Source organism: Brevibacterium sp. Lmc1, assembly GCF_057654315.1.
In genome coordinates, this window is record NZ_CM172803.1 from 458,729 (window position 1) to 516,399 (window position 57,671).

The window sequence follows — 57,671 nt, forward strand, 5'->3', positions numbered from 1 at the left end:
TCCGGAGGGAGCGGGCAGTGAGCGCGGGAGCACTCGCCGGGATCACGGTCATCGATCTCTCGCGCATCCTCGGCGGGCCCTATTGCACGCAGATCCTGGCCGATCACGGTGCCGAGGTCATCAAGGTCGAACCTCCGGCCGGCGATGATACGCGCAGCTGGGGGCCGCCGTTCGTGGCGCCGGAAGTGTCGAGCTACTTCGCCGGGATCAACCGGAACAAGCGGATGATCACCCTCGACCTGCGCACCGAGGAGGGACAGGAGGCGCTGCACGGGCTGCTGGCCGGGGCCGATGTGCTCGTCGAGAATTTCAAGACCGGGACCCTGGCGAAGTGGGGGCTTGACCCGGTGTCGGACATTCCGGACCGCTACCCGCACCTCGTGCACGCGTCCATCACCGGCTTCGGCGATGACGGTCCGCTGGGTGGGCGGCCCGGATACGACGCGATCATCCAGGCGATGTCGGGACTGATGTCGGTCAACGGGGATGAGTCGACCGGGCCGATGCGCATCGGCATGCCCGCCGTCGACATGGTCACCGGGCTCAACGCGGCCATCGGCGTGCTCATGGCGCTGCAGGAACGGGTGACCAGCGGACGCGGTCAGCGGGTCGAGACGACGCTCTTCGACTGCGGAATCTCCGTCATGCATCCGCACCTGCCGAACTTCTTCGGCGGTGGGGCCGTGCCGAAGCTGTCCGGCAACGACCATCCGAACATCGCCCCGTATTCGGCGTTCGCGACCGGGGCCGGGCAGGTGTTCATCACCGCCGGAAACGACGCGCAGTTCGCTAAGCTCGTCGACCACCTCGGTGCTCCTGGGCTCGCCCGGGACCCGCGATTCGTCGACAATGCCGCGCGTCTGGGCAACAGTGATGCGCTGCGGGTCGAACTCGAAGCGCTCATGGTCTCCACGTCGGCAGAGGCGCTGTCCGAGGAGCTCATGAGCATCGGCGTGCCCGCCGGTCCGATCCTCGACGCCGCCGAGGTGGTCGAACACCCGCATACCGCGCACCGCGAGATGGTCGTGGAGATGGGCGACGGCTACCGCGGGGTGGCCTCGCCGATCAAGCTCGCCCGGACTCCGGCCAGCTACCGGATCTCGCCGGTGCAGCCGGTTGCGGAGGTCGCCGGCGGGGACGATGGCGAAGGCCGGTATGGCGCGGAGGCCGACGGTCGGGTGTGCGCGGCTGTCGAGGAGTCGGCGAGGGTCTGAACGAAACTGCCGGGGCTGCCTCGGTGGGAAATCTGTGTGGGTGGCGCGTGGAACCGACCAGTGCTGCGTGAGTCTCGGGGAGCGGCGAACCCGGCATCGATTCATCTATGTCCGAAATGTCGGACGGAACTTGATGCGGGCCACTTCCGCATTCTGCTCCAGTCGTCAGAATGGATGGTGTAGTCAGAGCCGACAGCGCAGGGGAGCCCACACCTCGGCGCGACGGCGAAGCGGCAGCCAAGCATCCGCCTCGTCGGACACAGCGACAAGGAGAATCCCATGACCACCAAGCCGTCGTTCACCCAGCACGACCCGTCCCGCGTCATCCGTGCCGACCGCGGAACCGAGATCACCGCGAAGTCCTGGCAGACCGAAGCACCCAAGCGCATGCTCATGAACAACCTCGACCCCGAGGTCGCCGAACGTCCCGAAGACCTCGTCGTCTACGGCGGCACCGGTCGCGCCGCCCGCTCCTGGGAAGCATATGACGCAATCGTGCGCACCCTCGACGACCTCGAGGACGACGAGACCCTGCTCATCCAGTCGGGCAAGCCCGTCGGTGTCATGCGCACCCATGAATGGGCCCCGCGCGTGCTCATTGCGAACTCCAACCTCGTCGGAGACTGGGCCAACTGGGAGCACTTCCGCGAGCTCGAGGCCGAAGGCCTCATGATGTACGGCCAGATGACCGCCGGGTCCTGGATCTACATCGCCACCCAGGGCATCCTCCAGGGCACCTACGAGACCTTCGGCGCCATCGCCCGCAAGCGCTTCGACGGCACCCTCGCCGGAACCCTGACCATCACCGCCGGCTGCGGCGGAATGGGCGGAGCCCAGCCGCTGTCCGTGACCCTCAACGGCGGCGCCTGCCTCATCATCGACGTCGACAAGACCCGCCTCGATCGCCGCAAGGGCAAGCGCTACCTCGACGAAGTCGAAACCGACCTCGACACCGCACTGGCCAAGGTCATCGAAGCGAAGAAGAACAAGCAGGCCCTGTCCGTCGGACTCGTCGGCAACGCCGCCGAGATCCTCCCGCTCATCCTCGATCGCCCCGAGGCTGCTGAAGTCGACATCGTCACCGACCAGACCTCGGCTCACGACCCGCTGTCCTACCTGCCGGTGGGCGTGAGCGTCGACGACTGGCACGAAGAGGCCGAGCAGGATGCCGAGAAGTTCACCATCCGCGCCGAGGAGTCCATGGCCAAGCATGTGAAGGCCATGGTCGAATTCCAGGACCGCGGCGCCGAGGTCTTCGATTACGGCAACTCGATCCGCGACGAAGCCCGCAAGGCCGGCTATGACCGTGCCTTCGAATTCCCCGGTTTCGTCCCCGCCTATATCCGCCCCCTCTTCTGCGAAGGCCTCGGACCCTTCCGCTGGGTCGCGCTGTCCGGCGACCCGAAGGACATCGAGGTCACCGATCAGGCGCTCAAGGAGCTCTTCCCCGAGAATGAACACCTCCACACCTGGCTCGACGCCGCCAATGAATACGTCGAGTTCGAAGGCTTGCCGGCACGCATCTGCTGGCTCGGCTACAAGGAACGCCACCAGGCCGGTCTGCTGTTCAACCAGCTCGTCGCGGAAGGCAAGATCTCGGCCCCGATCGTCATCGGCCGTGACCACCTCGACTCCGGTTCCGTCGCCAGCCCCTACCGCGAAACCGAATCCATGCTCGACGGTACGGACGCCGTTGCCGACTGGCCGCTGCTCAACGCCCTGGTCAACACCTCTTCGGGTGCGACCTGGGTGTCGATCCACCACGGCGGTGGCGTCGGCATCGGCCGCTCCATCCACGCCGGACAGGTCTCCGTGGCCGACGGCACTGAGCTGGCCGCTCAGAAACTGGCACGCTTGCTCACGAACGACCCGGGCATGGGCGTCATCCGCCACGTCGACGCCGGTTACGATCGCGCCTCCGAGGTGGCCGAAGAGCGCGGTCAGCGCGTGCCGATGATCCCCGAGCTCGACAAGCGCGACGAGGAATCCGCCGCACAGTAAGCAGTCCGCGGCGTTGCGTCGACGGCGCGGTCGCTGAATAGCTCAGAAAAAGGTGAGTAGCCCGGTTTCAAACTTGGGCTACTCACCTTTTTCTGGGCCGCGGGGAGTTGCCGACCGAGCCGGCGGGCGGGTTCACCAGACCCCCATCACTCGGCCGTCCGAAATATCGGACAAATATCTGCGGGAGAGGTTCTGCCCCGCCACCGAGCGGTCCATACTGAGAGGGAATCATTCTCGATCGGAAAGGCCCGACTCGCCATGCAGCTCATCACCGGCATCAGCGAACTCGTCGTCAACGACCTCGACACCCTCGGCGAGCTGGGCATCATCACCGATGCCGCGCTGCTCATCGACGACGGTCGGATCATCTGGTCGGGACCGTCCGCTGAGGCGGACACGGCGGTGTCGAACAGTCTCGGTGAGGGGGCCGAACCGAAGCTGAACGACGATGACATCGCAAACGGGGAAGTCACCTCGGCGAATGACCTCGGCGGACTCGAGACGATCGACCTCAGTGGCAAAGCCGTCATCCCCGGCTTCGTCGACAGCCACAACCACCTCATCTTCGCCGGTGATCGGTCCGAGGAATTCGCGGCCCGGATGGCCGGACAGAAGTACTCGGCCGGGGGCATCGCCACCACCGTGGCCGCCACCCGCGCAGCGACGGAATCCGAACTCGAGGCCAACCTTGTCCACCTGCTCGAGCAGGCGAAGCGGCAGGGAACGACGACGTTCGAGATCAAGTCCGGCTACGGGCTGACCGTGCCCGACGAGATCCAGGCCCTCGACATCATCAACCGGCACACCGAAGAATCGACCCTCATCGCCGCGCACGTCGTCCCGCCGGAGTTCAAGGACGAGCCGGAACGCTACGTCGACCTCGTCATCGACGAGATCATCCCGGCGGCCGCAGGCAAAGCGAAGTGGATCGACGTGTTCTGCGAAACCGGTGCCTTCACCGAGGTCCAGACCCGGCGGATCATCGATGCCGGCAAGGCCGTCGGAATGAAACCGCGGCTGCACGCCAATCAGCTCACCGAGGGCGGGGCGCTCAAGCTCGGCGCGGAACTCGGCTGCGTGTCCGTCGACCATGCGACCTTCGCCTCCGATGAGGACCTCGCCGTCCTCGCCGAGGCGGGCACCGTCGTCACCCTGCTGCCGAGCATCGAATTCTCCACCCGCCAGCCCTACCCCGACGCCCGCCGCTACGTCGACGCGGGAGTATCGCTGGCGATCGCCAGCGACTGCAATCCCGGTTCAGGGTTCTCCAACAGCATGCCGTTCGTCATCGCCATCGGCGTCCGGGACATGCACTTCACCGTCGAACAGGCGGTGTGGGCAGCGACAGCGGGCGGCGCCAACGCCCTGCAACGCACCGACGTCGGCCACCTCGGAACGGGGGCCCGCGCCGACCTGGCCATCCTCGACGCACCCAGCTACCGCCACCTGGCCTACCGGCCCGGTGTGCAGCTGGTCGAACGCGTCTACTCCGGCGGTGAGCTCATCGTCGACAATCGACCCCGCGACTGAACCACCTACGCACGAGCACAGTGCGTCGACTGCGAGGAACCACCTCGGCGCCGGCGTATGAGACCTTCACCCACGACTCAGACATCACACTGACGCACTCACAGAAAGGCACACGATGACCACATTCATCGATCTCGACCCCGATACGCTGACCTTCGCCGAGGTGGTCGACGTCGCCCGTCGCGGAGCGTTGGTCTCCCTGTCCGAAGCCACCCTGGCCCGGGTGAACAAGTACCGCGAGGCCATCGACGCCCTCGCTCAGGCGGAGAAGCCCGTCTACGGAGTCTCGACCGGATTCGGTGCGCTCGCCCAGCGTCACATCCCCGCCGAACTGCGCACCCAGCTGCAGAAATCCCTTATCCGCTCCCACGCCGCCGGCGTCGGCGAACCCGTCGAACGCGAGGTCGTGCGCGCCCTCATGCTGCTGCGCGCCCGCACCCTGGCCACCGGTCGGGCCGGCGTCCGCGCCGAAGTCCTCCAGACCTACGTCGACCTGCTCAACGCCGGAATCACCCCGGTCGTCCACGAGTACGGCTCGCTCGGCTGCTCCGGTGATCTCGCACCACTGTCGGCATGCGCCCTCGTCGTCATGGGCGAAGGCGTGGCCGAGGGTCCCGACGGAGTGGCCGGGCCCGCCGATGAGATCCTCGCGAAGGCCGGAATCACCCCGGTCACCCTGGCCGAGAAGGAAGGCCTCGCGCTGGTCAACGGCACCGACGGCATGCTCGGCATGCTCATCATGGCCCTGACCGACCTGGAGAACCTGCTCACCGCCGTCGATGTGTCCGCGGCCATGAGCATCGAAGGACTCTTCGGCACCGACGCCGTCTTCGCCCCTGAACTCCACTACGCGCTGCGCCCGCACGACGGTCAGGCCGCCTCGGCTGCGAACATGCTCGCCTCGCTCGCCGACTCCGGCATCACTGCCAGCCACCGCGACTCCACCCACCTCGTCCAGGACGCGTACTCGATGCGCTGCGCCCCGCAGGTCAACGGTGCCGCCCGCGACGCCGTCGCCTTCGCCACCCAGGTGGCCGAACGCGAACTGCGGGCCGCCATCGACAACCCCGTCGTGCTCACCAATGGAATGGTGTCCTCGAACGGCAACTTCCACGGTGCACCGCTGGCCCATGCCTTGGACTTCCTGGCCATCGTCGCCGCCGACGTCGCCTCGATGTCCGAACGCCGCACCGACCGGATGATGGATGTCGCCCGCAACCAGAACCTCACCCCGTTCCTCGCCGACGACGCCGGTGTCGACTCCGGCCTGATGATCGCCCACTACACGCAGGCGGCCATGGTCTCCGAGGCCAAACGCGGCGCGACTCCGGCCTCGGTCGACTCGATCCCGTCCTCGGCCATGCAGGAAGACCACGTGTCCATGGGCTGGTCGGCCGCACGCAAGCTGCGCAAGGTCGTCGACAACCTCGCCTCCGTCGTCGGCATCGAACTCTATGCCGCCTCCCGTGCCTGCGATATGCGCGACGCCGCACCGGCACCGGTGACCGGAGCCGTGATCGCGGCGATCCGTGAGACGGTGCCGGGGCCCGGACCCGACCGGTTCCTCTCGCCCGAACTCGCCGAGACCATTGCGAAGGTCAAGGACGGCTCGCTCGTCGCCGCCGCCGAGTCGGTCGCACCGCTGACCCACACCGTCACCGCTGCTGCCGGAACCTGGCAACCGGGAGACGGCGGACCGGCCGTCAACGATCCCGAGTTCACTGCGCTGGGCAACCTCGAAGCCGCCGCCGAGGCTTCGGGCACCTCCGCAGCCACCACCCACCAGGACTGACGCCGGGCCGGGGCGGAACCTGCGTGTGGTCCGTCCCGCCCCGCGGCTCGTCCGCACCGGACCCGACCGCCGGGCCTCTGATGCCAGGGCCGGCCGACCACGGCACCGACACATCACCGGACCCGACCGATTTCGAACGGAGTGAACTGACAATGAGCGATGTCGTCTCGCTGCTGAGCCAGATCGAGGACACCGGCCGCGACACCCGCGGGCCGGGCTACCAGCGGCCCGGATTCTCGGCCACCGAACGGGAGCTGCGTGAGTGGTTCCTCGCCGAGGCGGACCGCCGCGGCCTCGACACGGAGATCGACGCCAACGGAATCACATGGGCATGGGCCACCCCGCAGGGTGCGAACGCCGTCGTCACCGGTTCCCACCTCGACTCCGTGCCCGGCGGAGGCGAGTTCGACGGCCCCCTCGGCGTCGCCTCGGCGCTGGCGGCCTTCGACGTGCTCAAGGCCTCCGGCGCACTCGACCAGTCCACCCGGCCCTTCGCTCTGGCAGTGTTCCCCGAAGAGGAGGGCTCACGCTTCGGCGTCGCCTGTCTCGGCTCACGGCTGCTCACCGGCGCCATCGACACCGACCGCGCACTCGGCCTCAAAGACGCCGCCGGTGACACCTTCGCCGACGTCGCCCGTGGCTATGGCCTCGACCCGGATCGGATCGGGCGTGACCAGTCTCGGCTGGCCGGAATCGGTTCCTTCATCGAACTCCATGTCGAACAGGGCGTCGGTCTGATCAACACCGATCAGGCCGTCGCCATCGGCTCCTCGATCATCGGCCACGGGCGCTGGCACTTCGCTTTCTCCGGCCAGGGCAACCACGCCGGCACGACTCCGATGAGCCATCGCGCCGACCCGGTGGTCGCGGCCTCCCGTGCGATCGGGGATATCCCGACCCTAGCGGCCGCCACTGACGCGAGCGCCGTGGCGACCGTGGGCCGTACCCTCATCCACCCGGGCGGGACGAACGTCATCGCTTCGACCATGAGCTTCTGGCTCGACATCCGCCATCCTGACGATGCCGTCGTCAAGCAGGTGCTCGAGGCGATCAGCCGTCGTGCGAAGGACCACGGCGCCGAGTCCGGTGTCGAGGTGACCATCTCGCAGGAGTCCTACTCGCCGACGACCCACTTCACCGCCGACCTCAACTCCCGCCTGACCTCGGTGCTGCCGGACGCTCCGCTGCTGCCCTCCGGCGCCGGACACGATGCCGGAATCCTCGCACCCCATGTGCCGTCGGCGATGCTCTACGTCCGCAACCCGACCGGCGTCTCGCACGCTCCCGAAGAGGCCTGCGAGGTCGACGACCAGAGGGCCGGAGTCGACGCGCTCGTCAAGGTGCTCGCCCGCGAACTCGGCATCGAACACGCCCTTGCCGACAGCAGTACCGGAGGCCCAACGGCAGGAGGTGCACGATGAGCACCCGTTACTGGTGCGAATCCGCATGGGTTGACGGAGCCGTCGCCCACGGGGTGCTGCTGAGCGCCGATGACACCGGAACGCTCACCGCGGTCGAGACCGGAGTCGACGCCGCTCCGTCCGACGCCGAGGCTGTGCACGGGTTTGTCCTGCCCGGCGGAGTCAACGCGCACTCGCATGCCTTCCACCGGATGCTGCGCGGTCGCACCCACGGCGACGGCGGCACCTTCTGGACCTGGCGCGAAGTCATGTACTCCGTCGCCGCGAAACTCGACCCCCAGTCGTACGAGACCGTGGCCCGCGCTGTCTTCGCAGAGATGCTCGCCGGCGGCTACACCTCGGTGGGGGAGTTCCACTACGTCCACCACGCTCAGGACGGAACGCCCTACGGCACCGAGCGTCCCGGTGGGGACGCGAACGACGATGCCGAACGGCGCGCCCACGCGATGGAACGAGCGCTGGCACGGGCGGCCGCCTCGGCGGGGATCCGCATCCGACTGCTCGACACCTGCTACCTCACCGGCGCCATCGACTCCGAGCTCTCGGCCGAACAGGCCCGGTTCGGCGACGGCACGGTCGACGGATACATGGACCGGCACACCGGCCTGATCGACACGTTTTCCGACGAATTCCCCGTCAAGGCTCCAGGTGAGAGCTTCGTTCACGTGGGTGCGGCGATCCATTCGATCCGCGCGGTCCCAGCCGCAAACCTGCCTCGCTTCACCGAACTGTCCGGCCCCGTGCACGTGCACCTGTCCGAACAGCCGGCCGAAAATGACGCCTCACAGGCGGCGTACGGGGCCAGCCCCACCGAGGTGCTCGCCCGCTCGGGCGTCGTCGACGACCGACTCTCGGCCGTCCACGCCACTCACCTGAGCGAGGAGGACATTGCGCTCCTCGGCGGATCCCGGTCGACGATCGTCATGTGCCCATGCACCGAGGCGGACCTCGCCGACGGCATCGGACCGGCCCGGGAACTCGCCGATGCCGGAGCGGTGATCTCCCTCGGCTCCGACCAGCACGTCGTCCTCGACGCCCTGCGCGAGACTCAGGGGCTCGAGGCGGGGGAGCGGCTGCGGTCGGGTCAGCGCGGACGGTTCTCCCCGGCCGAACTCATCACGGCACTCACCGAAGGTGGGGCACGCAGCCTCGACCTTCCGGTCGGCGCGCTCGAGGTCGGGAAGGCGTGCGACTTCGTGGCTCTGCGCACCGACAGCATGCGCACCATGGGATCCCTGGACGAACAGATCATCCTCACGGCCACCTCGGCGGACGTGCATCTGACCGTCAGCGGCGGCCAAGTCCGCGTGCGCGACGGAGTGCACACCGAACTCGGCGAAATCGCCGAGCTCTACTCTCGGGCCTTCGCGGTCTTGGAGATGGAGGGCTGAGTCGTGGCTGAGGTTCCGGCACTGCGGCGGGCGATCGCGATCCTGCGGCATATGGCCTCGTCGAATCGGTCGATCACGGCCGGTGCTCTGGTCAGGTCGCTGGAGATTCCGCGGTCGAGCGCATATGACATCCTTGCCGTGCTCGAGGAGCTCGGCCTCGTCGCGCGCACCGAATCCGGGTATGTGCTCGGAGCCGGTGTGCACGAGCTCGGGGCGTCCTACCTGCGGACGAATCCCCTGCAGCGGTTGGCGCAGCCGATCGTCCGTCAGCTCGCCGAGGATACCGCCACGACCGCGCAGCTGGCCGTCATCCGCGGCTGGGAGACGGAGTACGTGCTCAAGGAGCAGTCGCTCAAATCCGTCGCGGTCATCACCGCCACCGGGGTGCGCATGCCGAGCTACCTCACGGCGACCGGCCGGGCGATCCTCGCCCAGCTGCCGAAGTCCGAGGTGCTGGCGATGCTGCAGTCCGAAACCGAGTTCGTCACGCGCACGGGCAAGGGCCCGACCTCGGTGAAGGCGCTCAACGCCGTGCTCGCCCAGGAACGACGGACCGGCAGCGCGATCGAACACGGCGAAGTCACGCCGGGGATCTCGACGCTCGCGGCACCGGTGTTCGATGTGCTGGGCCGCCCGATCGCGGCAATCGGCCTCTCCTTCGTCACCGAGACCCTGCCCGAGGACACCGGTCCTGTGGTCGACCGGGTCAAGGCCGCCGCCGCCGAGGTGACCGCCAAGCTGCGGTGACGGTGCTCAGTTCTGGTCACGCCACCTCCTTGGGCTGCCGGAGCTGACAATCCTCGCCGACCGCTCGCGTTGCCGTCGCTGTACTGAGTTATGCGGTGAGCGGTGGACGGTAACGTGAGCGGTCGGTGTGATCGGATCGAGCGTCAGAGTCCGAGCACTCGTCGCTCGCGCGCGACCTCCTCGACGATCTGGTGATCGCTGCGCAGTTCCTTGATCAGGGCGATGCCGAGGACGACCACGATGACGGTGAACGGCACCGCCGAGAGCATCGCCGCCTGCTGCAGGGCCTGCAGTCCGCCGACGAGGAGCAGGACCACCGCGCAGCCTCCGGTGAGGAATCCCCAGGTCGCGATGACCGGACGCCGGGGTGCGAAGGAGCCCTGCGACGAGAGCGAGCTGAGGACGAAGGTGTTCGAGTCTGCGGAGGAAACGAAGAACAGGATGACCATGACGATCGTGAAGACCGAAGCGAGCATGGACAGCGGCAGCTGGTCGAGGAGGCTGAAGAAGGCGGTATCGAGGTTGTCCTGAGTGGCCTCACCGATCCCGGCGCCGTCGATGTCGAACTTGATCGCCGAACCGCCCATGACGGTGAACCAGACGAAGAACACGGCACTGGGCACGAGCAGGACGCCGGCGACGAACTCCCGGATGGTGCGGCCCTTCGAGATCTTGGCCAGGAAGATGCCGACGAAGGCGCTCCAGGACAGCCACCACGCCATCATGAAGTAGGTCCAGCCGAGCATCCATTCGCTGTCTTCGGCATTCGTGGGTGTCATGAAGCTGAGTTCGATGAAGTCTCCGGCGAAGGCTCCGACGGACCGGACGAACAGGTTGGAGACGAAGCCGCTGGGTCCGGTGATGAAGACGAACAGCCCCAGCAGAGTCGCCATGGTCAGCGTGATCTGCGAGATGTACTTGATGCCTCGGCTCACTCCGGTCAGTGCCGAACCGGTGAAGAGGAGGGTGAGCACGGTGATGACGATGATCTGCATGACGATGGTGGAATCGACGCCGAGGACGGTGTTGAGTCCCTCGCCGATCTGCGAGGCGCCGAGCCCCAGGGACGTCGTCGTCCCGAAGAGTGTGGCGATGATGGTGAGGATGTCGATGAAGTTGCCGACCCAGCCGTCGACGAAGCGGCCGAGGACGGGGCGCAGCATCGTGGATACGAGTGCCGGTCGGCCCTTTCTGTGGGTGGAGTAGCCGATCGCCAGTCCGAAGACGCCGAAGATCGCCCAGGCTTGGAAGCCCCAGTCGAGGTAGGAGAACTGCATTGCGCGGATCGCCGCGTCCATGGTCTCCGGCTCGGCCAGTCCGTGGGGCGGGGTCATGAAGTGCGACATCGGTTCGGCCACTCCGTAGCTGACCAGACCGATTCCCATCACAGCTGCGAGGATCATCGCGAGCCAGGTGATCGTGCGGTATTCGGGACGCGAGTCCTGCGAGCCGAGGCGGAGGCGACCGAATCGACTGGCGGCGAACGACACGAGCATCGCGATCGCGGCGAACGGAACGACGAGGTAGATCCAGCCGAATCCGGTGGACACTGTCGTCATGGCTCGCGTCATGATGTCAGAGAGCGCATCGGGTGCGATTGTCGCCCACACCATGAAGGCGATGACGACGGCGACCGAGCATACAAAGACTTTCCCCACTCGGTTGGAGTGTGGGGCTGCATCGGGTGCCGTGGGGGAGTCGGCCGTATCAAGTGCGGATCCGGCCCCGCCGGCAGGGGGAGGGTCGTCTGACCCGCTCGAGGAAGCGGACGCGGTTGAGCGGTCGGAACCGCCTGCAGTGCCGCTTGCGGGTTCAGGGGTGGGTGAGTTCAGCATCGTCATCGTGGTCTCCGGACTTACAGCCGCCTCGGTGGCGGGCATGAGCAATCGTCGGTTCAGCGGGTGGGATCGGGCAGATTACACAACAGGCCCCGCGAACTGGGTCGTTCGTGGGGCCGTGCGACTGACGAGTCTATGCGCTCGCCGCCGAATCGCCACATGTATGAGCGCGGAAACAGCAGAGTGTGAGTCTTCTCGCGGTGGAGTACTGACGCTGCCGGGCCCCGCCGACCGCTCGAGTTGTCGTCGCTGTGCCGAGTTATGCGGCCAGCGGTGGACGCTGGCTCGATCGGTCGGCGAGGGGCAGCAGCTGCTCAGAGGTATGGACGAGTGATGAGCTCGAGATACATTCCCGACGGGTCGAGGAAGTAGACACCGCGACCCCCGTGCTCGGTGTTCGTCTCCTGCGGGCGAGTGCGCTGTGGGTCTGCCCAAAAGTCGAGGCCGCGCCGATTCAGCAGGGCAACGGTTCGGTCGAAATGGTCGTCCGAGCAGAGGAAGGCCATGTGCACCGGCAGGATGTCGTATCCCGGCGGGGGAGAAGCGAACTGGAGCATGACTCCGTCGGAGAGCATGATGTTGGCGAACGGTCCCCATGTTTGGGTGTGCTCGGCCTCGAGGATATCGACATAGAACTGCGCCGAGGCGGCTGGATCGGCAGCGGCGACGATGGTGTGGTTGAAAGTTGCTGACATGATGAAGTTCCTTTTCAGAAGGTTTCTGATTCGCTGATCGCCCGAGACGTTTTCGGGCATGGTGAACTGAGAATTGAGAAATGGGCTTCATCATGAGGTGGGCCGCGAGCAGAACGCTCGTGACCTCTGCGGCTCAACTATCGACCGGGTTACCGATCCGTGAGCGGCTGTTCGCCTGTCCGGTCATCGTCACCGAGCCTACAACCTGCGGGCTCGAAGCGATACCGTTTCTGCAGAATCCAGCGAGGAGCAGGCGCGCTCACCGCCTCTGGAGCAGGACCGCGACCTCGAGATGCTTCGTGTGCGGGAACATGTCGAAGATCCGTGCCTGAGCCACCTCATATGCGGGCATCCGCGCGAGATCCTTCGCCAGAGAGACGGCATTGCAGCTCGAATAGACGATGTGCTCGACGCCGGAATTCTCCAGGGCTGCCGACAGACGTGCACCGATCCCTCGCCGAGGCGGGTTGACGATCACGCAGTCCGGTCGTTCGACGCCGGTTGATGCCGCCAGGTTCGCCTCGGCGAATCCCGTGGCATCGCCGGCGAGGAAGCGGGCATCGATACCGAGTTCGGCGGCGCTGACTTTTGCCGACTCGATCGCCTGCTCGCTGACCTCCACGCCGGTGACCAGGCGCGATGGTGACGCGCAGTAGAGCGCGAACCCTCCGACGCCGCAGTAGAGGTCCCACAGGTTCGAAGCCTCGACAGCGTGCACCCACTCGGCCACTTGGTTGTAGAGCCCGATGGCGACAGCGGTATTCGTCTGGAAGAAACTCTGTGGCCGCAAGTGCAGATCCACCCGATCGAGGTTCATCCGCAGCGACTCTCCGCGGAACATCTCCTCGCGGCTGCCCTCGAGGACCGCTTTGTGCTCGGGCAGCAGATTCACCGACACCACTGACGCATCGGGGACGAGTTCAGAGAGCGGCCCCTTCCTCGACCGCAGCACATCGAGCCCGTGCTGAGTGCGGACGACGAACCGGATCATCAGCTCACCCGACGGCGCCGCCGTGACATGGACGAACTTCAGCTCCCCACGGCGAGCAGAGACATCGTAGGGCTCGAGCCCGGTGCCATCGAGGAAGTCCGCAAGCACCGGAATCACCGTACGGATCGCCGGGGCCTGAATTCCACAATCACGCAGATCGACCCCGTGGAACTCCTGATCGAGGATGCCCAAGGTGATGTGCCTGGCCGACCCGCCAACGGCGAGCTTCGCGCGGTTCCTGAAATCCCGCACACCGCTGGCGAAGGTCGGCAGCCAAATCCGGGGCGCTGCCTCGGCGAGGGTCTCCCGGCACCAGGACTCCTTGTCCGTGATCTGCTGCCCATAAGGCGTCTCGATGAGCGCGCAGGAACGACATTCCCCGCGCTCGAAATACCCGCAGTTCAGGCGCCCATGATCCGCCGAGGCGGGGGTCAGCGGCAAGGTCGTCATCCCCTCATTCTATTCCGCGATCGGCTCCGGAATATCGTTGACCCGGATCGTCTGGCACCGTAGAAGAAGTCGGACAGATCGCCGAAAAACGGGATGGGCGTCGAGAAACGCACGCGCACACCCGTGCCTCGACGCTCGGCCCGTTTTGCGGCGGAGCCGGGAGATCAGGCGGCGATGAAGGCGAGGGCGACGAATGTGCCGAATGAGACGAACGGGGCGATCGCTGCAATCGCGATGGCGATGATGCCGGGTGTTCGGCCCCGCCCGGTGACCGCGGCCGTGATGCCGAGGATGATGCCTGTGAGACCTAAGCAGGTGCACAGGCCCTGGACTCCGACGAGAACGGTCGCCAGGGTCTGATACCAATCCGGTGTGTCCGTGAAGTAGTAGCCGGACGCGGCCTCGGACGGCCCGACGGTCACGCCCAGGATCACCGAGGCGGCCAGGCTCAGGGCCATGGCGACGATCGAGAGCGCCACGGCCACCTTGCCCAGCGCCGGCGACTTCACTGAGGCGGCGCCATCCATTCGAGTGTTGACGCCGTTGTGCGCATCAGCCAGATCGTCGGGCCGCGGCGAGGCATAGACGGGATGGACGGGGACTCGGGGCTGCTGTGCCGCGAGCTCATCGTCGGTGGGCTGGGGGTACGAGAAGTCCGTCGAAGTCATGCTTCGACGCTATCGTCGCAGAAAGGCGGCGCCCCACCCTGCTATCCCAAGAGTGGGGTCGGGAAAACCACCCTGCAGGCAGCGCGAGTCAGGGCTTGTGGGCGACGATGAGGAATCTCTTCTGGCTGACGGTGATCGGCTCACTCGATTCGGCCAGGCGTCTGAGGACATCGAGGTTGGACCTGACGGCGAACCCGGGAACGTCCCACGGAACATAGGCGAGGTACTCGATGACCGCCTCGACGTCGGTGAAGCGCATCGTGCCCTGCCATTTGCGAGCCGCCTCGATCGACAGACCCTGACCCTCGGCGTCGCTGACGCACGGCTCGAGCTGCTGGTGCAGATCGCCCACCCCGCCGCCGAAGAGGTCGCGGAACTCCTGCGCCTCCGTGCCGTCGACCTGCTGGGTGAGGAACAGCCCGCCCGGGGAGAGGACACGGGCCACTTCGGCGAGGTCATAGCTTTCGTGTCGATTCATCACGAGGTCGAACTCACCGTCGCCCCACGGCATCTCCGGGTGATGATCACTGTCGTACCGGGTGACCTCGACGCCATAGTCCTGCAGCGTCGAGGCGGCCAGGGGAACATTGGGCTCCCACCCTTCGGCCGCGGAGATCGTCGGCGGCGGTTCGCCGGGAGGCCTGGACTCGTCGAGCCGATCGATGAGTTCGCTGAGGCGCTCGCCGCCTCCCGTGCCCATGTCGAGGCATCTGCTCGACTCGGCCATCGCATCGAGGCAGATCTGATCGAAGTCCCACGGCGGATCATCGGCGACGAGGCGGCCGGCCAGTGGGGAGAAATCCCACCCGGTCATCGCCGCCGTCTCATGGATCCAGGCCCATCGCTCGTGGCGTTCATGGGGAGTCTCGTCGCGCGTGCGACTGCTGTCGGCATATTCGGGCATGTCCACACTCCTCTGCCGGGTGGCTCGGCACCATCACCGAGCAGGTCAGCAATTCTGCCGGACGGCTCAGCGCCGAAGGAGGCGCCGGTGCCGTACTTCGACTCTAGGCCAAAACGGGATCGAGGTGCGGGATGTGGGAGAAGAATTCTCCGGACTGAGACATGGGATATTCAGAGGAAGCAGAACACGAGCACCGCGATGCAGACGACGAGCATTCCCAGACAATTGAGCCAGAAATCCCGACCGACATACCTCGCTCGCAGGTGAGCGGCAGCGGCGCAGAGGAAGTAGACGACGAGGCCCGCCGCGGCTGCTGCGCCGAGCCCGGGAATCCAGATCCCCGTCACCAGTCCGGCCGCGGCGAGGAACTTCACGACGGCGAGTACCCACCACCACTCCCGCGGGAAGCCGACCCCGTCGAGGCAGGCGGCGATCGTCCGCGGGGGACGGAAGGTGAGCAGGCCGTCGCCGAAGACGATGACCGCGAGGACGATGACCGGCCAGACCGGTTCGGGCAGGAGCGTCACAGCGAGCTCCTGACTCTCGTATGGAAGACGATGCTCGCGAGCATCGCCTCGACGGCGTCGTCGAGATCCATCGTCGTCGCCGCCCACCGGAAGAGGATGCCCAGGTAGGAATCGTAGAGAGCCGCGGCGCTGGCCCGTGCGTGGTCCTCATTGATCCCGATCGAGACCAGTGACTCGCTCAGGCGGCTCTGCAGGTCCACGGCGAGAGCGTTGAACACCTCCGGCTCGCCCTTGACTCGCATCATCGCCGCCGCATAGTCGCGGGACAGATCCTCGTGTTCGGCGAAGAATTCGAGGAAGGGCAGGAAGAGTTCGAGCAGATGACGCTGCACCGCCGAGGATGGTCGGGGCGGGCCCGTTGTTGCGCCGGCGTTCGTTTCCCGACGCGACAGGCTCGTGCGTCGCGCCGGTGGCGTGTACCTCCCGTTCTGCAGCTGCCCGATCCATCGATCGAAGCACCGGACGAGGATGACGTCCTTATCACCGACCGACATCACTCTGCCCACCGACACCTCGGCAGTTTTCGCGACTGCCCGAATGGTCGTGGCCTTGAAGCCATGTTCGAGGAACAGCTCGGCGGCGGCACCGATGATCCGATCCTCGGTCTGCCGGCGCTTGCCCGACCTCGATTGAACGTGTTCACTGACCATGCTCGAACCCTAAGCCCTTCCGTGTTCACTTTCCAGACCCGGTGTGGTGTTGCCCGCAACGAGAAAGTTAATGTACCTTAACTTTATGAACGTCGATTCCTCATCGGTGCGCACCCGCGAGCGCGGGCGGAAGAAGCACGGCCGGAAGAAGATCTCCACGGCAGTGCTCCTCGGCCCGGCCTTCGTCGCGGCCATCGCGTATGTCGATCCGGGCAACGTCGCGGCCAACCTCACCGCCGGTGCGGAGTACGGGTACCTCCTCGTCTGGGTGCTCGTGGCCGCGAACCTCATCGCCGTTCTCGTCCAGTACCTGTCCTCGAAGCTCGGACTCGTCTCCGGGCAGTCGCTGCCGAGTCTGCTCGGTGATCGCCTCCGCAAGCGAAGCCGACTCGCGTACTGGGGGCAGGCCGAGGTCGTCGCCATCGCCACCGACCTCGCCGAAGTCATCGGCGGCGCGATCGCACTGAAGATCCTCTTCGACCTGCCGCTCCTCCTCGGGGGTGTCATCGTCGGCGTGGTGTCGCTGTTCCTGCTCTCGATCCAATCCACCCGCGGTCAGCGTCCCTTCGAGTTCGTCATCATCGGCTTTCTGGTCATCATCGCCATCGGCTTTCTAGCAGGCCTGTTCGTCGGGGATGTGAATTGGGGGCAAGCCGCAGGTGGAATCGTGCCACGGCTCGAAGGCACGAACTCCGTGGTGCTGGCCGCGAGCATGCTCGGCGCCACCGTCATGCCCCACGCGATCTACCTCCATTCGGCACTGTCGGTCGATCGTCATCGTGACAATGCGACCGCCTCGACCGGGCAGCTGTTGCGCGCCAGCCGCTGGGACGTCGTGCTCTCCCTCGTCGTCGCCGGGTCCGTGAACATCGCGATGCTGCTGCTGGCCGCCGCAGCGCTGCGCGGCCAGACCGGCACCGACACCATCGAAGGTGCCCACGCGGTCGTCACGGCCAACCTCGGCGAAGTCGTCGGCCTCTTCTTCGGCATCGGTCTCCTCGCCTCGGGGCTGGCCTCGAGCGCCGTCGGATCCTATGCGGGTGCGTCGATCATGCAGGGCCTGCTGCGGGTGAACATCCCGATCGTGTGGCAGCGCGCGTTCACGATGATCCCCGCGCTCATCGTTCTCGCCATCGGCGTCGACCCGACCTGGGCGCTCGTGCTCAGCCAGGTCGTGCTCAGCCTCGGCATCCCGTTTGCGATGATCCCCCTGGTCAGGCTCACGAGCAGCCGCCGCGTGATGGGCGAATTCGCGAACGCACGCTGGATCACGCTCATCGCCGTGGCCGCCTCGGCGCTCATCATCGTCCTCAACGTCGTCCTCATCGTTCTGTTGGCTCTCGGGGTGGAGTGACCCTCGCCGAGGCGGCCGTGCACTGCCGCTCAGCCCTGACGCAGGTCAATCGGACGGATGAGGATCCGCGGGTCCGAGCGCACCCACCACGGCTTCGGTTCTCCTGCAGCTTTCGCGGCGCGGCGCTCGGCGCGGGTGGCATAGCGAAAGGTGAAGACGCGGACGCGGACGAGGTCCGGCGTTCGTCCGTCGAAGGGGTCGGGACCCATGAGGCGGCGGATCTGCGGGTCTCCGGAGCCGATCTTGCGCACGAGCTCGGTGAACCAGGTCTGCCGGTAGTCGCCGAGACCGGCGAACCACATGAGCCAGTCGAGCCGCAGGTGATAAGGCGCGATGATAGGACCGCGCCGGTGCACGTCACCGGGTTTGCCCTTGAACGCATACTCCCGCCAACCGGCGTCCGGGTCCCCAGCGTCGGAGTCGGTGCTGTCGTCGCCGGAGCCAGAGCCGGCACCGGAGTCGTCGATCCACCCCTCGATGATGATCTCGTTGCGGGTCTCGGTCATCGACCCGAATGCACCATAGGCGTTGCCGAGCCCGAGTCGATTGAAGCTCGCGTTCATCAGCTGATTAGCTGAGAACAGGTTCCGCACAGCCGGCACATTCAGCCACACCTGCCACGCGACGAACACGAGGACGACGATCAGCCACCAGAGCGGCAGGGCCTCGACCGGTGCAGCGGCAGCGGCGGGGTCGATCACCTCGGTGCCGGTGTGATCGGTGAAGAATGCTGTCACGGAGTCCCAACCCCATCTGGGGAAGGGGCCGCCGACGATCCACCGGAAGAACGTGTCGCTGATTCCGGAGCAGGCGAGCAGGATCGTCGCCCAGTTCAGCCACGCATAGTTGCCGCTGACCACGAGCGCGAGCTGGGTGATGATGATGGCAACGGCGGCGAACGACGCGATCGGCTGAGGCAGGAACAGCAGCCATGGAGCGGCGAGCTGGACGATGTGGCTGCCCAGGGTCTCACCCTTGTGCCACCAGCCGGGCATGAGGTGGGCGCGGCGGCTCAGCGAGTTCGGCATCGGCTGCGTCTGATGGTGATAGTCCATGGCGGTGAGGTCACGCCAGGAAGAGTCCCCGCGCATCTTGATCATTCCGGCACCGAATTCGATGCGGATGACGAACCAGCGCAGCAGCAGGATCATCGCCCACGTCGGGGCCACCTCGTGAGAGCCGAGGAACCCGATGAGGAACCCTGCCTCGAGCAGCAGCGATTCCCAGCCGAAGCCGTAGAAGCGCTGCCCGATCGACACGATCGAGAAGTACAGCGCCCACACGCCTAAGAACACCGGGATCGGCATCCATGCCGGTCCGGCCTGAGGCAGACCGATGATCGCCGAGGCGGCCAGGACCATTCCGATCACGCAGACGAGGCGCAGCCGTCGGTCCGAATACGAGAACCGCTTCCACCGGAAGAGACTCGGTGCCTGCCGGGCCGAGGTCAGAGCGATGAACCGTGGGGCGGGCGTGAGTCCGCGCTCCCCGAGGAGGGCCGGGAACTGATTGAACGCCGAGGCGAAGGCGATGAGGAAGAGCACGCCGAAGCCGCGTTGGATGATTTCCCGGGAGATCGTGTAGTCGCCGGCGGTGAGCAGAGCGACCACCTGGCCGAGTTCCATGGCTTAAGTCTCCTCCTCCTGCGGCAGACGTCCCGTCGTGGCCAGAGCGGTCAGTGCTTCGGCGAACGTGTCTGCCTCGCTCGGGTCCCCGCCGACGAGTTCCATGTCCGGACGGTCCCGGAAGTGCACCGAGGTGGTGTGTCCGGCTGGGCGGAACTTGGTGCTGGCTCCGCGCAGCTGTCCGGGATGTGCCTGGTCGAGGATGCGGACCGGGCCCGGTCGGGCGGACTCGGTTCCGGTGCCGGTGGGTGCGGCCAGGAGGAGTCGCTGGTTCGTGGCGGCGAGAATCTGCCCGGTCGGGTTATCCCTATCGGCGAAGTGGAGCATGAGGTTCTCACTTGGGGCGAGAGTCATCAGCAGAGACTGCAGTCGAGCCTCGTGGGCCGCATCGATCCTGTTGGTGACGCGTGCTCGGGCGACGGCGAACAGGCGGGCCGGGATCAGTGCGACCGTTGTGATGATGAGGCAGACGGCGGCCACTGCCAGCCCTGCCGGCGGTGACACCGTGAGGATGTTCGATGCCACGACGCCGATGGTGATGGCCAGGATGGCGATGAGCACAGAGACGATGAGGAAGATCGCCCAGAGCGTGCGGTGGAAGGCGTCGGCGATCGCTCCGAGGGCGAGGCTGAAGTTGACCGTGGCCCACAGTCCGAAGAGCAGGGCGAAGGCCGGCAGAGGCGATGCGGTGATGTCGCCCCAGACGGTTCCGGGAATGCCGGAGTCCTTAGCGAAGGCGTGCCAGACGAATGCGGCGATGACTCCGCAGACGGCCCATACCGGTCCGACGGCGAACACTCGAGGCCATGGATTCCGGACGAAAGCGGTGGGCGGCTGTCTGCGTTCCACTCCATGCGGATCCGCGGCCTGCTGCGCACGGGCGGCATCGCTGCCAGCGGGCGGTTTGTCCTCATAGAAGGCGAAGGCGGCGATGGCCGAGAAGAAGAACAGGACCAGGATCCCGATGCTCGGCGCCTGGTCCGGGTTGATGCCTCTGAGCACATGCTTGCGGAGCGGATTGATACCGGCATTGGCAAGGAAGAACGGAATCGAGGCGAAGACGGCGAATCCGATCCCGAACACGAGAGTCATGCCCCTAGAGCGTCTGTCCCTATTCATACCTCCATCCTCGCAGGAACTCTGCGAGCCATGGGTGCTGAGATGTTCCGGATCCGTTGCGTCGGAACTACAAGTCTGGTCGAAGGAGTATGCCGGATCAGCGGGGAAGACGGCCCGTCCGAGCGAGGACGGTGATCGCCTCGGCGAAGCGACCAGATGCTTCCTCGGTGCCGCCTGTCACGCTCATCGGCTGCCGGCCGTTGAAGAGCACCGTCGTGATCACGTGGTTGCTGCGACGTTCCGATGCGCCGCCGCTCAGCTGACCGGGCTCGGCCTGTTCGAGGACGAATGTGCGCCCCGGCGCGATGATTGAGGCGCGAAAGATCCGTCGGTCAGTCAGCACCAGCATCTGCGGGTCGGCGGTGCTGCCGTTCGCATGGGCATTCGGCACCTCACCGAGGTAGGTGGTGAGGATCCGCTCTCCCGGTCGGAGGGCGTCTTCGGGCGGTTGGGCGGACCGGCCGGGACTTCGCCGAGTGCCGGCAGTCGGCCGTTCAGCGGAGTCGAAACGGTCGACTCGCCTGATCGCCCACCATCTGAGCGGGATGAGCAGAGCCGTCGAGACGATGAGACAGACCGCGCCGAGCAGAAAAGCGATGACTGTCGGAAGTGTGGCGAGTCCGAAGAAACCGAAGAGACCGGCCGTCAGACACCCCAGGCCGAGCCCGCAGGTGAGAATCGTGAGAGAGACCGGCCGACGATCTCGGCTGAACGCTTCGGCCAGTGACGACCAGGCGAAGGCCATGTTCGCCGTCGCCCAGCAGAGGAACACGATGGACAGGGCGGACAGCGGGTTGCCGGTGAGGTCTCCCCAGACAGATCCCGGAACACCTGGATCCGCGGAATACGCATGCCCGATGAACAGTGCCACCAAAGAGCAGACCGCCCAGATCGGACCGACGAGGAGGACTCGCGGAAGCGGAGCGTGGACGAACCGGGTGAACGACTTCGGTTGCCGTGGAGTGTGCGGGTCCGCCTCGGCGCGGTCGGGATGATCGTCTCCGCTGGCGATGGCCATCGCCGCGATTGCGACCGCATTCAAGGCAAGGAGAAGTCCGAGAATTATGGACGGCGCCAAATAAGGGTCGCCGCCGAAGTCGTCGGGGCTGTGCTTCGATGCGACTCCTGCATTCGTCGACGTGAAGGCGATGAGTGCGATGCCGGCAATGAGCAGACCGAAGACGACGATCTTGCCGATGGTCGGATTCTTCAACTCCATGATTCGATTGTGTCACCGCCGAGGTCGGCACCGGTGGTGTGCCGGTGGTGGTCCTGACACAACTGGCCATTATCGGCCAGATCCTGCGTCGCGACGCAGAGAAGGAGCGGTGACCGTATCGGTCACCGCTCCTTCGATCGCTGTGCTCACCCCGTCACCGAGGCGGCTGTGCACGGGTGGGCACGGCCGCCTCGGCGAGGGGTTTCGCTCAGTGCTTCGGCTCCTCGATGTCTTCGACGTCGTCAGCTTCCTTGGGCACCGCGGGAATCGAATCCGTGGACGGCGGTGTCGGCGGAGTGACGACCGACTGGAACGAATGCTCGTGCGAGTAGGCGAGGAACGACAGGTGGTTCTCGTACCGGTCGAGCACGTCGTCGATGATCTGCTGAGCGCTCAGACCCATGAGGTCGTAGCCTTCCGAACCGGTCTGGGTGAAGACCTCGATGCGGAAGTACTTGTCGTCACCTCGTGGGGCGTTGCGGGCGCCGAACGAGGGCACATTCGCTTCGACGGCCGCAGCCTCGTAGTGGAAGTCGCGTTGGTCGCCCATGTCGACATTGAGCGTGTTCGACATGATCTCGTTGTCCTCGTCGAGCGTCTGGAGGTGTTCGACGGTGTAACCGAGTTCGCGGAACTCGTTGGCCACGGCCTCCAGGGACGGTCCGACCACCTCGGTGACGAAACGGTCGACGGACTTCTTCGACGGGTAGGACCGCAGGGTCGCCAGTCGCTGACGCCAGGTCTTCTCCGGGGTGCGTCCACCGTGTGCCGCGGTGGTGCGGCGACGACGGATCCGGCCCTCGCGTTCGGCGCGCTCCATGCGCAGCACCTTCGAGAACGAGGCCATGACGAGGTAGGCGATGATCGTCACCGGCAGGGCGAAGATCAGCGTCGCGTACTCCATCGTGGTCACGCCGCCGGCGACGAGCATGGCGATCGTGAGCACCGCCGTCACCAGAGCCCAGAAGATGCGCAGCCACTTGGCGCCGTCCTCTTCCGGATTCGGAATCGAGGAGGAGAAGTTCGACATCACCATGGCGCCGGAGTTCGCGCTCGTGAGGTAGAAGAGCAGTCCGGACAGAGTGGCCAGGCCGATGAGGAACGTCGCTCCCGGGAACATCTCGAGCAGGTCGTACCAGCCCTGTTCCGGGGAGGCGATGGCCGTCTTCGCGAACTCGTCGTTGCCGTTGAAGACCTCGGACAGCGCCGAGTTGCCGAAGATCGAGACGATGATGAAGTCGCAGATCACGGGGGCAGTGATCGCAGCGATGACGAACTCACGCAGCGTGCGGCCGCGGGAGATGCGGGCGAGGAACAGCCCGACGAAGGGACCCCAGGCGAGCCAGAAGGCCCAGAAGAACAGGGTCCAGCCGCCCATCCATTCGGATCCGCCGTCGACATAGGCGAACGTCGACAGCGTCCGTTCGGGCAGGGTGAAGATGAAGCGGCCGATGTTCTCGACCATGGCGTTGAGCAGGAAGGCGGTCTTGCCGGTGACGAGGATGTAGAGCATCATCGCCGCACACGACCAGAGGTTGAGCTCGGAGACGAGGCGGATGCCCTTGTCCACGCCAGAGGTGCAGGCGGCGACGGTCATGACGACGGCCACGATGACGAGCGCGATCTGCAGGGCCAGCCCGGTTTCGAGGCCGAAGAGAGTGGCGAACCCGACGTTGAGCAGGACGACGCCGATGCCCATCGAGGTGGCCACGCCGAAGACGGTGCCGACGAGGGCGAAGATGTCGATGACATCACCGGTGGTTCCGCGCACGCGCTTGCCCAGCAGCGGGTAGAGGACCGCACGGATCGACAGGGGCATGCCCCAGCGGTAGGCGAAGTAGCCCATCGCCATGCCGAGCAGCGAATACATCGACCAGCCGGCGATGCCGTAGTGGAACATCGTCCACACGACGGCGTCCTGAGCGGCTGCCGCCGATTCGGGGGAGGCATTGACCGGGTGGAGGTACTGGGTGATCGGTCCGGTCACCGAGTAGAAGAGCATGTCGATGCCGACGCCTGCGGCGAAGAGCATCGCGACCCAAGTGAAGAGGTTGTACTGCGGGCGGGAGTGGTCCGGGCCGAGCCTGACGCCGCCTTCCTTGGACAGTGCCACCCAGAGGACGAAGCCGATGACGACGGTGACGGTGACGACATAGAACCAACCGAGGTTCTCTGCGATCCAGTCCACAGCCGTCTTCATGGTCGACTGAGCCGAGTCGGGCATCATCATCGCCCACACGGAGAACGCGAGGATGATGAGAGAGGCGACGATGAAGACTCGCCAGTTGACCCGGGAGCCGCGTTCGTCGGAGAGCTCCTCCGGGCCCTTGCTCATCTCCGTGCTATCGATCGGAGCGCGCTTCTCGGGGTCGACGTCCCTGCTGATTCTCGTAGCTCGGTCGGTACCGCCGAATCGCTCACGCTCGACGACTGGGCGCTTCAACTTCTCTTCGTTCGGATCCTGCACGCATCGACCTCCGGTAGACAAAAGTGGACTGGGCCCGAAAATGGGCCCGATCTATTCTACGGTTGGAGGATTTTCACAAAGACAGCACCCCCTCTTTTCAGGAAGTTGACTAAGCTGCCGGGCCGTCCAGTCGGGCCGGGCACGGGAGCCGGTTCGAACGGGCCCGAAGGGTGGAAGGGATCATGCCCGGGAGCGAGCGGCCACCTCGGTGAGAGTGTCGACGAATCGCTGCGCCTCGGTGGGGATGGTCTCCTCCAGCCGCATCGACGATCCGACGTGCAGCTCCACGGTCACGGTCGCGCGTCCGCGGAAATCCTCTGCTCGAACGGCGCCGACCTGCCGAGCGGCCGCCTCCGAGAGCTGGGCGATGGAGCCCTGAGCATCGGTGCGCACCCGCATGATCCGTTGGTCGGTGAGGATGAGCAGATCGGTGTCGAACGGCGGCAGGCTCCGCAGCCGCACGTATTCGATCTCGCCGGGGCGGAACAGGCCGGTTGCGTTGATTCCCTCTGATCGTGCTCGCGGGTTGTCCGGGGTCGTCGGCCCCCGCCGTGCTGTTGGTCGGGATGCCGGCTTGCGAGCCTTCGCCCAGCGGCAGAGCGCACGGAACGGGGACCAGCCGTCTGTGAGGGAGGGGCCGTCGGGGATGGCGGGCCGAACCGACCCGGTTCGGTCGGCGTTGTCGGTTGGGTGAACCGAGTCGGAGGGGATGGGCTGGGAGGTCATGATTGAGATTCTGTCAGGGCCGCCTCGGCGATGGGGTGGATCGGTCGTAATCGTTTGGGAACATCTGTGCCCGATCGCCCACTTCGGGTGAAGTGTCGACGCGCGGTGACGCGTCCATGGGATACTGGGGGGCATGCGTGCAGGTGAAGTCTCCGAGGTCAGTCAGGACTACCTCAAGGCCATCTGGTCGGCTCAGGAATGGGGCGGCGACCCGATGACGGCCACCGAACTTGCGAACCGATTCGGCACGACGAAGGCCAATGTCACCGAGGTGCTCAAGCGTCTCGACGAACTCGGTCTCATCACTCGCGTCCCATATAAGCCACCAGTGCTCACCGAGCAGGGCAAGGCGATCGCCCTGTCGATGGTGCGCAGGCACCGGCTCATCGAGACGTTCCTCGTGAAGTCGCTCGGCTACGGCTGGGACGAGGTTCATGACGAGGCCGAGATCCTCGAGCATGCAGCCTCCGATCGGCTCATCGACCGCATCGACGCGTTCCTCGGCCACCCGACGTCCGACCCGCACGGCGATCCCATTCCGGGCGCCGACGGTGCCGTCGATTCCCATATTCCGACCCTTCTCGCCGAGGCGGCCGCCGGATCCTATGCGGTGCTGAGGGTCTCCGATGCTGATCCTGTTGTTCTCGGGAAGCTCGCCGAGGCGGGGGTGCTGCCCGATGTCGCGCTCGACGTCGTCGATCGCACCGATGAAGCCGTGACCGTGGACATCGGAGGGAAGCAGGAGACGCTCGACTCCGTGCTCGCCGCGGCCGTGTATCTGGACGTGGCTTCCTCGGCGAGTTGACCGAGTCGGAACTCGGCCAGGGCTGCAAAATCGGGCCCCACGGAAGAGATCAATGGGTCCGTCTGTACATCGCGAGCAAAGCATTCTCCAGTCGATGAAGTAATGCGGCAAAGCAGGATCCCCCGATTGTTTCCATTGATAACATCTGTTGTATGGGAAAGAGTTTCGGTCCCGGGAAAGACCCCGACCTCGACATCGTTCGCTCCGCAGATGCCTCCGCCTCTGAACTCCAGAGGATCGCGGCGACCCGACCGGACCTGCTCGCTGACATCGCTGCCCATCCGAACGCCTATCCGGATCTGCTCGACTGGCTTGCCGGCAATCCTGACCCAGCCGTCCAGGAAGCGCTCGCGCGACGAGGCTGGACCTCGGGCTGGCAGCAGAAACCAGTGCATCACCCTGCCTACCACCATGGATCGGCTGGGCTCGCGGGCGCCTCACCCTCGCCGCAGGGCTCGACCTCACCGCAGAAGGGGAGCCACGACAAACGGAAATGGCTGCTGGGAATCGGTGCGGGACTCGTCCTCGTCCTCGCCGTGACCGGCGGATTCTTCGGCGCGCGATTCCTTTCCGGATCCGACTTCGATCGAGCGCCCAGTCAGAAGGCAGCCTTCGATCTCGCCGATGTCGGCCGCAATGCGCAGCTGGCCCAGTTGCAGGCAGACGATGACGCCGATGCTGACCAGCAGCTCGTCCGCGTCGTCGGCCCTCGACAGTCGGTGATCATGGCTCTCCACGAGGAGACTCTGCAGCCGGCGTGGATGGCACCGGTTCCGCACGCCGACGTGAAGGCGCCAGAAGCCGATGATGCCATCGACGACGGAGAACGGGCCGACGACGATTCTGCCGACGACGGCGCGAAGAGCACCGGCCCGAAGCTCGAGGGCACTCCCGTGGACTGCCAGTGGTCGGCAGACTCTGTGACCTGCGGGGACCGCTCGATCCGGCTGAAAGACGGAGCAGTCACTTTCAGCCCCGGCGACGGCGCGAATGGTTCGAAGTCAGACGGACCCTCAGCCGACTCGGAAGACGGCGACACGGATGTCGCCGAGGTGAAGGACCCGGCCACGGAGGCCGTGCCGATCACCGTCAACGACGACGGAAGCCTCAAAGCACCGTCTGGTGGCACATATTCCGACGTCAGCGTCGATGCCGAGGCGACCGTGCGGATGGTCGGTGCCGGCGACGACGGACCTTGGGTGGTCTCGGACGGTCAGGCAGTCATCGCAGTCGATGCCGACTCGGTGCTGTGGAAATCCGAACTGAATGAGAAGGCGGCGACAGCATCCGGCCTCGGCGAGCCTCGCCTGCGACCGAACTGGACGATCAAGGACGATGTGCTCGTCATCGCCGACGATGCCGGTGTGCACGGTCTCGCCGTTGACTCGGGTCAGGAGCTGTGGCGAGTCGAAGTCGAACTCGACAGCTTCACTGTCTCCGGTGACCACCTGCTGGTCATGTCCGACGGCGTTCTCGAGGTCTTCGACTTCACTGATTCCAGTGACGTCGACACCGTCAAGGCCGACCCAGGCTACAACGGCGGCTCCGATGGCGGCGCAGTTGCACAGTTCCCGGGTGCGGACGCGTTCAAGAACGCGAAGCTGTCGACGCCGCCGGGCTGCGTGGAATTCGGTCTCGCCTACGACGACTACTATCTTGGTGACGGCCCGCTGGATCCGAAACCCGAGCACGAGGTGGAATTCACAGACGGTGAGGCCAGCGGCGATGATGGACACTATTCCGGAATCACCATGGAAGGGTTCACGACGTCTCGTATGGGTGACAAGGCCCTGACCGCCGTCGAGTTCAGCTGCAACGGCGGCGGCACGTATATCTACCCGTCGATCGGGATCTACGATGAGGATCTCAAACTGCTCGACTCCGTCGAACTCTGGGATGACGTCGAGGATCGCGGCAACGCGGCCGATATCTCCGGATATGTGCCCAAACCGTACTTCAACTCGGTCAGCCCGATGGGGCAGTATCTGGGGATCGACGTCGGCGGAATCGGCGTCTACGGTGACGAGGGATGCACAGCATGCGGAAAGTCCGCGAGTGCCGATATCCTCTACCGCTGGGATGGCAAGTCCTTCGCCCATCAGGACACCGTCTACCACGTGCCCTCCGGTGACGTCCGTACCCCGGAGTTGGAGCAGGTGCAGAAATTCGCCGAGGCGGTCGCCGCCGGGGACGACACAGAGGCGGAACGTTCGGCGACTCCCGAAATGATGTCATCGCTCGATGACATCCTCGGTGACGGTCAGATGTCGAACCCGCCGACGGTCCGATCCGAGCATTTCCCCAAAGGCGTGAAGGTCGACTATTGCGAGCTCATTCAGCCGTATGACGATGCCGACTACGGTGGCGGTGAGTATTTCTTCGCGAACGGCAAGTCGATGTCGTATCTGTCGTCGCAGGACGAGATCCGGCCTGGTGACACTGTCTGCGGCGTGACGACGCCGCAGACAGGAAGCGGCGATCAGTATTACTTCTATCTGCTCCTCAGAGGAACCCCGGATGGCAGCGTCAAGGTCTACGAAGCGGGTCGGCAATTCGGCTGAAGCCTTTGAGACGATAGGCATTCGACGGGAATAGATCGTTGTCGGGACGGTTCGACTGAACCGCCTGGTCCGGGTGGCTGGTTTCGATGAGGTCAGAGACTCCTTGCTCAGTTGTTGCTTCGGGGCCGTGGGAACTTCGGTTCGGCGCGCAGCAGTGTCAGGGTCGTGGCCGTTCGGGCGTCGAATCCGTCGGTGAGGAAGAGCTTCGGCCAGTCGCTCCACAGTTCCGATTCATATGGCGTGCCGGGCAGGTAGGTCTTGAACGTCGCCTGTCGGTGTCCCGGGTGGGATCGGAAAGCCGTCTTCGGAATGGTGCGCAGGCTTTCGAAGAGTGTCTGGTAGAGAACCGGATTGAAGCCATTGAGGCGTGCGGAATCGGCGGTGCGCACCCAATCGGGTCCGGCGACCGGGATGCCGCGGGAGATCGCCGAACTCAGCTGAGCTTTGATGGCGGCGCGTTGCGGGTCGGGGGAGTGGTGGAGGAGGACCTTCGACCAGCGCAGGGCCTCCTCGGGTTCGAAGCCCGGCCACTGTTCGGCGGCCCTGCGGCGTTTGGCGGAGTCGTTGTGGAAGTCGGCGGAGTCGTTGAAGTCTGCGGACATGGCAAACCGTCCTTCTCGGGCGCAGCGGCCCGGATCGAAGCTTGCCCGAGCGGTCGGCGCGGGCCCGTTCTTCCCCTGGGGCACCCGGTCGATGACGGGTTGCCGTGTGGCCGGCCAGGTACCGATGGCCACAGCTCGCGAACGTGATTTCAGTGTAGACGGAGGGTCTGACACGAGCTTTGCGCTGGTGATCTCCGTGGCCGGCCGAGGAGGGACCTAGACGAGTCCTTCTTCGTCGGCGTCGGCGGCCGATGACCAGAATCGGGGATCGTGGTCCTCGACGGTTTCCCCGCAGTCGACACAGGTGCGGAATTCGATGGTTCCGTCGGAGTTGAGTCGACCCGGTGTCAGGCTGCTGCTCTCTTCGCAGCCAGGACACCATCCATTGATGAAGCGTCTGATGTGAGTGCCGTGTTCCTTGTCCATTCCGGCTGACTTCTCGACCGAATGCGCAGTGCGTGAACCTGCTGTTTTCAGTCTACGAGCGCCGGCAGTCGGCGAAGATGAACTTCCGGAGAAGACGGAGGAGCCGCCAGTGTCACGGCCCGTCGGTGCGTCGGCCTGGAGGCGCATGGGCCGGACAGTGCCCCGGTCCGACGGGAAACGTCGGACCGGGGCACTGGACTCTTACCTGCGTGGCAGGTTCCACCTCGGCTGGGGCTGCTGCGGTTTCTGATGCTGATTCATGAAACCACGCTCGGCCTGCAGATGACCCTTGTCATGGCTCTTCGCCTTCGGGTCGGTGCCCGGGATGGAAGCCTGCAGCTTCTCGGTCGCCGGTTTGGCGCCGACGATGGGCATCTCCCCGGTGATCACCGGTGTCTGAGGGGCCGCCTCGGTGATGGGGTTCTGCTTGGGTGCTTTGCTGTTTCGCATGGTCTTTACCTTCTTCGCATTCGTCTGATCTGTTTCGGCGGCCAGTTCGGTGAACAGTCCGGTCCACTGGTCGGGGGTGAGGTCTTTGGGCAAGGTGTCTCCTCTGATGTCGTTGCGGTCCATGGTCGATTGCAGAGTGCGATGATCGGTGATGCTCATCTTCGAGAGGATTCCTTTCATTCCTCGCCCGCGACCGGTGAAGACCGAACGGACGAACTGTTGATATTCGGATCGAGCATTGTCTGGAATCGATCCGGTGGGACAGCGATCGATGGTGAGGATGCCGCCATCGACGCTGGGCTTCGGGGTGAACGCGTCGGCGGGGACGCGGGTGACGAGGCGGAAATCGAACCATGGGGTCCATTGCGCGGTCATCATGGTCGATCCGCCGATGCCGGCGCGTTTGCGGGCGACCTCCCATTGGGTGAGCAGGATCGCCCGCTGCCAGCGCCCGGAACGCAGCAGTTTGCGGAGGATGGGGGTGGTGAGGTGGAACGGCAGATTGCCGACGATGACCGGCCGGTCGAGCCGGGTGGTCAGGATGTCGGCGTGCCGGACCTCGGCCCGCGGGTACGTGTCTTCAAGGTGATCCAACCTCGTTTCGTCGAGTTCGACGAGTGTGAGCTTTCGACCGAGCCGGTAGAGCTCGGAAGTCACTGCCCCATCCCCGGGACCGATCTCCATGATCGGTCCGGAGGTGGAACGAGCCAGGCTCGCAATCGTGTCGATAGTGGTGGGCGAACACAGAAAGTTCTGGCCGAGTTCATGCCGCCCGCCGTGTTGTGACCGCGGGGCCGAGCGCGAACGGGTCTGACTGCGCGTCGAATGGTGTCGTGACGTGTGGGGTCGCAATGGGATGTGCTCCAAAAAGAAGATGGAGGCACCCGAGGCAGCGCAATGAAGGTGAGTCAGATCGATTCGCGAAGACCTGGTCGATCATGATGATCGAAGTGGTCAGTGAATCGGAAAGGGATCAGCCGATTGTCGCATCGCCCGGATGCCGATGGCTCTCCGGGAGGACAACGCGCTTGCAGAGCAGATCAGGGTGACTGTCGTCGGTCAGCTGATCGCAGAAGAATTCGTCAGGCGCGCTGTCAGGCGCTGCGGTGACGAATAAAGAAGCAAGGCGCAGTCATTGCGCTGCTGTTCAATGTTCCCATGCGGAACAAGATAGCACAGGGAGCTTTGCCGAGACCAGGGTCCGGACGAAAATCGCCCTGCCGACTTCGTGTGGAAGTCGGCAGGGCGGAGGTGCGGATGCGTTCGAAGCCGTGTGTCGAACGGAGTCCGGCGAACGCGTGTGAGCGTCCGTGTCAGTGGGTCAGCCCATCATGGTGCGCAGGGCGATGACGCCGACCGAACCGATGACCGCTGCGGCCGGAAGGGTGATGATCCAGGCCAATGCGATCGGCTTCATGAGCTTCCAGTTTGCCGAACGGTTGACCAGGCCGACGCCGATGATCGCACCGATGAGGATGTGCGTCGACGACACCGGCAGACCGCTCACCGAGGCGGCCATGACGATTCCCGCGGCAGCGAGTTCGGCGGCGAATCCGGAGGCCGGGTGGATCTCGGTGAGGTTCGTGCCGACCGTTGCGATGACCTTGCGGCCGATGAACCAGAGACCGACGATGAGGGCGATGCCGCAGGTGAGCATGGCTGCGAACGGCACGCTCGCCTCGCCGCTGATGCTGTCGGTGCGGAGCACGTCGAGGACGGCGGCGAAGGGGCCGACGGCGTTGGCGATGTCGTTCGAACCGTGGCTGAAGGCGAAGGCCGAGGCCGTGAACACCTGCATCCAGGAGAACAGGATGTAGGTCGCACGGGGAACCGTCTGCTTGCGCAGGGTCTTGGCGAAGACGAACACTGCCAGCCACACGGCCGCGCCGATCATCGCCATGATGAGCAGACCGCCGACCGTGGTCACGCTCATGTCGAGGTTCTTCAGTCCCTTGAACAGCAGCATCGCGGTGATGATGACAGCGCCGACGGCGGCGATGAGGGGAACCCACCGCTGCAGGGCCGAGTGCGTGCCGATCGATCCTCCCTCGGCGGGGGCATCCTCGGCGGCGGCGTCGATCTGCGCGTCGACGGATCCCTCGGCTGCGGAGACCGGGGCGAGCATATGCGGCTTCAGCGTGTGCGACAGCGACTTGCCGAGCACGTATTTCTTGATCAGCCCGTAGATGACGAACGCGGCGAGTCCGCCGAGGGCAGGAGACAGCACCCAGGAGATCGCGATCTGGCCGACCTCGGACCACTGCACCATGGCGAATCCGCCGGTGCCGGTGACGAATCCGATCGTCAGTGATGCACCGATGATGCCGCCGATGATGGCATGCGTCGTCGACACCGGCCAGCCCATCCGCGTCGCTACCAGCAGCCACACTGCCGCGCCGAGGAGGGCCGCCATCATGATGAACGCGAAGTCCATCGGGTCGATCGCCACCCCGCTGAGGTCGACGATTCCGCTCTTGATCGTGTCGGTGACATCACCGCCGGCCAGAAGCGCGCCGCTGACCTCGAAGACCGCGGCGATGAGCAGTGCCTGCTTCATCGTCAGGGTGCCGGCGCCGACGGAGGTGCCGAAGGCGTTGGCGACATCGTTGCCGCCGATGTTGAAGGCCATGAAGGCGCCGAAGATGACCGTGGTGATGAGCACCATGCGGGGTGCGTCCCGGCCCACGAAGTCGAGCGACCACAGGGTGAAGGCGATGAGGGTGATCGCCATCAGGCCGCCGAAGGCCAGATGCCAGAGGCGGTCGTTGCTGCGGCCGACGGCAGGTGGCGGAGTGTGGCGCTCCGGTGCCAGAACCTGGGTCATTCGTTCTCCTCGCGAATTTCAGTCGATGTGGCAGTGTCTGTCTGCCTCCATGATTCGCAGGGCGGATGACCGCCAGGTTACGGAGAAGATGAATGCACGGTTAACTCCGATTCCAAGTGGTGCGAAATGCTCATGCACACTCGGTACTTTTCGCCTTCCGTTCACGCAATGTTCCAGGTCAGATGCTATTTGGGCGGATCGTTGCGGGAGGCGGGCGCTTGGGTGTGGCGGAGACGGAAAGTCATGTTGTGACAATGACCACTTCGGGCCGACTTTGGTATGTGAATTGGTGAACAGCGGGTACGTGACAGAGCCCGGACCCGCAGATGTGCGGATCCGGGCTCTGTCGAAAGGGGAAAAGCTCGCCGAGGCGGCTGGAGTCAGTCGATGATCTCCCCGCGGATGACATCGCCGCCACCGTCGTCGTCAGGACGATTGCGATGCGGATCGGACTTCATCTGCCTGTCGACCTTGCGCAGTCGACGGCCCAGAGCGATGAGGGCGATGCCGACGAGGATGATGAACCCGGCGAGGGTGAAGATCAGCGCGGTCACTCCGGCGCCCGGGGCGAAGAGGAAGAAGCCGCCGAGGATGATGCCGAGGACGCCGATGACGGTGAGTGCCCACCAGGTCCTGACTCCCATCCGGCGGATGAAGAAGGACATGGTGAGAGCGAGGAAGCTGAAGAAGATGATGGCGAATCCGGTCAGCACGGTGACCATGGACGCGAACAGCATCGGGGTGAAGAAGATGAGCGCACCGAGGAGGATGAGCAGGACCGCGCGTGTGACCATGCTGCCGGTGCGGCTTCCCTGCGGTGCGAAGACGAGGGAGGAGATGGCGATGACGGCGAGCCAGCAGGCGAAGATCCGCACAACCACCTCGGCGGAGGTGCCTGGCCAGACCATCATCAGCGCACCCATCACGAGGGCGATGACGCCGTTGACGATGACTGTTCTTCCAGTGCGCTTGAGGTCCATGCCCACAGCCTAGTCCTCCGGTTTGGACAGACGCTGAAGACTGCGGGAAGGGTCCGTGGCCGGGTAAGGCTAGGTCGGGCGATGGTTGGAGAGGGGCGGTTCAGGCGTGACCGAAGTGCTCCTCCTGTTCGGTTGCGTCGGACCGTGCGTCCGAATCCGATGTGGTCCGCTCCTGTTCCGGCATGTCCGAGGTGACGCGCTCCTGCTCTGGCATCAGCCCGGTGAGCTTGAGCGATTCGGACATCGCTTGGACGATGGCGTCGAGGTCGGCCGGTACCTTCGGCGTCGTGTCCGATTCGGACCGGTCGGCCGCCTCGGCGGGAGTGTCCGTGGTGGGTTTGGACTCTGCGTCCGTGGTCGACTTCGGCCCCGCCTCGGTGGTGGGAACAGCGGTCGGGGTGTTGCCTTCGAGGAAGCGCAGCAGCTCGACGGGGAAGGGCAGGACCAGGGTCGAGTTCCGTTCCGCGGCTACCTCGACGATGGTCTGCAGCAGGCGCAGCTGCAGGGCGGACGGGGTGTGGGCCATGGCCTCTGACGCCTGGGCAAGCTTGTTCGAAGCCTGCAGCTCACCATCGGCGATGATGACGCGGGATCGACGTTCGCGTTCGGCTTCGGCCTGACGCGACATGGAGCGTTTCATCGTCTCCGGCAGGGCCACGTCCTTGATCTCGACGCGATCGATGTGGACGCCCCAGTCGACGGCGGGGCTGTCGATCATGATCGCCAGACCCTGGTTGAGGCGCTCGCGGTTGGTGAGCAGATCGTCGAGTTCGCTCTGGCCGATGATCGAACGCAGCGAGGTCTGCGCGACCTGACCGACGGCGAGCTGATAGTCCTCGACGTCGACGACGGCCTTGCGCGGGTCGACGACCTTGAAATAGATGACCGCGTCGACGCGGACGGTGACGTTGTCGCGGGTGATGCCCTCCTGCGCGGGGATCGGCATGGTCACGATCTGGAGGTTGACCTTCTCGAGTTTGTCGACGAAGGGGACGATCGCGGTCATTCCGGGCGGACGGGGCTCGGCGTTGACTCTGCCGAGGCGGTAGACCACCCCGCGCTCGTACTGCTTGACGATCTTCAGGCTGTTTCCCAGCGTGATTGCTCCGAGTGCGACAAGTGCGGCGAGGATACTGAGCGCCAACATGTCGAATCGCCTCCTTTGACGATTGACTGTCTGGTCTATTTTACGCCTGTGCGGCGCGGAAAGACCCGGCTCGGAGGGAACGCGGAGGGGACGTTTTCAGGCTTCTCGGGCCAGCAGTCGTTTGCCGGCCGGGTAGGCGTCCAGGGCCTGGGGGAGGCTGACGCGTCGGCCGGACGCGAAGGTTGCGAGCACGCGTCCGGTGCCGGGCTGATCCTCGCCGACTCCGGCGGGTTCGAGGCCGATGCGGCGCAGCGTCTGTTTGGCCACCGGCATGGGGGAGTCGAAGACGGTGAGGGCTCCGGCTCGGGCGGCCATGATGCGGTCGGCGACGAGTCCGTAGTGGGTGCAGCCGAGCACCACGGTCTCCATTCCGGGTCCCATCTGGGTGAAGGCATCCTCGATGGCGGTGTCGATCTTCTCCAGATCGGCGGCGTTGATCGCCTCGGCCAGTCCGGGGCAGGCGATCTTGGCGACGTGCAGGTCGGCGGCGAAGGAGTCGATGAGGTTCTGCTGATACTCGCTGCCCGTGGTCGCCGGTGTCGCCCAGATCGCGAAGTCCTGGCCGGTGCCGGCGGCCATCTTCACCGCAGGCACGGTGCCGATGACGGGGATGGCCGGTTCGTAGCGGGCGCGGACGGCTTCGAGGGCCTGCACCGAGGCGGTGTTGCAAGCGATGACGATGGCGTCGGGTTCCCATTCGGCGAGCACCCCGGCCGAATGCAGAGCCCGCTGTTCGAGGGTGTCGGTGCTCAGGCTGCCGTAAGGGGTGTAGTCCGGGTCCATTGCGAGGACGAGGTCAGCGTCGGGGGCGAGGTTGAACAGCGCGTCGGCGGTGCCGAGGAGTCCGAGTCCGGAATCGAGCAGGCCGATGCGCGTCATGAAGTTCCCTTCGGGTCGGATGTCGTCAGATCGCCGGTCTCGGCTTCGCTGGTCTTCGGGTAGGCGAACTCCCGGATCTCCTTGAGATGGGCTTTCGTCAGGCCGTGGGCGAAGTCCGGGGCGATGAGTTTGAGGCGGTTGGGCGAGTAGTGCTTGAGGAAGTATTCGCGGGTGGCCGGCCAGGCCAGGTCGTCGTCGATCCAGATCGCACGCCCGTGCTCGTGGGTGGCCAGCCAGTCCTCCATGGCACGGGCCTTCCACCACTGCTGCGGATCGTGAGCGAAGCGGTTGTGCGTCTCATCGGGCATTTCGATGACGTCGAAGGAGTTGCGCAGACCGAATTTCGGTTCGAGCTCGGACTTGCATCGCTGCGACCAGGTCGACAGCCAGACGACGTCGACCTCATGGGTCTCGACGATGCGGTCGAAGAATTCGACGACGGACGGCCGGTAGTGGAGTTCGTAGTGCCACGCGTGCAGCTTCTTTCGCCCCTCGGCCATGCCGCGCAGCTTGGGCACCGGGTAGGAGTTGAGGACGCCATCGACATCGAGGAAGACAGTGACATGGCGAGCCTGCCTGCGCGCCGATACCGGCGCCGAGGATGCTGCAGCCATCATTCCTTCCCGTGAGCTCAGTCGTGCGGCCCTCTGTTGGGGCCATTCGCGCGCTATTCTGGGGGCAGATCGCGCCGCCCGCACCAGATGAACACAGACGAGTTTACCGCCGAGAGCGTCAGGAGGCCGAGTCCGTGTATCGCGAAACCCGGATCCCGCACCTGCGGGCGAGCCTGTGGGTCTCCGTTCCCGACAAGGCCGATTCCCTCGCCGAGGCGGCTTCCTCCGTCGAGGCGGCAGACCCTGATCGTGGGAACACTGCCGCCGGTCTGGCTTCCGGGCCGACTGTCGCAGCTGCCGCGGCTCCATCGCTCATCGTTCCCGACGGGTGCATGGATCTCATCTTCATCGATTCGCAGATACTCATCGCCGGCGCCGATTCCACGGCACGGATGTTCCACGGTTCGGCTGCACCGACGGTGGGCCTGCGATTCGACTCCGGCGTGCTTGCGCAGCTGTTGACCACCTCGGCGGGGGAACTGGCCGATCGGGTGACGCCCCTCGACGCTGTCATCGGCGGCCGGCATTCAGAGGTTCGCGCTGTCGGCGAGGGCGGGGCCGCCTCGGTGACGGGAGCTGCCCGGGTGCTGCTCGATATGGCTGGCGGTCTGACGGGCCGAGCCATGCTGGATCCGCGTCCGATGGCCCTGGCTCGGGCCTTGGATGTGCGCTCGAATTCGCCGGCCCAGACCGTCACCGAGGCGGCCGCGGAGTTCGCGTATTCACCGCGGCAGCTGCGCCGGCTGAGCGCGGAATGGTTCGGCTACGGACCCAAGCACCTGGCGAAGATCCTGCGCTGGCAGGCCGCGCGAGACCTCATCGATGCGGGGCGGTCGCGGACAGCGGCCGCGGCCGAGGTGGGGTATGCCGACGCAGCTCACCTGCGGCGGGACGAGCGCTCGCTCATCGGGTGAGGGCGCACCCGGCGTTCGTTCCGTAAGTTCGTCCCTACCCAGAACTACCCGACGGCGGCCCAGCAACCTCGCGCCAGGTTGCTGGGCCGCCGTCGGGTAGCAATTAGGAGTTGAGGGCGGCGAAGAGGTCGACCGTGTTGCCGTCGGGGTCGGAGACCACAGCGTAGCGCTGTCCCCAGAACGCGTCCCAGGGTTCGTGGACGATTCCTGCCACGGGATCGCTTCCCCCGTCGCCGCGCCCGGTGAGCTTGGCGAATGTCGCATCGACCGCCTCGGCGGTGGAGCAGTCGAAGGCCAAGGACATCTTGTGTCCGCCGGTCGGGCGGGTCCATTCGGGGTCGATGCCGAGCATGACCGTTTCGGTGTCGAGGAGGATCCGCAGGGACCCGGAGGTGAACTCGGTGTGCGGAGCGTCCGGGCCGCCGTCGGCGAGCTCGAGGCCGAGCGCGGAGTAGAAGGTGATGGCGGCGGGCATGTCTGCGGTGATGATGGAGATCGCGTCGAGTTTCATGACTTCAGACTATGCGGACGGGTGCGGTGACGGCTTGAACGAATCGGCCATGATCGCGCGTCCCCCGGGAGGTTCTCGCTGCTGTCGGGCGGGCGATAGGCTCATACTGGCTGGGCCGAATGGTCACGCCCGCCTCGGTTTTGCGTGACTGTTTCTCCCACCTACGCCAATCGTCGGGCCTCAGTCCTGCAGGTAGGGTTCGAAGACTGCGCGCAGTTCGGGCGTCAGCGGGGTGGGCTTCTGCGAGTCCCGATCGATGTGGACGAGCACGCAGTCGTGGTCGAAGACCTGACGTCCGTCCTGGTCACCTCGGGTGTTGACGGTGAATGAGGAGTTGCCGAGCTTCTTCACCGTCACGGTCATCTTCAGTTCGGGGCCGTACATGACGGGAACGAGGTAGTCGATGGCCTGGCGGGCGACGAGTAGTCCGCCGCCGGTGATGTGTCCGGCCCGGATCTCGTGCATCCAGCGCACGCGGCATTCCTCGATGAGGGTGATCATCCGTGCGTTGTTGACGTGGCCGAGCAGGTCCTGATCCGACCAGCGCACTTCGGGTGAGAGTTCGAAAGTGGCCATGACTGCCTCCAGGAGCTGATTGGGAACGAGGTCTGAACGATCGTTCCATAGTTAATCAGGTGGCCGGCGCCAACGGAAATTCTCAGTGCATTGGTACTGTCCGGAGCGGCCTTGGCGGAGCCCGGGCCCAACTGCGCTCAGCCGCGACGGCGGACGATCTCCTCGTTGACGGCTCCGACCACCTCGTGGAGGTCGCCGATGATCGCATAGTCCGCCCGCTGGACCATCGTGGCTTCCTCGTCGGTGTTGATGGCCACGAGCGTCTTCGCCCCCTCGATTCCGGCCATGTGCTGGATTGCTCCCGAGATCCCGCAGGCGATGTAGACGTCAGGGGAGATGCGGCTGCCGGTCTGGCCGACCTGTTCGGCGTGCGGGCGCCAACCGAGGCCCGTGACCACGCGAGAGACGCCCAAGGCCCCGCCGAGGTGGTCGACGAGTTCGAGGACTTCGGCGAATCCGTTCTCCGAACCGACCCCGCGACCGGCCCCGACCACGGCCCTGGCCGATGTCAGTCCGGACGCATCATCGGCGGCCTCGACCTCGGTGCGCTGGACACAGGTGGCCAGGTCCGCCTCGGCGACGGTGAGGTCATAGGCGTAGACCTCCGGGGTGATCGGGGTCGTCTCTTCGGGAGTGCAGGCGTGGCCGGCGATCGTGAGCACCTGCAGATCCCCGTCGAGGCGGAGGCGTTCGAAGGCGGTGCCGCCGTGGACCTGACGGAGCAGGCCCTCTGCGTCGGCGGCGATGACATTGGCAGCCATGCGGGCGCCGGTGCGGACCGCGGCGTGGGCCATGAGCTCCATGCCACGCGGGGTGCCCGAGGCCAGCAGCGTGCCGGACTCCGGAGCGACGTCGACGATCGCCTGCGCCCAGGCCGCTGCCGAATACTCCGCGAGATCCGGATGGTCGAGATGATGGATGACACCGACCCCAAGCCGCCCCAGCGACTCGACGGCGGCATCACTGAGCGGGCCGATCACCACCCCCTCCGTGCTACCTGACGGCGGCCCAGATACCTCGCGCGAGGTTGCTGCGCCCCCGTCAGGTAGTAATTGGGGGTTTTTGCGGGCGAAGGTGATGGCTTCGGCGGAGGTGAGTGTGACCTCGCCTGCCGGGTCTGTTTCGACGAAAACCATAGTCATGGCCGGATCACTCCGATCTCCTCGAGCACATCGACCAGGGCGGGAGCCGCTTCGGGGCCCTCGCCGAGGATGGTCACCGAACTCGCCTTCACCTCGGGCAGTTCGAGCCGGATCCGGGGGCTGCCCGTCCCCGGAACGGGCGCGTCGTATTCGACGACCTGCGCCTTCTTCGCCTTCATCCGCCCGGTGATCGAGGGGTAGCGCGGATCGACCCCGCCCTCATGGACTGCGACGACCGCGGGCAGATCGAGGGAGAAGATCTCCGTTCCCGCCGGTCCGATCCCGCGCGCCTCGATCCGCCCGGAGCCGCGCTCGCCGCCGGGCCCGCCGCCCCCGTCCGCCCCGCCGACACTGATCGTCTGGATATTCGTGAGCACCGGGTACTCGAGGTCATAGGCCAGGCGGATCCCGACCTGGAAATCGCCGGTGTCGGCGGCATCGTCACCGGTGAGGACGAGGTCGAAGGTCTGCCCCGCCTCGGCGCGATCGCGGATGACATCACCGATGACCTGCGCAATATCCTCGGGTGCGAACACGGACGGGTCGGCCGCCTCGACGAGGATGCCGTCGTTCGCTCCCACCGCCACGGCCGCTCGCAGCTGCTCGACCGCCTCGGCGGGACCGAGGGAGAGCACCGTGACCGTCCCACCGGCCTGGGCTGCGGTCTGGATCGCGAGCTCGACGGCGCACTCCTCGTGTGAGGACATGGTGTGGCCGAGCCCGGATTCGTCGATCCCGGTGCCCGCGTCGTCGAGAGTGACGGAACCGGCGATATCGGGGACGCGTTTGATGCAGACGAGGATGTTCACGGCTACCTCCGGATGCACTCGTTGTCGGGGTCGAACAGCGGTGTCGAATCGACCGCTGCCACCGTCACGGGATAGAACTCCTCCATGTACACGACCTGCAGACGGTTGCCCAGCACCGCCTCGGCGGGTGGGAGGAACGCCATGAGCACGTGTTTGCCCAGGCTGGGAGCCGATCCCGCCGAGGTGACATAAGAGTGGCGACCGTGCCCGTCGATCAGCGCATCGCCGTCCGCGGACACGATGGGTTCCCCGCCGAGCATGTATCGCTTCTCCCCGCTGGCACTCGTGTGATCGTCGACGGTGAGCGAGCACAGCACCGTCTTCGGCTCCTCCTCGCGGTGGCGCAAGTGTGCGGCCCTGCCGATGAAATCCTGGGATTTCACCTTCGGTCGGCTCATCCCGACCTCGACGACGCTGCGTTCGGAATCGAGCTCGGTGCCGAATGCGCGGTAGCCCTTCTCGATCCGGCCGGTCGTGCCGTAGACGCCGAGACCGACGGGGAGCAGACCGTGCTCGTGGCCTGCGTCCATGAGCGCGTCCCAGAGCTTCAGCCCCGATTCCATCGGCACGTAGAGCTCCCAACCGAGGTCACCGACATAGGAGATGCGGGAGGCGAGCACCTCGAGCGAACCGATTTCGATCGTCTGGGCAGTGCCGAACTTGAATGCCTCATGGGAGACATCAGCACTGGTGAGGTAGCCGAGGATGTCGCGGGCTCGCGGTCCCCACAACCCGATCGTCGTCCACGAACTCGTGAGATCGGCGATCTGCGCCCCCATATCGGGCAGTCGGTCGGCGAACCATTTCAGATCGACCATTCCGTGGGCGGCACCCGTGACGACGCGGAACCGGTCGTGCGCCAGACGCATGATCGTCAGGTCGGAACGGAACCCGCCGTTCTCATCGAGGATCGGGGTGTAGACGACCCGACCGATGGCGACATCCATCTGAGCCAGGGCAATGTGCTGGACAGCGTCGAGAGCAGCCGGACCGAACACATCGAAGATGACGAAGCTCGAGAGGTCGACGAGCCCGGCACGCTGCCGCATGGCGAGGTGTTCGGCGTTGATGATCGGTGACCACCAGCGGGAATCCCATTCGGCGCTGCGGTCCATGACCGCGTCACCGAACTCCTCGAGCAGACCGGCATTCGACTGATACCACTGCGGCCGCTCCCACCCGCCGGCTTCGAAGAACACGGCCCCGAGATCGGCCTCGCGATGCCACATCGGGGATCGGCGGACGTCACGGTCGCTGGCCCACTGCTCGCCGGGGTGGACGATGCCATAGGTCTTGTTGAATGCCTCCGAGGTGCGGGCGCGCACGTGTTCGCGGGTGCGCTGATGGGAGTGGAATCGAGCGATGTCGGCACCCTGCACGTCGATCTCCGGCAGTCCGTGCGTCATCCACTCGGCCACCGCCCGCCCGACGCCAGGACCTTCCTTCACCCACACGGCCGCCGCCGACCACAAGCCCTTCACCTGGGGTGATTCGCCGAGGATGGGCGCCCCGTCCGGAGTCAGCGAGAGCAGTCCGTTGATCGCGTAGCGGATCTCGACGTCCGGATTCGACAGCACCTCGGGCATGAGCTCGACGGCCTGTTCGAGCTGCGGGTCGAAGTCATCCTCGGTGAACGGCATCTCCGTGGGGGAGAGCTTCGCCGCCTCGATCGAGGGAATCTCATCAGGGTCGTGGAGGATCGGCCGGTGGGCATAGGAGCCGATCTCCATGTCCGAGCCGTGCTGACGTTCGTAGCAGAAGGTGTCCATGTCCCGCACGATCGGAAACGAGATCTCGCCGGGACGCTCGGCAAGTTGCGGGACGGGCCCGACGCTGATCATCTGGTGGACCGCCGGAGTCAGTGGGATGGCCGCACCGGCCATGGCGGCGATCCGCGGGGACCAGACACCGCAGGCGATGAGGATGCGGTTCGTCGCGATCTCACCCTTCGTCGTGTATACGGCTGCGATCTGCCCGTCCCTGACATCGATGCCGGTCACCTCGGTGTTCGGGGACACGGTGAGCGCTCCCTTGGCTTCGGCGGATTCGCGCATCATCGTGCCCGCCCGGACCGAATCGACGACTCCGACCGTCGGGGTCCAGAACGCACCGAGGATGGCCTCGGGATCGAGGAACGGCACCTTCTCGGCGACCTCGGCGGGGGTGACGAGGGAGGATTCGATGCCCCATGCGCGTGCCGAGGCCATGCGCCGCCGCAGCTCCTCCATGCGCTCTTCGGTGCGGGCGACTTCGAAGCCGCCGGACTCGGTGAAGACCCCGAGTTCCTTGTATTGGCGCATGCTGTCGAGGGTGAGGTCGGTGATCTCACGCGAGTGGTCGACGGGGAAGATGAAGTTCGAGGCGTGCCCGGTCGAGCCGCCCGGATTCGGCAGCGGGCCCTTGTCGATCTGGACGATATCGGTCCAGCCGAGCTCGGCGAGATGGTGGACGAGGCTGTTGCCGACGATGCCGGCACCGACAACGACGACGCTGGCCTGGGCGGGGACGGAAGCCATGAGCAGGCTCCTCTCTGAAGGCATCTTCGCCTTCACCAGCATCGTTGCGAATTATGCAACGATGCGCGCTATGTGGAACTGCGTACGATGATCGTCCTCCGCCGAGGCGGGAGTGTCAAGAGTGCGTAAGCGCGGTCATTGCGCGGTCGGAAGATCGCGTCGAACGACAGCGTCAGGGCTGAGCGGTCAGCTCTCGGAAATACCGCTGAGCGAACTCGGCGAATCGGGGACAGGCCGAGTGGGCGCCGCGGGTGTTCCACTCGATCGTGACGTCGACCTCGGGCGAATCGACGATCTCGCGATAGACCACCTCGGGGTGGGAGTGGGTGAATGAGGTCGCCGCCGAGGTGACTCCGACAGCTTTGTCGAGGACGACATTGACCAGCCATTCGTCTGTATTTCCCGCCATCAGCGGACGAGGCGCGACAGGTCGGTCGTCCCAGAGCCGCAGACTCGCCGTCGGCGAGACGGAGCACAGCGCCACCGTGCTGTGGGCGATCTGGTCGAGGCTCAGCTGAGGGCTGGCCGCGAGCGGGTTGGACACGGAGACGGCTGCGACGAGGGACTCGCGAAAGAGCGGCCGGCACTCTCGTCCCTCGGGTGCTTGTGGTTCACCGACGGCCCGTTTCACAATGGCGATGTCGATATCGGCCTTGGCCAATGCAGCGTCCAGATCGTCGGGTCGACTCGCATCGATCGGTGTCTGCGAGGTGGCCTGCCATTCCCTGATGAGCCCGTGCGTGTGCTTGCCCAGTCCCGCCCATGCCCATCCGAGCCGGAGGGGTTCGCGATCGTCGCCGAAGCGTTCGAGCAGCCGGTCGAGCCGGCCGACGAGGGACGCGGCCTCGACAGCGAACTCCATTCCCCGCTCGGTGAGCACGACGCTGCGGGTGGTCCGCTCGACCAGCGTCGTCCCCACAAGCTCCTCCAGCTGCGAAATCGTCCGCGACAGAGTCGGCTGAGTCGTGCCGAGCAGCGCGGCGGCGACCGTGAACGAATGGGTCTGGTCGATGGCGACCAGGGCGCGGAGATGACGCAGCTCAACACTCATGCGCTCAGCGTATAGCGACCGATCTGGATTCTCCAGGCCGCGCGGAGAGGCGGAGTCCTTGGGAAGACCGAGGCACCCAGGGGGACCAGCCGTTCTGGCGGAGCGACAGCCTTTTCATGCGTCTCAGACATGAATATCCGCACAGAAGTATTTCTCTTCGCCTCCGAACGTGCCTAGGCTCGCAGCAGACCACCACACCAGCGAGACGAGGGAGACACCATGAAGGTACTCATCATCGGAGCCAAGGGACACGTCGGAACCGCGGCCGTCCGAGCGCTCGAAGGCAAGCACGAAGTCATTCAGGTCGGTCGGAGCACGGATCCGGCGGTCGATCTCGACGATCCGGCGACGATCGAGGCGCTGCTGAACGAGGTCGGTGAGGTCGATGCCATCGTGTGCACGGCCGGACACGTCCCGTTCAAACCCGTCACGGAACTGACCCGGGAGGACTTCGAGTCGGGGTTCTACGGCAAGACGCTCGCCCAGCTGGATCTGGTGCGCATCGGCCTGCCCCATGTCAGGGACGGCGGTTCGATCACCCTGACGACCGGGGTGACGGCCCGCGCCGCGATCCCCACCGGATCGGCGGCCGCGATGGCCAGTGGAGCCATCGAATCATTCGTCATGGCCGCCGCCGGTGAGATGCCGCGCGGCATCCGCATCAACGTCGCCAGCCCGACCGTTCTGGAATCGGCCACGCATTTCCACGACTTCTTCCCCGGGTTCCCGCCGGCCTCCGATGAGGCGGTGGGCAATCTCTACCGCCGCGCCGTCGAGAGCATCGACAGCGGCACCACGTACATCCTCGACTGACCACCTCCCCACCGAGGATGATCACACCATCGCCGAGGCGGGGCCGACGTCGGCGTGTCCGTGCCGATTTCGGCGGGTGTCGGCTTCGCAAGTGCCGATTTCGTGGGGTACCGATTTGGCGTGGTTCAGTGTTCGCGCCACCCGAGGCGGGCTGAGATGTCGGCGGCGGCCGAAGTGAGCAGGTCTTTCGCCGAGGTGACCTTGTCCTCGGTGAAGCGGAAGCTCGGTCCCGAGGCCGAGATCGACGCGATGACGTCCCCGTGGGCATTGCGGACGGGAGCGGACACTGCGGTCAGCCCGACCTCGAGCTCATCGATGACGAGCGAGAATCCGGTGGCGGCCACCTCGGCGATCTGGGTGAGGAGCTGCGGAACCGAGGTCACGGTGTGCGGGGTGTAGCGGGTCAGCTTCGCACCCAGGGTCTCCCGGATCCCGGCGTCGCTGAGGCCGGAGAGCAGGACCTTGCCGTTGGAGGTCGCGTGCAGCGGAATGCGCTGCCCGACCCAGTTGTGGCTCTGCACCGAGGCAGTCGACGAAGCTTGGTCGAGGTAAAGGGCGGCACCGTCGGAGAGGACGGCGACGTTGATCGTCTCGCCGGTCGCCTCGGCGAGCATCTTGGTGATCGGGCGGGCCTCCTGGACGATGTCGAGGCGTGCGGTCGTCGCTCCGGCGAGGCGGAGGATGGACAGGCCCAAGCGATATCTGCCTCGGTGATGGTCCTGTTCGACGAGTCCGCGGGCTTCGAGGGTGGAGACGATGCGTGAAGCCGTCGACTTGTGCACGCCGAGTTCACCGGCGATCTCGGTGATTCCGGCGAGCCCCGTGCGGGCGATGATCTCGAGGATCGTCACGGCCCGATCCACGGATTGGACGCCGCCCGAGCCCGCGTCTTTGTTGCTCATTTCGAAACTGTAACTCACGACGCGCAACCCGGCCAGAGTCTGAGGGCGTGGGGTAGGGTGAGTGCGGTCGGTGGGCCTCGATTCCGCCGACCCCCTTTCCCCGACGGAGCTGAGCACGATGAGCAATGGGACCCAGTCGATCGACCGGGCGGCAGAGATTCTGTCGTTGGTCGTGAGGTCCGACGACCCGATCTCCTACACCGAGGTGGTCGAAGAGACCGCATTGGCTCGGTCGACGGTCTCGCGCCTGCTCTCCGCCCTCGAACGCAACGGTCTGGTCGAACGCGACGGTGACGGCCTCTACCGCGGCGGATCGCTGTTCGCGACCTATGCTTCCCGCTTCGACCGGGTGGAGAACCTCGTCGCCGCGGCCGATCCGACCCTGCAGCGCCTTAGCGAGGAGACCGGTGAGACGGTGAACCTCGCCATGCCGGGACCCAAAGGAGTCGTCCAGGTTGCTCAGGTCGATTCGACGTTCGTCCTCGGCGCCACGAACTGGGCGGACGTGGAGGTTCCGCCGCACTGCTCGGCTCTGGGCAAGGTCATGTTCGCCTATGACGTCATCCCGCTGCCGACCGGCAGGCTGGAGCGGCGCACCGAGAAGACCTTGGGCTCACGCAAGGAGCTCACCGACGATCTCGACACGGTTCGCGATCGCGGATTCGCCATCGTCCACGAAGAGTTCGAGATCGGCCTCGACGCTCTGGCTGCACCGGTGTTCGGCATCGACGGAGACGTCGTCGCGGCCGTGGGAATCTCCGGACCGACGATGCGCATCGCCGAACATCATGACCGCCTGGGCGCTTTGCTCGTAGATGAGGCGGGACTGCTCTCGCGCAGTCTCAGACGCAAGGTCACCCACCGGTAGGGACGGTCGGACCCGGCATTATGACACGTGATCTGTGCGTACCCGTTTCAGTTTGTCCGGGTTGTTCACTTGTCGCAGGCCCATCACGCGGCCGGTGTCGTCGACCTCGACGGCCAGCACTCGCAGATCACCGTCCTTGACGATTCCGATGCCCGCTTCGCCGTTGACAGCGATCACCCCTGTCACCTGCTGGCTGCTGGGATCGCTCGGATCGAATACCGCGGCGAAGAATCGGATGATCCGATCGATGCCGAACAGCGGATTCCGAGTGGCCGGGACCTTCCCTCCGCCGTCGCTCCAGAAGATCGCATCGTCGGCCAGCAGCAGACGCAGCGCCGAGCTCTGATCACCTGAGCGGATTGCGTCGACGAGGCGGTCGATCACCTGCCTGTTGCCCGAGCGCGGTAGGTCTCTGTCGAGGTCGAGCCGTCGTTCGGCTCTTGAAATCATCTGCCGGACAGCGGCGGCAGATTTGTCCAGGATCGAAGAGATCTCGCTCGCGGGGACGTCGAATGCTCGGGACAGAACCACGGCTGCCCTGGCTTCGGGAGTGAGCTGATCGGCCAGATGCAGCAGGGTCACCGACAGCAGCTCTCTGTTCGCCACGGCTTCATCGGGCAGTGCTTCGGTTGCAATCGGTTCGGGGAGCCACGACCCGGGGTACTCCTCTTTGACGCTCTCGAGATGCCGAGCCTGGTCGATCGACCGGCGGACGCAGACCGTCGTCAGCCACCCCGGCCAGGAACGCACTGTGCGGGTCCTGCCGGGGCCGGCGGACGGCTGAGTCGACGTGCCGGAAGGCGGCTGAGTCGAATGGCCAGCGGCACCGTCGGAACGATCGGCGGCACCTTTCCGCTCTTGGACGACCGCTGCGATGCCGACCTCGGAGACGATGTCCTCGGCCAGCCCGACGTCTCCGAGCATGCGGTAGGCGATTCCGAAGAGTCGCCCCCGGTGCTCTTCCCAGGCGCGGGTCGCCGGTGATTCGGTGTCAGGCGCGTTCACGTGCACCAATGTAGACCACCGTGGATTCTCAGTGGCGGCGGCTCACGACTGCTCGCCGTCTGCCGGTGCTGCAGCAGACTCTGCCTCGGCCGGTGGGACTGTTTCGGTGCTGATCGCCAGGCGGTTCCACACATTGATCGTCGAGATGCCGAGCAGGAGGTCTCCCAGCTGCTCATCCGTGAAGTGGCGCGTCGCCTCTTCCCAGATCTCGTCGGTGACTGAGTCCGGTCCGATCTTCGTCACGGCGTCGGTGAGGGCGAAGACGCTGCGCTCGCGGTCGTCGAAGAGCGACCCGGTGTGCTGCCAGGCGGCGACGTTGACGACCTTGCGCGAGGAGACTCCCATGGCGATCAGGTCGCTGGAGTGCATGTCGACGCAGAATCCGCAGCCGTTGACGATGGAGGCGCGCAGCTTCACGAAGTCGTAGAGTTCTGTGCCGAGGGCTCGTTTGCAGTAGGAATCCATATGTGCGACGGAGGCGTAGGCCTTCTTGTTCATCTGGTCGAGGCTGATGCGTGCCATGGGGTCCCTTTCGCTTGATGCTTTTGCGGCGGGTGACTCTTCGGCCCGCCACCTACTGTGTCGGATGGGGATCCCATTGTGTGACACCGGAGCGACATCGGGTGATCGAATCGGCCCGATCGTCGCTTCTCACCACTCGATCACCACGCGGTCGAGACCTCTTCGGCGCCGCCGAGGGCCGCGAGCTGCTTGCGGCGCCAGACCTCGGTGTCCTTGATCTGATTGAACGTATAGATGTGCAGACCGGCGACGCCCATTTCCGGGTCGTCGAGGACCGGGCCGATCTTGTCGAGGAACTTCCGCGGGTTGTATCCGCCGGGCTTGGCCATCCGCGTGAAGGTCGCCGTGTTCTTCCGCAGGAACCGCGTGGACTCTCCCACCCCGATCTTCGTCGCGACTCGGGCGAGTTTGGCTAGCTCCACCTTCCCGGCGATGCCGAGGACCAGCGGCAGTTCGACGCCCCGTGCGCGAACCCTGGGCACCCAGGACGCGATGAGCGCCGGATCGAAGCACAGATTCGACACCAGGTGCGTGGCGTAATCGCGTTTGTCCCACATGGCCTGGATCGTCACATCGTCGGGGATGATCGGATGCGATTCCGGATAGGCGCTGACGCCGATGTGCTGGAACGGTGCGGCCATGGATGAGAGATCGACGAGGAGGTCGTGCGCACCGACGTATCCGCCGGCCGGGGGAGTGGCGTCTCCCGCGGGGACGAAGATCCGGTCCACAGCCGCCTCGGCGAGACGATCGACGATCTCCGTGAGCTCGGGTCTGCCGTGGATCATCCGTGCGGCCAGGTGGGGCACGGCGCGGAAGCCCAGGGCCTGGAGCTGTTCGGCCGTGGACAGCGTCGCCTCGAGGGTCAGCCCCGTCGACGCGGTCACCGTGATCTCGCGGCCCGGTGCCACGTACTCCTCGATGCGTTCGACGATCCCGGCCGTGGGCAGAACCTCGTAGCGGGCGGTGCTCAACAGCCTGCGCAGCGTTGACTGTGACATCCTCGTCTCCTTCTCGGAGGTCGATTCATGAAACTCGCATGTGCGAGTCCCTTGCGTCCCGGTGTGTCCGATCCTACACTCATTGTACCCATGATATGGGAATCAAGTTCCATAATATAAAACTGTGCAAGCAGGGGGAACACCATGGACAACAATGTCCCGTCAGTGGACCAAAGCGACAGAGAAGTCCCGATCAACCTTCGTCAATCCGGCCCCACCCCGGTCGAAATGCTCATCGACACTCGCGTCCGTAAGTCGCCCTATTGGGAGCTGTCTATGCAGCAGGGCTGCTGGCGGGCGTCGATCTACAACCGGATGTACCACCCACGCGGCTACATCCCCCGCGACGAGGGCGGGATGATGGCCGAGTACCAGTCCCTCGTCAACGATGTGACCCTGTGGAACGTCGCCGTCGAACGGCAGATCCAGGTCAAGGGTCCCGACGCCGAGGCGTTCGTCAACTTCGTCATCACCCGTGACGCGACGAAGATCCCGGTGATGCGCGCCCGCTACGTCATCCTGTGCAACGAGGCCGGCGGCATCCTCAACGATCCGATCCTGCTGCGGGTCGGCATCGACGAATTCTGGTTCAGCCTCTCCGACACCGACCTCATGCTCTGGATGCAGGGAGTCAACGTCGGCGGCCGGTTCGACGTCACGATCGCTGAGATCGACGTCGCACCAGTGCAGGTCCAGGGCCCGAAGTCCGTCGACGTCATCGCCGACCTCGTCGGGGAGGAAGGACGCACGCTGCCCAGCTACGGACTCATGGAAGCTCAGGTCGGCGGCCGCGACGTCATCATCTCCCAGACCGGATTCACCGGTGAGAAGGGTTACGAGATCTATCTCAAGGATGCGACGAAGTACGCCGAGGATATGTGGAACGCCGTCCTGGAAGCCGGCGAGCCGTACAACATCAAGGTCGTCGCCCCCAGCCACCACCGCAGGATCGCGGCGGGCATCCTCTCGTGGGGGCAGGACATGGACTTCGAGACGCTCCCGTTCCAGGTCAACCTGTCCTACCAGGTGCCACGGAAGAAGGAGGCCGACTATATCGGCAAGGCCAGACTCGAGGAGGTGCGCGGGCTGATCGAGGCCGGTACCCCGCCGTATCGCACGCAGCTGGTGGGCCTGCTGGTCGGCGGCAAACCGATTACGGACTATGCGCCGGACTTCTGGCTCGTCTCCGCTGCCGCTGACGGTGAGGCGGTCGGGTACGTGACGTCGCCGTGGTATTCGCCGGAACTCGAAGCGAATATCGCAATGGCCCATGTGCCGGTGTCGGCAACCGAGCTCGGCACCGAATACTGGGTGCATCTGCCGGAGCCGTTCGCAGATACTCCCGGAGTCCCGGTTCGCGCCGAGGTGGTCGAGATGCCGTTCCGCCCGAGCGTGAACCCCAACCAGCGTGAGCGCCTGAAGATGCGCGGCCTCGACGCCGCAGTCTGAGCCGACTCCCGCTCCCCGAGACCGAGCGCGGTCGCCGTTGCGCAAAGCCGGCGGCCGCGTTCGCATGTCCGGATGCGCTCGGATATTCGGGCGCGACAGTCGGCTCAGAGCAGCGGCATCACGCACCGTTGGTGCCGAATCCTCCCGTTGGCACTGCCGGCCTCCCTCATCCGGGGTGGCTTCTCCTGCAGGTAGCAATGCACCCCTCACCCGCAGCGGCTCACCACCCCGGTGCAGAGGGGCGATAGGTCGCTGAAGGTGAGGGATGCGACCGCCGGTGCGGATTGCGACTCACGGTGCGGTGTGCCACTAGTGGTGCGGGGTGTGATTCAAGGTGAGGGGCGGGGGAAGGTGCTGCGCCGCGGCGAAGCGGATCAGGACGCTTCGCCTCGGCGAATAATGGCGCCCCGGCCGCACCTCACACGGCGGCTCCCGCGATCACTTTCCGCGGAGGGCCTTGACCTTCGCAAGGAGTTCGTTCTCGGCATTGGGGCCGGCCTTGATGCCGGTGGGCAGCTTGATCATGAACCAGATGCCGACGAGCAGCCACACCGCGAAGCCGACCCACGACTGCCATGCCAGCTGCGCGGACACCGGGGTGATCGGAATGTAGAGGATGAAGAGGATGAACGTGAGCACCGATGAGATCACGCCGATGACCACTCCGCCATTGCGATCTCCGCCGATGCGCAGTGGGCGTTCCATGTTCGGTTCGCGCTTGCGCAGGACGAGGAAGCCGACGCTGACGAGGAAGTAGGCGATGACGATGGCGGGCGAGCCCGCGTCGACGATCCAGCCGAGCGCTGCAGTGCCGAAAAAGGGAGCGATCGCGGAGAGGATGCCGATGAAGATGATGGCATTCGACGGAGTGCGGTATTTCGGGTGGAGCTTGCCGAACCACTTCGGGATCATTCCGGCCGCGGCCATCGCCCACATGAGACGGGACGAACCCATGAGGAAAGCGTTCCACGACGTGATGATGCCCGCGAGTCCACCGGCGATAACGATCTTGCCCCAGATGTCCGAATCGAACATGATCGACAGCGCGTCTGCGGTGACGAGGTCATGAGTGCCCAGCTCGTCGGCTGGCATCGCCATCGAGGTGGTGCCGATGATGATGATGTAGAAGACGATGGCCATGATGACGGAGAGGACGACGAGCTTGCCGATCTTCGCCGGTGGCAGCTTGACTTCCTCGGCGGACTGCGGGATGACGTCGAAGCCGACGAAGAGGAACGGCACGACCGCCATGACGCCGATGAATCCGGCGCCGCCGCCGGTGAACAGCGGCTCGGTATTCTCGAGGCTGCCGCCGACGAAACCGCCGGTGAGCAGCATGAGACCGACGATGATGAGGAACCACACGACGAAGGTCTGGACCATCGAAGCGAGCTTGACGCCGCGGATGTTCACCCAGGCGATGATGATGGCGGTGATCGTGCCGACGAGTGCCCAGGTGAGGTACACGTCGAAGCCGGCGACGTTCCAGAGCTTGATCTGCTCGAGGTTCGGGAACAGGTAGACGGCGGTCTTCGGCACCGATACCGCCTCGAACATGACGACGCTGATGTAGCCGCCGGTGATCGCCCATGATCCGAACAGGGAGACGCGGGGACCCATCGCCCGGATGAGATAGTTGTGCTCCCCGCCGGCATGCGGCATCGCTGCCACCATCTCCGAATACACGGTGCCGACGAAGCACATGATGATGCCGCCGACGGCGAAGGCGATGATGGCGCCGAGCGTGCCTGCACCGTTGAGCCACTCCCCGGTGAGGACGACCCAGCCGAAGCCGATCATGGCACCGAATCCGATGAAGAGTGCGTCGACCGTGCCGAGAGCCCGAACGAAGCCGTGGCCTCGATCTCCGGTGACGGTCTGGGTTTCAGATTGACTCATGAGGTTCCTCGACACTTCTCTGTGGATGGACGAACAGGTGCTGGGCCGCGCCCCGGGCATGAGCCGAATCACGGCAACTCCGATAAGGCAGATTAGCAGGATTCTGACCGTTACCGGTGAGTTGCCTGCGGGTGACGCCGAACCGTTGCGATGGTGCTACATTTCGTCTGGTGCACAGCTCACATCGCTCAGCGATCGTCCGCGTCATCGCGGGCTACCTGGCAGCGTTGGTCACCGGAGCCACTCTGCTCATGACCCCGGCGGCCACGGTCGCCGACGGCGGCATCTCACTGCTCAAAGCCCTCTTCACGGCCACCTCGGCGCTCAGCGTCACCGGACTCGTCGTCCTCGACACCGGTCAGGACTTCACGCTCTTCGGTCAGATCGTCATCATCTGCCTCATCCAGGCCGGCGGTCTCGGCGTGCTCCTGCTCACCGCACTGCTTGCCCTGCTGCTGGCGGGAAAGGCCGGTCTCCGGCTCCGCCAATCCGTGGCCTCGGAGACGAAGAGCGATGCGATCGGCGGCGTCAAGCCTCTCGTCCTGCGCATCACGGCACTGACCTTCGGCACGGAACTCGTGGTCGCCTCGGCGCTGTTCCTCCGATTCTTCCTCCACTACGACGAACCCGTCACGGCCGCGATCTGGGATGCGATCTTCCACGCGATCTCCGCGTTCAACAACGCCGGATTCGGGCTCCGTCAGGACAACCTCGTCGACTACGTGGCCGATCCCTTCATCTGCGGTCCGGTCGGACTGGCGGTCATCCTCGGCGGGCTCGGCTATCCCGTCCTCATCGAACTCGTCCGGCGCTACCGAACTCCGCTGAAGTGGGGTCTGACCACGCGGATCATGGTCGTCATCACCCCGGTTCTGCTCATCGGCGGCACTGTCTTCATCGCCGTCATCGAGTGGAACAATGCGGCGACGATGGGCCACCTCGACGCGTGGGGGAAGATCCAAGCAGCGACGTTCCAATCGACGATCACGCGCACGGCCGGGTTCAACTCGATCGACATCAGCCAGATGCACACGGTGTCCTGGTTCGGGATGGACGTCCTCATGTTCATCGGCGGCGGACCGGCCGGCACGGCAGGCGGCGTGAAGATCACGACGATGGCGGTGCTCGCGGCGACGACGTGGACGGAGATCAGCGGCGGACGATCCGTGACCCTGTTCGGTCGCCGCATCTCCCGTGACGTGCATCGACAGGCGACGACGGTCATCGTCCTCGCGCTCGGCTGGGTGCTGCTGGCGACGATGGTCATCCTCCTCTGCGACCCGAGATTCGGCCTCAGCCGGGTCCTCTTCGAGGTCATCTCCGGATTCGGCACGGTCGGTCTGTCGACCGGGATCACCGCAGATCTGTCCGCGCCCAGTCAGATCGTCCTCATCCTCACCATGGCGCTCGGCAGGCTGGGTCCGGTGACCGTGGCGTCCGGTCTGGCACTGCGCGAGCGCCCCATCCGCTACGAACTGCCGAAGGAACGGCCGCTGATCGGCTGATGGCAGGTCCATCGAAAGCCGAATCAACGACTGCCGACACCCCTGCCGAGGCGGCCCAGAAAGGAAAAGACCATGAACGAGAAGAAGAACTGGATGGCGCGCTCCGCGTCGTTCTTCACCGGCGACCCCTCGCCGCTGGCGAAGGACGGAGCGGTGGCCGTGATCGGGCTCGGCCGCTTCGGCGGATCCCTGGCGCGCGAACTCGCAGAGCATGGAGTCGAGGTCATCGGCGTCGACCGTGACGAGTCCGTCGTGGCCGAGTTCGCCGATGTCCTCGCTCATGCCTCTCGCGCCGACGCCACCGACGAGGTGGTGCTGCGACAGCTCGGCATCGACGAGGTCTCCCGCGTCGTCATCGCCATCGGCAGCGACCTCGAGGCGAGCATCCTCGTGGCCTCGCGGATCCTCAAGCTCGGCAATCGGCACATCTGGGCGAAGGCGATCAGCGAAACCCACGCCGAGATCCTCCATCAGCTGGGCATCGGCAACGTCATCAGCCCCGAGAACGACATGGGTAGGCGTCTGGCCCACCTGATCAGGGGGCATATCTCGGACTTCCTGCCCATCGACGAGGACTTCGTTCTGGCGCGCACCACTCCGCCGGTGCGCACGACCGACGTGCCTTTGGCCTCGCTGGGGCTGCGCACGAGGTACGACGTCACGATCGTCGCGTTCAAACGCCGCGGCGGCACCCACTGGGACATCGCCGATCGGGACGTCACGCTCTACGCCGACGACGAGATCCTCGTGGCCGGCAGCCCGAAGAAGGTCGAAGCGTTCAGTGAATTGGACAAGGACGCCGACGCATAGGTCGACGTCCTTGGACGATTGGCATTCCCTCGCCGAGGCGGCGCCGTGGTTGGGCGCGTAAGCTCGGGGCGTTGCCGCGTGACTCAGTCGCCGAGGTCGACGACCTCGAACTCGAGGAGGTTCGCCTGCTCGGAGACCGGAGCCTTGCCTGTCGATTCGTGGGAGGACGTCCGGTTGGCCTTCCAGTTCTCGAAGTCCTCCTTCGTCGCCCACTGGGTGTAGACGAAATACTGGTCCCCGCCGGCCACCGGGCGCAGCAGCTGGAAGCCTTCGAAGCCGGGAGCCCCGTCGACCGAATGCTTGCGCTGCGCGAAGCGCTTCTCGAGTTCAGCGCGAGCTGGTTCGGGGACGGTGAGGGCATTGATGGCGACGACTGACATGGTTGCTCCTGTTCGAGTTGGCAGCTGAGTCACCTCGACCCTACGTCGTTGACCCGAGCGCTGTCTGAAGAGTCCGATTGTTCGCCCGCAGAGTCTCAGAACCGATCTCAGGGCCGGTCTCGGAATCTGCTTCAGAAGTCCTGTCGGCGCAGCCGCCACGCCGCCAGAACTGCTCCGCCGATGACCCAGGCGACGAGGACGAGGAGAGCTGGGAGCACACCGATGTACTCGGTCCCTCCCGCCTCGGCGACCCCGCTGATGTTGTGCACGGCGCCCAAGGGAAGGAGCGGTCGGAGGACGGACGCGAGAGCGTCCGGCAGCCAGCCGGCGAGCATGGACCCGACCAGCAGGGCCAACGGGGTGAGAACTCCGCCGGTGACCGAGCGGAAGACGACCGCACCGAAGACCGCGAGAAGCGAATAGATGACGGGCAGAAAAGTGCTGCCGAAGGCCAGCCGCAGATGGCCGGAGCTGCCGGCCACGGCAAGGACCTCCGACCAGTCGGCCCCGGCGAGCGTGGCCGCGAGGAGGCTGCCGCTGATCGTCACGGCCACGGCCGTGGCGACGGCTGCGACCGTGGCGGCCGCGCCGATGACGACGGCCTTCGCCGCGACGATGCCTGATCGCCCGCGGGCGCGCAGCAGGGTCTCGGTGATCGCGCCGGTGCGGAACTCGACCCCGGCGAACCATGCCGCGAGGACGACGAGCACGGCCGCGGCGGCATCGACGCCGAGGACGCTGGCCGAGAGCACATCCTCGGTGCTCGTCTCCGACAGCGGGGCACCGCGGGTGGCGGGAATGGTGAGCACGAGCAGCACGGCCGAGACCGCGCCCGCGATGAGGGTGACGATGAGCAGCTGACGCGACCGTCGCAGGTCACAGAACTTCACCCATTCGGCGCGTATCCAGCTGGGTCGAGCGGTGATCGGTGCGGCCGATGCTCGCGGAGGGACCGGGATGGTCGGTGGTGTCGTGGTCATGCCGTCGCTCCCTGTATCGGATGTCGAAGTGTGTGTCTGTGCCGATCGTCGCCGGAGTCCGTGAGACCGAGGAACGTGTCTTCGAGGCCGCGCTCGTCGGTCGCGAGTCCCGTGAGTTCGACTCCGAGGGGAACACAGAGCCTGAAGATCTCGACGGGCTCGAGTCCGGCGATCGCGGCGTGAGTGCCCGATCCGTCGGGGTCGACCGAGATGCCCTCGGCCCGCAGGTGATCGAGCAGCGGTGCGAGGTTCGTCCCCTGCACCTGCACCCGGCTTGAGGATTCCCGCCGCAGCTCCTCGAGGGGCCGGTCTGCAATGAGGGCACCGTCGCGGATGATGATGACGTGATGGGCGATGAGCTCCATCTCCCGCAGCAGATGGCTCGACAGCAGCACCGTTCTGCCTGTGCTCGCGAAATCCGTGAGGAGCGACCGCAGCCACGTGATTCCGGCGGGGTCAAGCCCGTTGAGCGGTTCGTCGAGGATGAGCACCGCGGGGTCGGTGAGGAGGGCGGCGGCGATGCCGAGACGCTGACGCATGCCCAGTGACAGCTGTGAGACGCGGCGGGAGCGAGCGCGGGTGAGGTCGACGAGGTCGAGCATCTCGTCGATCCGGGCGGGTGCGGTTCCCGTCGCCGCGGCGATCCAGTCGAGATGTCCTCGTGCGGTGAGCCCCGGCAGCATGTGTTCGGCGCCGAGGAACGCCCCGGCGATGCGTGCGGGTTCCGTGTGCTCGGGCAGGGGGCGGCCGTGGACGGCTGCGCTGCCGGAGTCCGGTGAGGTGAGGCCGAGGATCATCTGCAGCGTCGTTGATTTGCCCGCGCCGTTGGGGCCGAGGAACCCCGTCACCTGGCCAGGTGCTACGTCGAAGCTGAGATCGTCGACGACGCGGTGTCCGCCGTAGCTCTTCGTCAGACCGCGGGCCGAGATGCCTTCATCGAGCGATGGCAATACATTCATACTGCAATAATGATGCAAGTTGATCGTATTGTAAAGTGGGAGGATGCCGAAGATCGTCGACCATGCCCAGCGCCGCACCGAGATCGTCCATGCCCTGTGGCAGGTCATCTATCTCAAGGGGATCGATGGGGTATCGTTCCGTTCCGTCGCCGAGGCGGCCGGAATCTCCGTCGGTCGCGTGCAGCATTACTTCCCCTCGCGCAGTGAGCTCATCCTCGAGGGGTGCCGACAGATCGTCGACAGCGCCGAGGCGGCAGGTCCCGAGGGTACCGATGCGCCGTCCGAACCCGGTTGCGCCGAGGCGGTGAGTGCGCTCCGCGAGTTCTGTTTCGCATTCATTCCCGCTGGTGAGACGATGCGCATCGGTGCATCTGTGTGGTACACCTACGTCGCCCGGGCGGTGATGGATGAGCAGATCGCCGACATCATCCGAGCCAGCGAT

General features: G+C 65.6%; 51 protein-coding genes, 1 pseudogene and 1 riboswitch (2 of these 53 running past the window's edge). Of the genes and pseudogenes, 18 read left to right on the plus strand and 34 right to left on the minus strand.

Features of this window, described 5'->3' with window-relative positions; translation table 11 throughout:
- The 8 genes from AC239G_RS02030 to AC239G_RS02065 form a co-directional block, all read left to right on the plus strand.
- A protein-coding gene (locus AC239G_RS02030; RefSeq protein ID WP_229664048.1) for an acyl-CoA dehydrogenase family protein crosses the window boundary here: on the plus strand, window positions 1–21 show its 3' portion. The gene continues 1,803 nt to the left of window position 1, outside the view; the window shows 21 of its 1,824 coding nt (coding positions 1,804–1,824); its start codon lies off the left edge, out of view; the stop codon is at window positions 19–21.
- Complete coding sequence (locus AC239G_RS02035) at window positions 18–1,214, plus strand: CaiB/BaiF CoA transferase family protein (protein ID WP_139469447.1); 1,197 nt, start codon at window positions 18–20, stop codon at window positions 1,212–1,214. The genes AC239G_RS02030 and AC239G_RS02035 overlap by 4 nt, the downstream gene beginning before the upstream one ends.
- 279 nt (window positions 1,215–1,493) lie before the next feature.
- Window positions 1,494–3,215, plus strand: a complete 1,722-nt coding sequence (gene hutU, locus AC239G_RS02040; protein WP_139469446.1) for a urocanate hydratase — start codon at window positions 1,494–1,496, stop codon at window positions 3,213–3,215.
- Between the two features lie 258 nt (window positions 3,216–3,473).
- Window positions 3,474–4,745, plus strand: coding sequence for an imidazolonepropionase (hutI, locus tag AC239G_RS02045; RefSeq protein WP_139469445.1), 1,272 nt, complete (start codon window positions 3,474–3,476; stop codon window positions 4,743–4,745).
- A gap of 115 nt (window positions 4,746–4,860) precedes the next feature.
- The gene (gene hutH, locus AC239G_RS02050) at window positions 4,861–6,537 is read left to right on the plus strand and encodes a histidine ammonia-lyase (RefSeq protein ID WP_139469444.1); all 1,677 of its coding nucleotides are present in this window, start codon (window positions 4,861–4,863) and stop codon (window positions 6,535–6,537) included.
- 152 nt (window positions 6,538–6,689) lie between these two features.
- Entirely contained in the window at window positions 6,690–7,958 is a 1,269-nt protein-coding gene (locus tag AC239G_RS02055; RefSeq protein WP_139469443.1) for an allantoate amidohydrolase, read from the plus strand.
- A complete protein-coding gene (locus AC239G_RS02060; protein ID WP_139469442.1) occupies window positions 7,955–9,349 on the plus strand; it encodes a formimidoylglutamate deiminase in 1,395 nt (464 codons plus the stop codon). The genes AC239G_RS02055 and AC239G_RS02060 overlap by 4 nt, the downstream gene beginning before the upstream one ends.
- A 3-nt stretch (window positions 9,350–9,352) precedes the next feature.
- Window positions 9,353–10,096, plus strand: coding sequence for an IclR family transcriptional regulator (locus AC239G_RS02065; protein WP_139469441.1), 744 nt, complete (start codon window positions 9,353–9,355; stop codon window positions 10,094–10,096).
- A 143-nt stretch (window positions 10,097–10,239) separates the two neighbouring features.
- Here the strand turns inward: AC239G_RS02065 and AC239G_RS02070 are convergent, their stop codons facing one another.
- From AC239G_RS02070 to AC239G_RS02100, 7 genes are all read right to left on the minus strand, one after another.
- Window positions 10,240–11,754, minus strand: a complete 1,515-nt coding sequence (locus AC239G_RS02070) for a BCCT family transporter (RefSeq protein WP_248284034.1) — start codon at window positions 11,752–11,754, stop codon at window positions 10,240–10,242.
- Between the two features lie 494 nt (window positions 11,755–12,248).
- Window positions 12,249–12,629, minus strand: coding sequence for a VOC family protein (locus tag AC239G_RS02075; RefSeq protein ID WP_139469440.1), 381 nt, complete (start codon window positions 12,627–12,629; stop codon window positions 12,249–12,251).
- A 259-nt stretch (window positions 12,630–12,888) separates the two neighbouring features.
- Complete coding sequence (locus AC239G_RS02080) at window positions 12,889–14,070, minus strand: methyltransferase domain-containing protein (RefSeq protein WP_180345655.1); 1,182 nt, start codon at window positions 14,068–14,070, stop codon at window positions 12,889–12,891.
- 164 nt (window positions 14,071–14,234) lie between these two features.
- A complete protein-coding gene (locus AC239G_RS02085) occupies window positions 14,235–14,738 on the minus strand; it encodes a hypothetical protein (RefSeq protein WP_139469439.1) in 504 nt (167 codons plus the stop codon).
- 88 nt (window positions 14,739–14,826) lie between these two features.
- A complete protein-coding gene (locus tag AC239G_RS02090; RefSeq protein WP_139469438.1) occupies window positions 14,827–15,642 on the minus strand; it encodes a class I SAM-dependent methyltransferase in 816 nt (271 codons plus the stop codon).
- Between the two features lie 170 nt (window positions 15,643–15,812).
- The gene (locus tag AC239G_RS02095; RefSeq protein ID WP_139469437.1) at window positions 15,813–16,169 is read right to left on the minus strand and encodes a DoxX family protein; all 357 of its coding nucleotides are present in this window, start codon (window positions 16,167–16,169) and stop codon (window positions 15,813–15,815) included.
- Window positions 16,166–16,819: a TetR/AcrR family transcriptional regulator gene (locus tag AC239G_RS02100; protein WP_487489700.1), complete on the minus strand. Its 654-nt coding sequence runs from the start codon at window positions 16,817–16,819 to the stop codon at window positions 16,166–16,168. Before AC239G_RS02100 ends, AC239G_RS02095 begins: the two co-directional genes overlap by 4 nt.
- 85 nt (window positions 16,820–16,904) lie before the next feature.
- Between AC239G_RS02100 and AC239G_RS02105 the strand changes: the two genes are divergently transcribed.
- Entirely contained in the window at window positions 16,905–18,173 is a 1,269-nt protein-coding gene (locus tag AC239G_RS02105; protein WP_487489701.1) for an Nramp family divalent metal transporter, read from the plus strand.
- A 29-nt stretch (window positions 18,174–18,202) separates the two neighbouring features.
- Here AC239G_RS02105 and AC239G_RS02110 read toward each other — a convergent pair whose 3' ends face one another.
- The 5 genes from AC239G_RS02110 to AC239G_RS02130 all read right to left on the minus strand — a co-directional run bounded on the left by AC239G_RS02110 (window position 18,203) and on the right by AC239G_RS02130 (window position 25,329).
- Window positions 18,203–19,798, minus strand: coding sequence for a lipase maturation factor family protein (locus tag AC239G_RS02110; RefSeq protein WP_487489702.1), 1,596 nt, complete (start codon window positions 19,796–19,798; stop codon window positions 18,203–18,205).
- Between the two features lie 3 nt (window positions 19,799–19,801).
- On the minus strand, window positions 19,802–20,890 hold the full coding sequence (locus tag AC239G_RS02115; RefSeq protein WP_487489703.1) for a hypothetical protein: 1,089 nt from the start codon (window positions 20,888–20,890) through the stop codon (window positions 19,802–19,804).
- 124 nt (window positions 20,891–21,014) lie between these two features.
- Window positions 21,015–22,136 carry a hypothetical protein gene (locus AC239G_RS02120; protein WP_487489704.1) on the minus strand — a complete coding sequence of 374 codons (1,122 nt, stop codon included), beginning with the start codon at window positions 22,134–22,136 and terminating at the stop codon, window positions 21,015–21,017.
- 208 nt (window positions 22,137–22,344) lie between these two features.
- Window positions 22,345–24,471: a choline BCCT transporter BetT gene (gene betT / locus AC239G_RS02125; RefSeq protein ID WP_248284032.1), complete on the minus strand. Its 2,127-nt coding sequence runs from the start codon at window positions 24,469–24,471 to the stop codon at window positions 22,345–22,347.
- Between the two features lie 312 nt (window positions 24,472–24,783).
- Window positions 24,784–25,329 carry a hypothetical protein gene (locus tag AC239G_RS02130; protein WP_139469430.1) on the minus strand — a complete coding sequence of 182 codons (546 nt, stop codon included), beginning with the start codon at window positions 25,327–25,329 and terminating at the stop codon, window positions 24,784–24,786.
- A 133-nt stretch (window positions 25,330–25,462) separates the two neighbouring features.
- Here AC239G_RS02130 and AC239G_RS02135 point away from each other — a divergent pair, with 133 nt between their 5' ends.
- Both AC239G_RS02135 and AC239G_RS02140 read left to right on the plus strand, forming a co-directional pair.
- Window positions 25,463–26,134, plus strand: a complete 672-nt coding sequence (locus AC239G_RS02135) for a metal-dependent transcriptional regulator (protein WP_139469429.1) — start codon at window positions 25,463–25,465, stop codon at window positions 26,132–26,134.
- 152 nt (window positions 26,135–26,286) lie between these two features.
- Window positions 26,287–28,695, plus strand: a complete 2,409-nt coding sequence (locus tag AC239G_RS02140; RefSeq protein WP_139469428.1) for a variant leucine-rich repeat-containing protein — start codon at window positions 26,287–26,289, stop codon at window positions 28,693–28,695.
- Between the two features lie 107 nt (window positions 28,696–28,802).
- On the opposite strand, the gene AC239G_RS02145 is transcribed toward AC239G_RS02140, so the two are convergent.
- The 8 genes and pseudogenes from AC239G_RS02145 to AC239G_RS02180 form a co-directional block, all read right to left on the minus strand.
- Window positions 28,803–29,297, minus strand: coding sequence for a hypothetical protein (locus AC239G_RS02145; RefSeq protein ID WP_139469427.1), 495 nt, complete (start codon window positions 29,295–29,297; stop codon window positions 28,803–28,805).
- Between the two features lie 32 nt (window positions 29,298–29,329).
- A riboswitch (SAM riboswitch) is annotated at window positions 29,330–29,440 on the minus strand.
- Window positions 29,441–29,513: 73 nt separating this feature from the next.
- Window positions 29,514–29,723 (minus strand): hypothetical protein, encoded by a 210-nt coding sequence (locus AC239G_RS02150; RefSeq protein WP_139469426.1) that lies wholly within the window; start codon window positions 29,721–29,723, stop codon window positions 29,514–29,516.
- A 501-nt stretch (window positions 29,724–30,224) separates the two neighbouring features.
- Window positions 30,225–31,025 (minus strand): annotated as a pseudogene (gene erm / locus AC239G_RS02155) (23S ribosomal RNA methyltransferase Erm); the annotation flags it as partial.
- Window positions 31,026–31,494: 469 nt separating this feature from the next.
- Window positions 31,495–32,997 carry an inorganic phosphate transporter gene (locus AC239G_RS02160; RefSeq protein ID WP_139469424.1) on the minus strand — a complete coding sequence of 501 codons (1,503 nt, stop codon included), beginning with the start codon at window positions 32,995–32,997 and terminating at the stop codon, window positions 31,495–31,497.
- A gap of 380 nt (window positions 32,998–33,377) precedes the next feature.
- The gene (locus AC239G_RS02165) at window positions 33,378–33,977 is read right to left on the minus strand and encodes an HdeD family acid-resistance protein (protein WP_139469423.1); all 600 of its coding nucleotides are present in this window, start codon (window positions 33,975–33,977) and stop codon (window positions 33,378–33,380) included.
- A 100-nt stretch (window positions 33,978–34,077) separates the two neighbouring features.
- Window positions 34,078–35,124, minus strand: a complete 1,047-nt coding sequence (locus AC239G_RS02170) for a slipin family protein (protein ID WP_139469422.1) — start codon at window positions 35,122–35,124, stop codon at window positions 34,078–34,080.
- 96 nt (window positions 35,125–35,220) lie between these two features.
- Window positions 35,221–36,003 carry a glutamate racemase gene (locus tag AC239G_RS02175; RefSeq protein WP_139469421.1) on the minus strand — a complete coding sequence of 261 codons (783 nt, stop codon included), beginning with the start codon at window positions 36,001–36,003 and terminating at the stop codon, window positions 35,221–35,223.
- Entirely contained in the window at window positions 36,000–36,617 is a 618-nt protein-coding gene (locus AC239G_RS02180; protein ID WP_139469420.1) for an HAD domain-containing protein, read from the minus strand. The genes AC239G_RS02175 and AC239G_RS02180 overlap by 4 nt, the downstream gene beginning before the upstream one ends.
- Window positions 36,618–36,751: 134 nt before the next feature.
- On the opposite strand from AC239G_RS02180, the gene AC239G_RS02185 reads away from it, so the two are divergent.
- A complete protein-coding gene (locus AC239G_RS02185) occupies window positions 36,752–37,531 on the plus strand; it encodes an AraC family transcriptional regulator (protein ID WP_180345654.1) in 780 nt (259 codons plus the stop codon).
- Between the two features lie 103 nt (window positions 37,532–37,634).
- Here the strand turns inward: AC239G_RS02185 and AC239G_RS02190 are convergent, their stop codons facing one another.
- From AC239G_RS02190 to AC239G_RS02215, 6 genes are all read right to left on the minus strand, one after another.
- On the minus strand, window positions 37,635–38,042 hold the full coding sequence (locus AC239G_RS02190) for a VOC family protein (RefSeq protein ID WP_139469418.1): 408 nt from the start codon (window positions 38,040–38,042) through the stop codon (window positions 37,635–37,637).
- Between the two features lie 180 nt (window positions 38,043–38,222).
- Window positions 38,223–38,618, minus strand: a complete 396-nt coding sequence (locus AC239G_RS02195; RefSeq protein WP_139469417.1) for an acyl-CoA thioesterase — start codon at window positions 38,616–38,618, stop codon at window positions 38,223–38,225.
- Window positions 38,619–38,755: 137 nt separating this feature from the next.
- Window positions 38,756–39,760, minus strand: a complete 1,005-nt coding sequence (locus AC239G_RS02200) for an electron transfer flavoprotein subunit alpha/FixB family protein (protein ID WP_139469416.1) — start codon at window positions 39,758–39,760, stop codon at window positions 38,756–38,758.
- Window positions 39,757–40,569 carry an electron transfer flavoprotein subunit beta/FixA family protein gene (locus AC239G_RS02205; RefSeq protein ID WP_139469415.1) on the minus strand — a complete coding sequence of 271 codons (813 nt, stop codon included), beginning with the start codon at window positions 40,567–40,569 and terminating at the stop codon, window positions 39,757–39,759. The genes AC239G_RS02200 and AC239G_RS02205 overlap by 4 nt, the downstream gene beginning before the upstream one ends.
- 2 nt (window positions 40,570–40,571) lie before the next feature.
- Window positions 40,572–43,085, minus strand: coding sequence for a GcvT family protein (locus AC239G_RS02210; RefSeq protein WP_139469414.1), 2,514 nt, complete (start codon window positions 43,083–43,085; stop codon window positions 40,572–40,574).
- Window positions 43,086–43,257: 172 nt separating this feature from the next.
- Window positions 43,258–44,136: a LysR family transcriptional regulator gene (locus AC239G_RS02215; RefSeq protein WP_139469413.1), complete on the minus strand. Its 879-nt coding sequence runs from the start codon at window positions 44,134–44,136 to the stop codon at window positions 43,258–43,260.
- A 219-nt stretch (window positions 44,137–44,355) separates the two neighbouring features.
- Here AC239G_RS02215 and AC239G_RS02220 point away from each other — a divergent pair, with 219 nt between their 5' ends.
- Window positions 44,356–44,949, plus strand: a complete 594-nt coding sequence (locus tag AC239G_RS02220; RefSeq protein WP_139469412.1) for a short chain dehydrogenase — start codon at window positions 44,356–44,358, stop codon at window positions 44,947–44,949.
- Between the two features lie 125 nt (window positions 44,950–45,074).
- Here the strand turns inward: AC239G_RS02220 and AC239G_RS02225 are convergent, their stop codons facing one another.
- Window positions 45,075–45,851, minus strand: coding sequence for an IclR family transcriptional regulator (locus AC239G_RS02225; RefSeq protein ID WP_139469411.1), 777 nt, complete (start codon window positions 45,849–45,851; stop codon window positions 45,075–45,077).
- A 118-nt stretch (window positions 45,852–45,969) separates the two neighbouring features.
- Between AC239G_RS02225 and AC239G_RS02230 the strand changes: the two genes are divergently transcribed.
- Complete coding sequence (locus AC239G_RS02230; RefSeq protein ID WP_139469410.1) at window positions 45,970–46,719, plus strand: IclR family transcriptional regulator; 750 nt, start codon at window positions 45,970–45,972, stop codon at window positions 46,717–46,719.
- Between the two features lie 18 nt (window positions 46,720–46,737).
- On the opposite strand, the gene AC239G_RS02235 is transcribed toward AC239G_RS02230, so the two are convergent.
- From AC239G_RS02235 to AC239G_RS02245, 3 genes are all read right to left on the minus strand, one after another.
- Complete coding sequence (locus AC239G_RS02235) at window positions 46,738–47,724, minus strand: sigma factor-like helix-turn-helix DNA-binding protein (RefSeq protein ID WP_248284031.1); 987 nt, start codon at window positions 47,722–47,724, stop codon at window positions 46,738–46,740.
- Between the two features lie 42 nt (window positions 47,725–47,766).
- Window positions 47,767–48,246 carry a carboxymuconolactone decarboxylase family protein gene (locus tag AC239G_RS02240; protein WP_139469409.1) on the minus strand — a complete coding sequence of 160 codons (480 nt, stop codon included), beginning with the start codon at window positions 48,244–48,246 and terminating at the stop codon, window positions 47,767–47,769.
- A gap of 140 nt (window positions 48,247–48,386) precedes the next feature.
- Window positions 48,387–49,247, minus strand: coding sequence for a methylenetetrahydrofolate reductase (locus AC239G_RS02245; protein WP_139469408.1), 861 nt, complete (start codon window positions 49,245–49,247; stop codon window positions 48,387–48,389).
- A 144-nt stretch (window positions 49,248–49,391) separates the two neighbouring features.
- Here AC239G_RS02245 and AC239G_RS02250 point away from each other — a divergent pair, with 144 nt between their 5' ends.
- On the plus strand, window positions 49,392–50,696 hold the full coding sequence (locus AC239G_RS02250; protein ID WP_139469407.1) for a glycine cleavage T C-terminal barrel domain-containing protein: 1,305 nt from the start codon (window positions 49,392–49,394) through the stop codon (window positions 50,694–50,696).
- Window positions 50,697–51,134: 438 nt separating this feature from the next.
- On the opposite strand, the gene AC239G_RS02255 is transcribed toward AC239G_RS02250, so the two are convergent.
- Window positions 51,135–52,595, minus strand: coding sequence for an APC family permease (locus AC239G_RS02255; RefSeq protein ID WP_139469406.1), 1,461 nt, complete (start codon window positions 52,593–52,595; stop codon window positions 51,135–51,137).
- A 170-nt stretch (window positions 52,596–52,765) separates the two neighbouring features.
- Here AC239G_RS02255 and AC239G_RS02260 point away from each other — a divergent pair, with 170 nt between their 5' ends.
- Both AC239G_RS02260 and AC239G_RS02265 read left to right on the plus strand, forming a co-directional pair.
- On the plus strand, window positions 52,766–54,100 hold the full coding sequence (locus AC239G_RS02260) for a TrkH family potassium uptake protein (protein WP_248284030.1): 1,335 nt from the start codon (window positions 52,766–52,768) through the stop codon (window positions 54,098–54,100).
- A 72-nt stretch (window positions 54,101–54,172) separates the two neighbouring features.
- Window positions 54,173–54,910, plus strand: a complete 738-nt coding sequence (locus AC239G_RS02265) for a potassium channel family protein (protein WP_139469405.1) — start codon at window positions 54,173–54,175, stop codon at window positions 54,908–54,910.
- Between the two features lie 83 nt (window positions 54,911–54,993).
- Here the strand turns inward: AC239G_RS02265 and AC239G_RS02270 are convergent, their stop codons facing one another.
- From AC239G_RS02270 to AC239G_RS02280, 3 genes are all read right to left on the minus strand, one after another.
- Entirely contained in the window at window positions 54,994–55,290 is a 297-nt protein-coding gene (locus AC239G_RS02270) for an antibiotic biosynthesis monooxygenase family protein (RefSeq protein ID WP_139469404.1), read from the minus strand.
- Between the two features lie 131 nt (window positions 55,291–55,421).
- Window positions 55,422–56,270 carry a hypothetical protein gene (locus tag AC239G_RS02275; protein ID WP_139469403.1) on the minus strand — a complete coding sequence of 283 codons (849 nt, stop codon included), beginning with the start codon at window positions 56,268–56,270 and terminating at the stop codon, window positions 55,422–55,424.
- On the minus strand, window positions 56,267–57,229 hold the full coding sequence (locus AC239G_RS02280; RefSeq protein WP_139469402.1) for an ABC transporter ATP-binding protein: 963 nt from the start codon (window positions 57,227–57,229) through the stop codon (window positions 56,267–56,269). Before AC239G_RS02280 ends, AC239G_RS02275 begins: the two co-directional genes overlap by 4 nt.
- Window positions 57,230–57,272: 43 nt before the next feature.
- Here AC239G_RS02280 and AC239G_RS02285 point away from each other — a divergent pair, with 43 nt between their 5' ends.
- A protein-coding gene (locus AC239G_RS02285) for a TetR/AcrR family transcriptional regulator (RefSeq protein ID WP_139469401.1) crosses the window boundary here: on the plus strand, window positions 57,273–57,671 show its 5' portion. It continues 267 nt past the right edge of the window; the window shows 399 of its 666 coding nt (coding positions 1–399); it begins with the start codon at window positions 57,273–57,275; the stop codon falls past the right edge of the window.

Coding starts and splice junctions, on each gene's coding strand:
- hutU (WP_139469446.1), top strand. CDS start 1,494: ATGACCACCAAGCCGTCGTTCACCCAGCACGACCCGTCCCGCGTCATC.
- hutI (WP_139469445.1), top strand. CDS start 3,474: ATGCAGCTCATCACCGGCATCAGCGAACTCGTCGTCAACGACCTCGAC.
- hutH (WP_139469444.1), top strand. CDS start 4,861: ATGACCACATTCATCGATCTCGACCCCGATACGCTGACCTTCGCCGAG.
- AC239G_RS02055 (WP_139469443.1), top strand. CDS start 6,690: ATGAGCGATGTCGTCTCGCTGCTGAGCCAGATCGAGGACACCGGCCGC.
- AC239G_RS02060 (WP_139469442.1), top strand. CDS start 7,955: ATGAGCACCCGTTACTGGTGCGAATCCGCATGGGTTGACGGAGCCGTC.
- AC239G_RS02075 (WP_139469440.1), bottom strand. CDS start 12,629: ATGTCAGCAACTTTCAACCACACCATCGTCGCCGCTGCCGATCCAGCC.
- AC239G_RS02080 (WP_180345655.1), bottom strand. CDS start 14,070: ATGACGACCTTGCCGCTGACCCCCGCCTCGGCGGATCATGGGCGCCTG.
- AC239G_RS02085 (WP_139469439.1), bottom strand. CDS start 14,738: ATGACTTCGACGGACTTCTCGTACCCCCAGCCCACCGACGATGAGCTC.
- AC239G_RS02090 (WP_139469438.1), bottom strand. CDS start 15,642: ATGCCCGAATATGCCGACAGCAGTCGCACGCGCGACGAGACTCCCCAT.
- AC239G_RS02100 (WP_487489700.1), bottom strand. CDS start 16,819: ATGGTCAGTGAACACGTTCAATCGAGGTCGGGCAAGCGCCGGCAGACC.
- AC239G_RS02105 (WP_487489701.1), top strand. CDS start 16,905: ATGAACGTCGATTCCTCATCGGTGCGCACCCGCGAGCGCGGGCGGAAG.
- AC239G_RS02110 (WP_487489702.1), bottom strand. CDS start 19,798: ATGGAACTCGGCCAGGTGGTCGCTCTGCTCACCGCCGGCGACTACACG.
- AC239G_RS02115 (WP_487489703.1), bottom strand. CDS start 20,890: ATGACTCTCGTGTTCGGGATCGGATTCGCCGTCTTCGCCTCGATTCCG.
- AC239G_RS02120 (WP_487489704.1), bottom strand. CDS start 22,136: ATGGAGTTGAAGAATCCGACCATCGGCAAGATCGTCGTCTTCGGTCTG.
- betT (WP_248284032.1), bottom strand. CDS start 24,471: ATGAGCAAGGGCCCGGAGGAGCTCTCCGACGAACGCGGCTCCCGGGTC.
- AC239G_RS02130 (WP_139469430.1), bottom strand. CDS start 25,329: ATGACCTCCCAGCCCATCCCCTCCGACTCGGTTCACCCAACCGACAAC.
- AC239G_RS02135 (WP_139469429.1), top strand. CDS start 25,463: ATGCGTGCAGGTGAAGTCTCCGAGGTCAGTCAGGACTACCTCAAGGCC.
- AC239G_RS02140 (WP_139469428.1), top strand. CDS start 26,287: ATGGGAAAGAGTTTCGGTCCCGGGAAAGACCCCGACCTCGACATCGTT.
- AC239G_RS02145 (WP_139469427.1), bottom strand. CDS start 29,297: ATGTCCGCAGACTTCAACGACTCCGCCGACTTCCACAACGACTCCGCC.
- AC239G_RS02150 (WP_139469426.1), bottom strand. CDS start 29,723: ATGGACAAGGAACACGGCACTCACATCAGACGCTTCATCAATGGATGG.
- AC239G_RS02160 (WP_139469424.1), bottom strand. CDS start 32,997: ATGACCCAGGTTCTGGCACCGGAGCGCCACACTCCGCCACCTGCCGTC.
- AC239G_RS02165 (WP_139469423.1), bottom strand. CDS start 33,977: ATGGACCTCAAGCGCACTGGAAGAACAGTCATCGTCAACGGCGTCATC.
- AC239G_RS02170 (WP_139469422.1), bottom strand. CDS start 35,124: ATGTTGGCGCTCAGTATCCTCGCCGCACTTGTCGCACTCGGAGCAATC.
- AC239G_RS02175 (WP_139469421.1), bottom strand. CDS start 36,003: ATGACGCGCATCGGCCTGCTCGATTCCGGACTCGGACTCCTCGGCACC.
- AC239G_RS02180 (WP_139469420.1), bottom strand. CDS start 36,617: ATGGCTGCAGCATCCTCGGCGCCGGTATCGGCGCGCAGGCAGGCTCGC.
- AC239G_RS02190 (WP_139469418.1), bottom strand. CDS start 38,042: ATGAAACTCGACGCGATCTCCATCATCACCGCAGACATGCCCGCCGCC.
- AC239G_RS02195 (WP_139469417.1), bottom strand. CDS start 38,618: ATGGCCACTTTCGAACTCTCACCCGAAGTGCGCTGGTCGGATCAGGAC.
- AC239G_RS02200 (WP_139469416.1), bottom strand. CDS start 39,760: ATGACTATGGTTTTCGTCGAAACAGACCCGGCAGGCGAGGTCACACTC.
- AC239G_RS02210 (WP_139469414.1), bottom strand. CDS start 43,085: ATGGCTTCCGTCCCCGCCCAGGCCAGCGTCGTCGTTGTCGGTGCCGGC.
- AC239G_RS02215 (WP_139469413.1), bottom strand. CDS start 44,136: ATGAGTGTTGAGCTGCGTCATCTCCGCGCCCTGGTCGCCATCGACCAG.
- AC239G_RS02220 (WP_139469412.1), top strand. CDS start 44,356: ATGAAGGTACTCATCATCGGAGCCAAGGGACACGTCGGAACCGCGGCC.
- AC239G_RS02225 (WP_139469411.1), bottom strand. CDS start 45,851: ATGAGCAACAAAGACGCGGGCTCGGGCGGCGTCCAATCCGTGGATCGG.
- AC239G_RS02230 (WP_139469410.1), top strand. CDS start 45,970: ATGAGCAATGGGACCCAGTCGATCGACCGGGCGGCAGAGATTCTGTCG.
- AC239G_RS02240 (WP_139469409.1), bottom strand. CDS start 48,246: ATGGCACGCATCAGCCTCGACCAGATGAACAAGAAGGCCTACGCCTCC.
- AC239G_RS02245 (WP_139469408.1), bottom strand. CDS start 49,247: ATGTCACAGTCAACGCTGCGCAGGCTGTTGAGCACCGCCCGCTACGAG.
- AC239G_RS02250 (WP_139469407.1), top strand. CDS start 49,392: ATGGACAACAATGTCCCGTCAGTGGACCAAAGCGACAGAGAAGTCCCG.
- AC239G_RS02255 (WP_139469406.1), bottom strand. CDS start 52,595: ATGAGTCAATCTGAAACCCAGACCGTCACCGGAGATCGAGGCCACGGC.
- AC239G_RS02265 (WP_139469405.1), top strand. CDS start 54,173: ATGAACGAGAAGAAGAACTGGATGGCGCGCTCCGCGTCGTTCTTCACC.
- AC239G_RS02270 (WP_139469404.1), bottom strand. CDS start 55,290: ATGTCAGTCGTCGCCATCAATGCCCTCACCGTCCCCGAACCAGCTCGC.
- AC239G_RS02275 (WP_139469403.1), bottom strand. CDS start 56,270: ATGACCACGACACCACCGACCATCCCGGTCCCTCCGCGAGCATCGGCC.
- AC239G_RS02280 (WP_139469402.1), bottom strand. CDS start 57,229: ATGAATGTATTGCCATCGCTCGATGAAGGCATCTCGGCCCGCGGTCTG.